Source organism: Rhodopseudomonas palustris (genome assembly GCF_003226555.1).
In the GTDB taxonomy this organism is placed as follows: domain Bacteria; phylum Pseudomonadota; class Alphaproteobacteria; order Rhizobiales; family Xanthobacteraceae; genus Rhodopseudomonas; species Rhodopseudomonas palustris_I.
In genome coordinates this window covers 385,581-428,169 of record NZ_QKQS01000026.1, presented here as the reverse complement: position 1 = coordinate 428,169, position 42,589 = coordinate 385,581, and the positions used below count along the sequence as shown (strand labels likewise).

Genomic DNA, 42,589 nt, shown 5'->3' with positions numbered 1-42,589 from the left:
GCCTCCATCTGCCAAAATCTGAATCTCAATAAATACTTGAGTCCTACCTCACAGGCCCGCGACCTTGTGACTCAGTACAATTAACCGAAGGCGCAATCCGCCTCGAATAGGGGCGGTGAGTTACAGACTTATAACCATCGGTACGCCGCGACGAGAAAGATGACAAGGAAACATGCCGCTGAGATGCCAAGCACCCCTTCGGCACTGACGTCGATCTTCCAAAAGCGGATCTGGAATTTAGGCGGTTGGTTCATGGCGCAGCTCTCCATTCAAAGAAGCAATCAGCTGCGCGAAGCAAAGACTCTTACGCACGAAATTTCTGGAGATGGCAAGAGGGACAAAACGGATAAGATTCAGGTTTGCCAAACCTAATAGTGCCCAATCGTCACGTTCGTGATCGCTAGGCCCATAACCTTAAAACCATGCAGATTTTTTTATTATCGCTTAGACAGGGAAGCCATATCACTCGTTTATAGAAACCTGTGGAAAACGTACGCAACCAGCAAGCGTAGCCCGGATGAGCGTAGCGATATCCGGGGACTGTTCGTCGTCTCGGATGTCGCTTCGCTCATCCGGGCACCGGGCCGCGGCTTTCCGGCGCCTCTCGACTCGTCATCCCCGCAGGCGGGGATCGATCGCCGCAGCGGCTCGCCAGAGGCGGTGTGGCGGAGGCCGTTCGTTCGACTGTCAGGCCAGGGGTTATGGGTCCCCGCGTTCGCGGGGACGACGGGTTGCGAGTCCGGCGGGCGGACGAGCGAAGGCGTAATCCGCCGCTCTCGAAGATCGTGGGTTACGGCTTCGCCTAATCCAACCGACGGCGCTTATTCCGCAGCTACGCGGGACAATTCGCCCGCGTCTCGGAGTTCGACATAGAGCTGGATCGGGTCGAGGTCGAAGCCGTTGGGCCAGGTCGGTGCACCCATCTCGACGAAGGCACGGGCGAAGTAAGCGGGATCGCGGAGCGGCGCCAGCATCGGCCCATCGGCGCTCAGGACATCCGACAGATCGCGCACGCCTTCGCTGCCGTCGGTGAAGCGCAGCCACAAACGGCGGTCATCCAGCGCCTTGAGGCGCAATACCTCGACCATCGGCCAATCATTCGTCGTCATCGGGACCCGGCACCTTTTCCAGCGGGCGATAAGCTCGGGCACGTCGCCAATTATCCTGCAATTCGGATCGGCGCGCCAGCGCCCAATCGCGAACCATCCGGCTTGCGACCGGAGGCAATTCGCCTGCCATGATCACCCCATCCGACAATCGGACCAAGGCCTTGGCTCGGCCATACCGCGCATGGAAATGCGGTGGCTCGTGGTCGTCGTAGTACATCTGGATAGTAATACCGTAGAACCAGGCAATTGTTGGCATAGCGGAAGACCTTCGCTACAAACGTGACAATGGCCTGACGACTAACAGCATGAGAGCCTGCCGCTACACGCAAAAAGGTCTGGATTACGCCGCCTTTGCAATCGTTTCGTCGTTCGCTGGCCAGACACTCGGTTTTACAAGTAGCTCCGCAGCTGCCTCCTTCTTCCCTCCCCGTTGCAGGGAGGGGCGGGGTTGGCGACCCGCGGGCTCTGCGACGCGTGGCCCCCAGCCGGGTATCCGTGGAGCCTGTGCTCGGACGGCGCGGAGTGCCGATCCGGGCGAGGGGTCTCCGTTCCAGATTACCGAATCAATACGCGCGTCGCCCTCACCCCAGCCCTCTCCCGCAAGCGGGAGAGGGAGCGCGCTGCGGCGGGAGGCAGGCGTGGTGCGAGAGTACGTCTCGCGGCGCAACGGCACCGGCAGCCCGTCGGGCGCATAAGCCGACGGCGTCATACGCCGTGGGTGAAGATGGTGGGTTACGGCTGCGCCTACCCCACCCTACTACGACTCCTCGTATTTGGACGGCCTAGGTGTCGCGCTGTTCGCGGCTGTGGAAGACGCGCAGGATGACGACGCCGTTGGCGCCGTAGGCATAACGAAGAACGTAGGTCCCGCCCATGACCGGAAGGACCAGCTCGCGAAAATCCCTATCGCGGATCGGGCGGCCAAATTCCGGGTAGTCGCTGAGGACTTCCGCCCGCTTTAAAATTTCGGCGCCGATGCGCCGGGCCAGGGCGGGATGATGATCCTGAAGAAAAGCCGCAAAGCGGTTCAGGTCGGCAAGCGCAGCCCTCGACCACGAGAGCTTCATGGCACAGGGCGCTTCATTTCACCGGAAACGGCTTGTAGTCCGGCGTGCCCCAAGTCTCGAGCCAGCGCGCGACCTGATCATGAGGGACCACTCCCTCTTCGCCAGACTGAATCGCCGCCCATTGCCGATCGAGTTCGGCGAGGTCTTCGGGGGAAATTTCGACAGGACTCTCGGCCAGCGCTGTCAGGCCGGCGACCACTTCGGCGACCGAGATGCCCTGCGCGTCGGCGCGTTCGCGAAGACGGGTTGCGGTGGTCTCGTCGACCTCGATCAGCTGCCGCTTCGATGCCATCGGCTTGGCCTCGGCTTCATCAGGCGTGGAAGGTGGGCACGGCGCAACAGCGTCTTTGCCCACCCTACTCTCGTCAGTTATCGAGGAACGACCGCAGCTTCCGGCTCCGGCTCGGATGCTTCAGCTTGCGCAGCGCCTTCGCCTCGATCTGACGGATGCGCTCGCGGGTCACCGAGAACTGCTGGCCGACTTCTTCCAGCGTGTGGTCGGTGTTCATGCCGATGCCGAAGCGCATGCGCAGCACGCGTTCTTCGCGCGGGGTCAGCGAGGCGAGCACGCGCGTGGTGGTTTCGCGCAGGTTCGACTGGATCGCGGCGTCGATCGGCAGCACCGCGTTCTTGTCCTCGATGAAGTCGCCGAGATGGCTGTCCTCTTCATCACCCACCGGGGTTTCGAGCGACAGCGGCTCCTTGGCGATCTTCAGGACCTTCCGCACCTTCTCCAGCGGCATGCCGAGCTTCTCGGCGAGCTCTTCCGGGGTCGGCTCGCGGCCGATCTCGTTGAGCATCTGCCGCGAGGTGCGCACGATCTTGTTGATCGTCTCGATCATGTGCACCGGGATGCGGATGGTGCGGGCTTGGTCGGCGATCGAGCGCGTGATCGCCTGCCGGATCCACCAGGTGGCGTAGGTCGAGAACTTGTAGCCGCGGCGATACTCGAACTTGTCGACCGCCTTCATCAGGCCGATGTTGCCTTCCTGAATGAGATCGAGGAACTGCAGGCCGCGGTTGGTGTACTTCTTGGCGATCGAGATCACGAGGCGGAGGTTGGCCTCGACCATTTCCTTCTTGGCCTGACGGGCTTCGCGCTCGCCCTTCTGCACCGAGTGCACGATCTTGCGGAACTCGCCGATCTCGAGGCCGGTCAGCGCCGCCATCGACTGCACTTCCTGGCGCAGGTCCTTGATGCGGTCCTTCTCGTGGTGGACGAAGTTCTTCCAGCCCTTGGCCGAGAGCTTCGACACCCGGTTGAGCCAGCGCGGATCGAGCTCCGAGCCCTGATAGTTGCGCAGGAAGTCGTCGCGGGCGACGCCGTGGCTGTCGGCCAGCCGCATCAGCCGGCTCTCGAACGACACCAGCTTCTTGTTGATGTCGTAGAGCTGCTCGACCAGGCTATCGATACGGGCCTGGTTGAGGCGCAGCGACTTCACCTCGACGATGATCTCGTCCTTGAGCTTCTTGTACTTGCGCTCCTGCGACGGCGACAGCTGCTCGTTCTGCAGCTGGTTGGCGATGTCCTGCTCCTGCAGCTTGCGCAGCTTCTTGTAGTTGTCGGCGATCTTGTCGAAGGTCTCGACCACCTTCGGCTTCAGCTCGGCCTCGATCGCGGCGAGCGACATCTGGTTCTCGAACTCGTCGTCGTCGCCGTCGCCTTCCGACGCGCCTTCGCCGCCCTCGCCGGATTCGGCCGGCGCGGCGCCGCGCTGCTGCGCCGGACGGAACGGGGTGGCGGCGGCCGGAGCGGCCGGCGGCGCGGCGTGCGCGGGCGCACCGCCCTCGCCTTCGGCCGAGGCTTCCTCGCTGTCGTTCCCGATATTGTTCTTGCCCTCGGGGCCGGCGTAGGTCGCTTCGAGGTCGATGATGTCGCGAAGGAAGATCTTTCCTTCGTTGAGTTCGTCGCGCCAGATGATGATCGCCTGGAACGTCAGCGGGCTTTCGCACAGCCCTGCGATCATCGCCTCGCGGCCGGCTTCGATCCGCTTCGCGATCGCGATTTCGCCCTCGCGCGACAGCAGCTCGACGGTGCCCATCTCGCGCAAGTACATGCGGACGGGATCGTCGGTGCGCTCGCCGGGCTCGGACTTCTTGGTCTCGGTGACGGCCTTGGCGGTGACTTCGACCAGATCGTTGTCGAGCTCCTCGTCGGCTTCCTCCTTGGCCTCTTCCTCTTCGGCCTCGGTATCTTCCGCCTCGGACACATTGATGCCCATGTCGGACAGCATCGACATGATGTCTTCGATCTGCTCCGGCGACGTGGTGTCGGAAGGCAGCACTTCGTTGAGCTGATCGAAGGTGACGAAGCCGCGCTTCTTGGCCTGCTTGATCATCTTCTTGACGGCCGCGTCCGACAGGTCGAGGAGCGGCGAGGGAGCGTCGACGGTGTCCTTCTCCGGCGCGTCTACCTTGTCGTCCTTGTCCTTGTCTTGCACCTGAACCGTCTTCGCCTTGCTGGCCATCCACTGCTCCTGAACGCGCTCACGGACGAGGCGTCACCGCGCCGCCATGAAAACTTGCCTTGCTGGGTGAGACGCGCAAAGGGCGGCGCCAGCCTGCACCACCCCACACGATCCCGCTCGCTGGTCACCCAAATTGGTCGCCCGAAGGCCTTTTAACCGAAATGCCGTTAAGCCCTTACTAACCCTGTTTTTGCAGCGAATTCAGGGGATTTGCGAGTCTTTTCGACTCGCCGACCGCCCCAGCCGAGGCCCAACCGCCTCAGACGCTGCGCTGGAACCGGCCGGATGATTCGCCGAAACCTTCGATCAGCGCCTCGGTCCCATCGACCTGTGCCAAGCGCGCCTTGACGTCGTTCAACCACTGCACGTTCGCCTCGCTGCCGTCCTCACCCAGCGCCAGCTCGGCATCCTTCAATTCCCTAAGTAAGGAGTGAGATTGTCGATGCAAGGCAACGAGTTGCTGCCACGTCGAAAGGACGTCCTCGCGCGCCGCCTTCGGCCCTGCCCCCCATACCGCGGAGGTCGTGATCGCCCGCTCAACCCGCTGCAATTGCTCGGATAATCCTGCCTTAACCAAATCGGCGCGGAGCTTCTCGGCCTGCTCGGCCGGATCGTCGGTGCGGTGATGATGCTGGGCGAAGGCGGCGATGATCGCCGCCCGCAGCCGGTGCGCCTCGGGGTGGGCGAATTCCAGCGCGGCGATTTCCTCCAGATGGTCGTCGAGCAGCCAGGGGTGGTTGAGCAATGTGATCAGGATCAGGGCCTCGCGGCGCGACATCGCCGAGCGCTGGCCGCGCATGATCGGGCTCGAAATCAGATCCGGGCTGGCAATCTGGTAGGGGCCGCGGCCGAGCAACGAAGCGGACCCGCCCGGCGCGCCGCGCGGGGCAAACCGGCCGCCGCCTTGTGGATAACCTCCGCGCGGGGCGAACCGCCGCCCCGAATCGCCGCCCCCGCCGCCGCGGAAGCCGCCACCGCCCCCATAGCCGCCCTGCGGGGCGAACGTCGCGCGCAGCCGCTCGATCAGGTCCTGGCGATAATAGCGCCGCACCACCTCGTCGTGGATGCCGTTCGACAATTCGTTGATCCGCGCCTCCAGCGCCGCCCGGCGCTCGGGCGTGGCGAATAATCCGCCCTCGGTCTCCCGCGCCCACAGCATATCCGCCAGCGGCCGCGCCGCACGGATCACCTCCTCGACCGCGAGCCGGCCGCCGGCGCGGGCGAGATCGTCGGGGTCCTGGCCTTCCGGCAGCAGCGCAAAGCGCAGGCTCTTGCCGGGCTTCAGATGCGGCAGCGCCAGGTCGGCGGCGCGATACGCCGCCTTCTGGCCGGCGCGGTCGCCGTCGAAGCACAGGATCGGCTCGTCGGCCATCTTCCAGAGGTGCTGCAGCTGCGCCTCGGTCAGCGCGGTGCCGAGCGGCGCCACGGTGGCAGGGAAGCCGGCGGTGACGAGCGCGATGACGTCGACATAGCCCTCGACCACGATCACCGCGCCGCCGTCATGCGCGGCTTTGCGCGCGGGCGCATGGTTGTAGAGATTGTCGCCCTTGTGAAACAGCGGCGTCTCCGGCGAGTTCAGGTACTTCGCCGCGACGTCCTTCTCCAGCGCCCGGCCGCCGAACGCGATCACTCGGCCACGCAGGTCGGTGATCGGAAACATCACCCGGTCGCGGAATTTGTCGAACGGCACCGGGATATCAGGGCCCGCCGACAGTAGCCCGGCCTCGATCATGTCGGGCACCGGCACGCCGTGCTTGCCGAGATGCTCCTTCAGCGCGTAGCGCTCGTTCGATGCGTAGCCGAGCCGGAACTTGACCTGGGTGCCCGGCATGACGGCGCGGTCGGCGAGATAACCGCGTGCGCGGGCGCCGGCGCGCGAGGCGAGATTGTCGGCGAAGTAACTCGCCGCCAGCTCCATCACGTCGTACAGCGACTTGCGGCGTTGCTCCTGCCGCGCCGAATCCGGCGACTGCACCGGCAGCGCCATGCCGGCCATCGCCGCCAGCCGCTCTACCGCTTCGGGAAAGTCGACGCCCTCGGTCTGCATCACGAAGTCGAAGATCGAGCCGTTCTTGCCGGACGAGAAGTCGAACCACGCCTGCTTCTCGTCATTGACGAAGAACGACGGCGTCTTCTCCTGCTGGAACGGCGACAGCCCTTTCCACTCCCGCCCCGCCTTCTTCAGCTTGACGCGACGGCCGACCACCTCCGACACCGCCAGCCGGGCTTTCAGATCGTCGAGGAACTGCGGCGAGAAGCGCATGGGGCTCGGGAGTTACGGGCTCAGGGAAACAGCGCTCAGCGGCGGCGCCAACCGACCATGGATATAGGCTCCGGACCTGGATGGGTTAAAGGGGCCGAAGTTGTCCCGGTGATTCACAGGCGGATCGCGATCAGAAAAGACGCTCGTTCAGCCGGATAGCCGCGCGCGAACCAGCTGCGTCGGCAGCCGATGGTTGCATTTACGTGTACCGACGAGGTTGCACACGCACGTCATCACCTCGCAATATTTCGCATTGCGGGATGAAGAATACCCCTGTAAACCCGCGACAACTCGCAAGCGGAGCAGGTTTGATCCAGCTCATTGCTGCACCGCGAAAGCGGGAATGAACTGCCGCACCCTGCGCGATACAGGGGAGTCGGGGAGAACGATCAGCCAAGGTTCCAAGGGCTCGCCCGCGTCGTTCCCGACCTTTCGGGAAGCCGCGTTCAAACGATAGGAGCCAGATCATGGCTACGTGTGCCCATTGCAATGCGCAGATGACGTCGCTCGGCGTGGAAGCCGTCGACGGTGTGTACGAAATCCATTCCTGGAAATGTGACGACTGCGGCCATGTCCTCGACATCGCCACCGCGTCCGTTGAAGCCTACGACTTCCCGAGCTTCTGCCTCACCGAGCCGGGCGATCCGGACTGGCTGACGCTGCTGCCGCTCGCCGCTAATGCGCGGATCGAGCTGCACCTCACCGGCTAGGACCTTAACGGCTGCACCGAGCCGCGCTACGCGATCAGCCGGAAAACGCTTCCGGCTGGTAGCGCCCCGAGACGATGCGCGGCAGCCGCGCCACATCCCAATTGAAATAATACACAAACGCGTCGAGCTCGGTGCCGCTGTCCAGTGTCACCTGGGCGACTTCGCGCCGGTATTCCGCACGCTGATCCGACGGTCCGCAGCCTTCGTAATCGTCAAGCTGCGCCAGCACTTGTTCCGGCCGATGCAGCCGGAACACCTCGCCATGGACGCGATCGGCGGGATCGTCGGAGAGAACCAGCCCCGGATAGTGCCGCACCAGATAAAGCCGGCCCGGGATCGAGGCCGCCCCGAGAAAGTCGGCATTCGACGATAGCAGCCGGGCCATCGGATGGTCGTAGCCGCGCATCAGCGTGCCGTAGACGAACAGACGATCGGACATCATTCACCGCGACTTCAGCATATCCGGCGGAAGCTATCGCAAACGTCGGTGGGCTGTCATGTCCGGGTCGTGCCGGCAACGTTCAATCAACTCGACGCCGCGCCGGCGAATCCGCTACCGATTTGGCGGGGCTCGGCCGACAATCGTCGATAGGCAGGTTGTGATAATGGACGGCGTACGCGATCATTTTCTCAGCCTCGATGCCGGAGAGCCTCCGGTGATCGAGCGCAATCCGAACGGGCAGTCGCCGTTCCTGCTGGTGTGCGACCATTACGGCCGCAGGATCCCGGCGCAGCTCGGCGATCTCGGCCTGCCCGAAGCCGAGCTGACGCGGCACATCGCCTGGGACGTCGGCATCGCCGGGGTGGCGGAGCGGGTGTCCGATGCGCTCGGCGCGCATCTGATCGCGCAGCGCTATTCGCGGCTGGTGATCGACTGCAACCGGCCGCCGAGCGCGGAGAGCTCGATTCCCCTGGTCAGCGAGGCGACCACGATCCCCGGCAACGACGGGCTGACCGGCGAGCAGGCGGCGGAACGGCGGCGGCTGATCTTCGATCCGTATCATCAGCGGATCGAGGCTGCGATCGAGGACCGCCAGATATTCGGCCAGCCGACCGTGCTGCTGTCGCTGCATTCGTTCACGCCGGTCTATCACGGCATGGCGCGGCCCTGGCACATCGGCACGCTGTATCAGGACTGCTCGGTGCTGCCGCCGCTGCTGCTCGCCGAGCTGCGGCGCGAGCCCGACCTCGTGGTCGGCGACAACCAGCCCTATGCGGTCGCCGACGGCACCGACTACACCATCCCGGTGCACGGCACCGCGCGGGGCCTGATTACCTCGGGCATCGAAATCCGCCAGGATCAGATCACCGACGAGGCCGGCCAGGTCGAATGGGCCGGGCGGCTGGCGCGGGTGCTGAGCACCATCGCCGAACAGCTGCAACAGCAGCAGGGGCTGCGGTAGCAGCCGTCCCGCGCCGCTCCGGCGTCATTGCAAGCCCAAGGCCGCGCACTCCAGATCCGCCGCGCAATCGCCGGTTCCGGATTGCTGCGTCGGCTTGGCCGGTGCGCAATCACGGAAAAGCGCGGCGCTCACTTCGCCCGACTGAGCGCCAGCCAAACACCGCCTCCAATCATGAAGCCGCCAGAGATCCGCGACAGCAGCCGCGTGCGCTCCGCCGCGAACATCGTGCGGGCGCGGCCGGCGAGCAGCGCGTAAACCGCATCCGTCATCGCCGCGATCACCATGAAGGTGACGCCGAGCAGCGCCACCTGCGGCACCGTCTCGCGCTGCATGTCGACGAACTGCGGAATGAATGCGCCGAAGAACACCAGCACCTTCGGGTTCGACAGCAGCACCAGGAAACCCTGCAGGAAGAACCCGCCCTTCGGCGGAGGCGGCGGCTGGTCGGTCGACAGCCCCTCGACTGGCCGGCGGATCAGGCCGATGCCGAGCCACACCAGATAGGCGGCGCCGAGAAACCGCACCCAATCGAACCAATAGCCCATCGTTGCCATCAGCGTGGTCAACCCCGCGGCGACCAGTCCGATCACCAGGCCGAGCCCGAGTTGCGCGCCGGCGATGTTGAGCAATGCGGCGCGGGTGCCGTGGCGCAGGCCGTTGGCAATCACCAGCGTCACGACCGGTCCGGGCAGCAGCGCCAGCACAATGCAGGCGCCGACATAGGTCAGGTACAGTTCGAGAGACATCGCATTCCCACTCACGCAGAGATTCCGCTGTCACCATAGCAGTCCGGTTCCCAGGGGGCGACCAGCGAAAGCCTCATCGCCGATGCCCGGCTTGACACGCAACCTTCTGGTTGCCTATTGTCGCGTCTATGGATGAGGTCTTCAAAGCGCTGGCAGACAGTTCACGGCGCGCCCTGCTCGACCGCCTGCACGCCCGCAACGGGCAGACACTGAGCGATCTCTGTGGCGGCCTGGCGATGACGCGGCAGGCCGTGACCAAGCACCTGGCAATTCTCGAAGCAGCCAATCTGGTCGCGACGGTTAAACACGGCCGCGAGAAGCTGCACTACCTGAACCCGGTGCCGATCCATGAGATCGGCGAACGCTGGATCAGGAAATTCGAGCGCGGCCGGCTCGCCGCCCTCGGCGACCTGAAACGCACATTGGAGACGCGCGATGAGTAAGCCGGAATTCGCCTACGTCACCTATATCCGCACCACCCCGGAGAAGCTGTGGCACGCCTTGACCGATGCCGAGTTCACCCGGCGCTACTGGATGGATTGCACGCTTCGCTCGGACTGGAGCGTCGGCTCGGCGATGACGATGGAGCGCGGCGGCGAGATCAAGAACAAATGCACCATCGTCGAGGCCGATCCGCCGCGCAGGCTGGCTTACGATTGGGTGTCGGTGTGGGACCCGGCGATGCGTCAGGAGAAACCGTCGCGCGTGACTTACGTGATCGAGCCGCAGGGCGAGCTGGTCAAGCTCACGGTTACGCACGAGCACTTCGCCGAGGACAGCGCGACGCTGCCGAGCATCAGCTTCGGCTGGCCGATGGTGCTGGCGAGCCTAAAGAGCATCCTGGAGACCGGGCAGCCGCTTCCGTTCGACACTCAGTCCCATGCGGCGGCGGAAGTCGCCCATCGCTGAACAGGCGATCGGCGACTCCATTCGATCGCAATGTGTCAGCCCGCCGCGGCGCGCCTTGGCATCACCACCACCTTGCTGGCCGCCTCAATGTCCTCCTCCGCAGGCAGCTCGGCGGCAACCGGCGCGACGATCTTCCGATACAGGTGCCAAGTCGTATGGCCGAGCACCGGCAGCGTCACGATCAGGCCGAGGAAATACGGCAGCGCCGACACCGCCAGCAGCACCACGATGGTGACGGCCCAGCCGATCATCGGCAGCGGGCTCGTCACCACCGCGCGGACGCTGGTGACCATTGCGGTGACGAAATCGACGTCGCGCTCCAGCAGCAGCGGGAACGACACCACCGTCAGCGAGAACAGCACCAAAGCTAGCCCGGCCCCGACGCAATTGCCGACCGCCAGGAACACCAGCCCTTCGTTGGTGGTAAGCACCACCGAGATGAATTCCTGCAGGCTGCCAAACGAGGCGCCGACACCGAGGAACAGCGCGATCAGCAGTCTGACCTGGTACATCCAGACCACGAACAGGAACAGCGTGACGAACGCCATCCAGCCGAGTTCACTGCGGCTGCGCATCAGCCCGACGATCTGCAGCCATGACGGCCGCTTCCCGATCTCGCGTTGCCGGCTCACCTCGTAAAGCCCGAGCGCGACGAACGGCCCGATCAGTGCGAACCCCGCGCCGAGCGGGTACGCCAGATACACCATGTGGAAGGCAGTGAGGCAGGCGATGATCAACAATCCGCCCGCCGCATAAAACGCACCGAACGCGAGTCCGTATAGTGGTGCGGCCTGGAAGTCGCGCAGGCCCTGCCCCAACGCTTCCGCAATGTCACCGATCGTAATCGGCCGCACCACGGGATCAACCTTACCGGAGATCGACATGGTCGCTCCTCCCTGGCTCGTTGGCATTATCAATTATTAGATCGTTAGTTGCGTGTATTAAGGCCCGCACTTCAGCGGCCGTCAATCACTTGGCAGACAGACATGAGATGCGAGCTATGTGATTAAGTTAGTTCCCGCCGCGTCGCACAACTACTTCGCGACGCAACAGGCGTGAAACTGGCGGCCGATAGAGCCGATTCCAGCAGTTTTCCGCCTTGCGCTACTGCACCAACAGCATTGATCCACCCTGGGGGGACCACGAACGCCCAGCTTCACACCACCGTGAACACGGTTGGCGGCCAGACGCCAACCGGTGCGCCTTTCGCGGCTGCATGGCCGAATCGACGCGAAAGCGCCGATTTAGAAAGGTTTTGCGGCTTAGCGATTCGGCCAAGTGAGGTCTGCAGTTTCACAAGGGAACCCATTTTGCACTGCAGTGTTAGTTCCGCGAACGCGGTCGATACCGCGCCCAAGAGCGTTCCTGATGAAAACCCTGAACAGCCCCTTCGCCGCCGGTTCCGATCTTGCGGATCGTGAGCGCCGCCCAGCAGACGCCCGCTCCGAAGCCCAGCCGCCCCCGACCGAGCAGCGCCGCCGCAACCAAACTGACGATTCCCCCGAGCAAACAGGCGGTGAAACCGGCCCGCAAACGGCCGCACCGAGCGGCCTGAAGCCGTTGATCGGGCGGCATCCGGTGGCCTCGGCCATCGTCGCGATGCTGATCGCCGTCGCAATCGCCGGCGGCATCGTGTGGTGGCTGCATGCCCGCAATTACGAGAGTAGCGACGACGCCTTCATCGACACTCGCACGGTGCTGATCAGCCCGCAGGTGTCGGGCGCGATCACCAGCGTCAACGTCACCGACAATCAGGTGGTGAAGGCCGGTGACCTGCTCGCCACCATCGACCAACGCGACTACAAGGCCGCGGTCGATCAGGCTGCCGCGCAGATCCGCCAGGCGCAGGCGTCGATCGCCGACATTGAGGCCCAAATCGGCGCCCAGCAAGCACAAATCCAGCAGGCCAACCAGCAGGTCCAGGAGGCGCAGGCCGCCTACAATTTCTCGGTGGAGGAGAACCAGCGCTATCAGGAACTCGTGCAGAAGGGCGCCGGCACGGTGCAGCGCGCGCAGCAGGCGGAGTCCGATTTCCGTTCCAAGAAGGCGGCACTGGACGCCGCCAACGCCGCCAAGCTGGCAGCCGACCGCCAAGTCGACGTGCTGCGCGCCAAGGCCGAACAGGCCAAGGCGCAGCTCCAGGCCGCGCAGGCGCAGAAGGAGCAGGCCGACGCCAATCTGCAGCGCACCCAGCTCCGCGCGCCGACCGACGGCCGCATTGCCAAGCTGACCGGCGCGGTCGGCGCGCTGGCCTCGCCCGGCCAGGCGATCATGGTGCTGGTGCCGCTCGACGTCTGGGTCACGGCAAATTTCAAGGAGACGCAGCTCGAGCTGATGCGGGTCGGCCAACCTGTCGACATTCACATCGACGCCTACGACAAATCCTATCCGGGCCATGTCAACAGTATCCAGGCCGGCAGCGGCACCGCTTTCAGCCTGCTGCCCGCCGAGAACGCCACCGGCAACTACGTCAAGGTGGTGCAGCGCATTCCGGTGAAGATCACTTTCGATCAGCCGCCGGACGTCGAACTCGGCCCCGGCATGTCGGTGGTGCCGACCGTCACCGTCAGGCCGTGAGGCGACCGCGATGGCAGAAAGCCAGGGCGAATATGTCGGCGCCAATCCGTGGCTGATTGCGATCCTGGTGTCGGTCGCCACCTTCATGGAAGTGCTCGACACCACCATCGCCAATGTGGCGCTGCGCTACATCGCCGGCGGCCTTGCGGTGTCCGGCGACGAGGCGTCCTGGGTGGTGACGACCTATCTGGTCGCCAATTCGATCGTGCTGTGTGCATCGGGCTGGATCGCCCAGATGTTCGGCCGCAAGAACTTCTTCCTGGTCTGCATCGCACTGTTCACGGTGAGCTCGTTGCTGTGCGGGTTCGCCTGGAATCTGCAGTCGCTGCTGCTGTTCCGGATCATGCAGGGCCTCGCCGGCGGCGGCATGACACCGGTCGCGCAGTCGATTCTCGCGGCGGCGTTTCCGCCGGCCAAGCGCGGCCAGGGGTTCGCGCTGTACGGCATCGCCGTGGTGGTGGCTCCGGTGGTCGGACCGACGCTCGGCGGCTGGCTCAGCGACAATCTGTCGTGGCACTGGTGCTTCCTGATCAACGTCCCGGTCGGCGTGATCACGCTCGCGCTCATCTATCTGATCATTCCCTCCTCCGAGAAGCAGCGTCAGGAACGCGCCAAGCTGTGGGCGAAGGGTCTGAATTTCGACTTCGTCGGCTTCGCGCTGGTCGCGACCTTCCTGGGAGCGCTCGAAGTGGTGCTCGATCGCGGCCAGGTCGACGACTGGTTCGGCTCGGCCTTCATCGTCACGTTCGCGATCATCTCGGCGGCAGCGCTGATCCTGTTCGTGCCGTGGGAGCTGTCGCGCGAGCGGCCGCTGATCGACATCAAGATGCTGACGGGCCGGCAGTTCGGCACCTGCTTCGTGATCATGCTGGCGACCGGCGCGCTGTTGATCGCGACCACGCAGATCCTGCCGCAGCTGTTGCAGGAGCGGTTCGGCTACACCGCTACCCTGGCCGGTCTGGTGATCTCGCCCGGCGGTCTCGTCACCATGGTGATGATGGTGATCGTCGGCCGGCTCGGCCCGATCCAGCCGCGCTGGCTGATCGCGCTCGGCGCCTGCATTGCCGGCGGCGCGATGATCGATCTGATGCGCATGTCGCCGGACGCGGACTATTGGTTCTTCGCCTGGTCGCGGATCTATCTCGGCATCGGTCTGCCGCTGATCTTCATCCCGATCACCACCGCATCCTATGACGGCATCGCGCCCGACAAGACCGACCAGGCCTCGGCACTGATCAACCTGGCACGGAATTTCGGCGGCTCGATCGGCGTCTCGATCAGCCAGACCGTGCTGGCGCAGCGCGAGCAATTTCACCAGAGCCGGCTGAGCGAGCATATCGGCGCGTGGAATCCGGTGCTGCACGACACGCTGGCGCAAATTCAAGGCTATCTCGGCACCCAGAACGCCACCGGCAGCAAGTCCGGCAGCGCAATGGCAATCGTCAGCCAGATGGTCCAGAACCAGGCCGCACTGCTGGCCTATCTCGACGTCTTCGTCGCCCTCGGCATGATCGCCGCCCTGATGATCCCGCTCGCTCTGTCGCTGCGTAGCGTCGACAGGAGCGCGAAGCCGGCGATGGGGCATTGAGGTCAGCGACCGGATTGAAGGACGGCGGCCGGGCACTCCGATAGCGATTTCGTCATTGCGGGCACCCGGATCCGCGCTTCGCGCGGTCCGAGCACAAGCTACGCGAAGCAATCCAGCACCACACGAGCAGCATGGATTGCTTCGTCGCCACGCTCCTCGCAATGACGGCCGACACCAAGCACAGCGCGCCCCCTCTCCCGCTTGCGGGAGAGGGTCGGGGTGAGGGCGACGCGAGCACTGACTCTCGCTTATCGAAGCTACTGACTCTCGGCCGTGTTGAGACGCCCCCTCACCCGGATTGCTGCGCAATCCGACCTCTCCCCGCGCGCGGGGAGAGGTTAGGCAGTGCTCGGGGCTCTGGATTGCTTCGCTGCGCTCGCAATGACGCTGAAAGGTCCTTAGCCACAACCACCGTCATTTCGGGATGCGTGCGACAGCACGCAGACCCGGAATCTCGATGGGTTCATCCGCGGCGGGCGCCGCGCCCCCCAACTTCTGGATTCCGGGTTCGCGAGCTGCGCTCGCGCCCCGGAATGACGAGACAGGAGGTGATGAAGCCGCGCAGTAGTTGCGCCAACTAACCGGTCAGCGCCGCCTTTACCAAGCCGCTGGCTTTGCCGAAGTCCATTTGGCCGGCGTACTTCGCCTTCAGGGCGCCGATCACCTTGCCCATGTCCTTGATGCCGGCGGCTCCGGTCTCGGCGATGATGGCGTCGATCGCGGCCTTGACCTCGTCGTCGGACATCTGCTGCGGCAGATAGGCCTGGATCACCGCGATCTCGGCGCGCTCCTGGTCGGCGAGTTCGGCGCGGCCGCCCTGGTCATAGAGCGCGACCGATTCCTGGCGCTGCTTGATCATCTTCTGCAGCAGACTGAGCAGGTCGCCGTCGCTGAGCGGCGGCTTGCCCTGGCCGCGGGCCTCGATGTCGGCGTTCTTGATGGTCGAATTCACCATCCGCAGCGTCGACAGCTTGCGCTCGTCCTTGGCCTTCATCGCCTCTTTCACGGCGGTGTTGATGTCGTCGCGCAGCATGTCGGGCTCCTTCGTATTCGATGCTTCATTGCGAGGAGCGAAGCGACGAAGCAATCCAGAGGCCGCGAAAAGAGCCTGGATTGCTTCGCCTTCGGCTCGCAATGACGAAATGGAAAATCTGCCGCTGATGTAGGCGCTTCGGTAGCCTCAGACAACTCTAGTTCCGCAGCCAGCCCGCCAGCGCCGCGGCGGTGGCGGCGGGCTGCTCGATCTGTGGCAGGTGGCCGCAATCGGGGAGGATCACCAGCTTCGCCCCGGCAATTCCGTCGGCCATCTCCTCCGACAGGTTGTTCGGGATGGTGGTGTCGGTGTCGCCGGAGATCACCAGGGTCGGGCAGCGGATCGTGCCGAGGGTGGGGCGGGAATCGGCGCGGGCGATGATCGCGCGCTGCTGTCGGACGAAGCCCGCAGCGCCGACGTCGTCGCCCATCTCGTGCACGATGACTCGTAGCGCAGCGTCATCGCGGCGCGAGGGATGGACGAAGCCGGGATAAAGTTCGTCCAGCACCGCATGGAGCCGGCCGGCTTCGGCCTCCCCGATCTGCCGGGTGCGGCGCTCGGTGGCCTCCGGGCTGTCGGGCCGGGCCTGGGTGTTGATCAGCGCCAACTTGGCGACCCGGTCCGGCGCCTGGCGCATGATCTCGAACGCGATGTAGCCGCCCATCGAATGCCCGGCGAGCGCAAAACGGGCCGGGGCCTCGGCGAGAATCCGCCGGGCGATCGCCGCCATGCTGTCGTCGCGGATGTGGTTGGCGACCGTGACCGGCGCCCCGCACGCCCACAGCACCGGCACGATTTGGGCATAGATCCGCGGCGACCCGGCTAGACCGGGCACCAGCACCACCGGCAATGATGTGTCCATGCAACCTCTCCCCACGCACGATTCTGCCCCGGCGCCCGCCGCGGAGCCTAGGACAGCCAAATTCCCTGTCAAATCCCGCCCAGAAGCAAACAATTTGAATGGTTCAGCGCTTTGACGTCGGCAACGCCCGCGACTATGTAGTGCGCTCATGACCAATTCAGCATCCCATCCCGCCTGGCCGGACCACAAGCCGACCGCGCTGCTCGTGCTCGCCGATGGCACCGTGTTCGAGGGCTTTGGCCTCGGCGCAGAGGGCCACGCCGTCGGCGAGGTCTGCTTTAACACCGCGATGACCGGCTACGAGGAGATCCTCACCGATCCATCCTACGCCGGGCAGCTCATCACCTTCACCTTCCCGCATATCGGCAACGTCGGCACCAACGACGAGGATATCGAGACGGTGAACATGGCTGCGACGCCGGGCGCGCGCGGCGTGATCCTGCGCAGCGCCATCACCGATCCGTCGAACTATCGCTCGGCGAAGCATCTCGACGCCTGGCTGAAGGCGCGCGGCATCATCGGCCTGTCGGGGATCGACACAAGGGCGTTGACAGCGCTGATCCGTAGCAAGGGCATGCCAAATGCGGTGATCGCGCATTCGCCGAGCGGCGAGTTCGATCTGCACGCGCTGAAAGAAGAAGCCCGCGAGTGGCCCGGCCTCGAAGGCATGGACCTGGTGCCGATGGTCACCTCCGGTCAGCGCTTCACCTGGGACGAAAAGCCGTGGGCATGGGGCGAGGGCTTCGGCCGCCAGGAGACCCCCGAGTTCAACGTCGTCGCGATCGACTACGGCATCAAGCGTAACATCCTGCGGCTGCTTGCCGGCGAAGGCTGCAAGGTCACCGTGGTGCCCGCCACCACCTCGGCCGAAGACATCCTGGCAATGAATCCGGACGGCGTGTTCCTGTCGAACGGCCCGGGCGATCCGGCCGCGACTGGCAAATACGCGGTGCCGGTGATTCAGAGGGTGATCGAGACTGGCGTGCCGACCTTCGGCATCTGCCTCGGCCACCAGATGCTCGGCCTCGCGCTCGGCGGCAAGACCGTAAAGATGCATCAAGGCCACCACGGCGCCAACCATCCGGTCAAGGATCTCACCACCGGCAAGGTCGAGATCACCTCGATGAACCATGGCTTCGCGGTCGACAAATCGACGTTGCCGGCCAACGTGCAGCAAACCCACGTCTCGCTGTTCGACGACTCCAACTGCGGCATCGCGCTGGCCGACAAGCCGGTCTTCTCGGTGCAGTATCACCCGGAGGCCTCGCCCGGCCCGCAGGACTCGCACTATCTGTTCCGCCGCTTCACCGATCTGATGCGCGCGAAGAAGGCCGCCGCGTAATCGCGGCGGCTTTGGCTGCGATCACCATCCCTACTCATCATTCCGGACCACGCGCGTCGCGCGTGAGCCCGGAATCTCGCCTTCTGGATCACCGTGTGTGTGTCCGGGCTCGCCGCTTCGCGGCGTCCGCTGGCGTTTGGCCTCGATCTTTGGTATGATCATTATCATTCAATAAAACGGGAGGCGCAGTCATGGACGCCCGGAACGATCGGCCGACAGAGTACGGCGTGGTGCCGATGGAGGTGATGGCGTCGATGTCGGGGCTCGATTTCGTGCGCGGCATCTTCGGCGGCACCCTGCCGCAACCGCCGATCATGCAGACGGTCGAGCCGTTCGACTGCACCGCTGATCCCGGTGAGATCGTGATGCACTCGGTGCCAGCGCTGCGGCACTACAACCCGATCGGCTCGGTGCACGGCGGCTACGCCGCCATCCTGCTGGATTCGGCGATGGGGCTCGCGGTGCAGAGCATGCTGAAAGCCGGCCAGGGCTATACCACGCTGGAATTCAAGATCAGCTTCGTCCGCGGCATGAGCGCCGACAGCGGCGTGGTGCGCACCGAGGGCCGCACCTTCAACGTTGGGCGCCGCGCCGCCACCGCCGAAGCCCGTATTCTCGACACCAACGGCCGGATGTTGGCGCACGCCACGACGACGTGCCTGGTGTTCGACCTGCCGCGTTCGGCAATCGGAGGAACCACCTCCGCAGCGTGACGTTATCCCAGCGTCATCAAACCCCACGCCGGAGACTTCATGTCGCTCGCCCGCGACCAGATCAAGCCGCAGCTTCATCGCTTCGACGACGATGGACTGATCCCGAACAATCCGATGCCGCTGCTGCTGTACAAGCGTGCCGTCGAGATCGCGGGCGGCGATCCGGAACAGACCATCGAGGATCTGTTCGAAGTCAACGGCTGGGGCGACAGCTGGCGCAACGGCATCTACGATTATCATCACTACCACGCGACGGTGCACGAAGCGCTCGGCGTGGCACGCGGTCGGGCGCTTGTGTTGTTCGGTGGCGAACAGGGCGAGGCGATCGAACTCCGCCCAGGCGATGTCGCCGTGCTGCCAGCTGGCACCGGTCACAAATGTGTCTTCGCCAGCCATGATTTTCGGGTGATCGGTGCCTATCCGCCAGGCGCAACCATGCAGGTGACGCGCCCCACCCCGGACAATTACCGAAAGGCGCTGCAGAGCATCCCCAAGGTGCGGCTGCCGGACACCGATCCTGTGTTCGGCAAGGATGGGCCGCTCTTGCGGCTGTGGCAGAAGTAAGCGGAAGAAAGCGTCTGGCTGTTTCCGTCGAGGCACGCGTCTTCGCTTCGCCCCGCACGCGCGGAGAGGTCGGATCGCAATAGCGATCCATGTGAGGGGGGCGTCTTCGCGAAACCGAAAGTAGTCGATAAATCGAGGTCGCAAACTCAGTCCACGCGTTCCCCTCACCCCGCCCCTCTCCCCGCGAATGGCGGGGAGAGGGAGTTCGCTGTGCTTGGGGCTGGGTTGTTTTCCCAAGGAGCATTCGTCTCGAGCTTGGTCGTTACGCCTCGTTGGCGCCTTCCTGACGAGTGGCTTCGAACAGGAACCAGGTGCGCTTTTCGGTTTCGTCGATAAAATTCTCGAGCAGGCCGGCGCTCGCCGCGTCTTTGCACTCGTCGACGATCTCGTGCGCCTTGCGCATCGCGGCGGCGACCTTCTTGTTGTCGTTCATCAGTTCGCGCAGCATCTCGCGCGGCGGAACGTAGTCGTCGTTGTTGTCGTGGATCGTCTGCAGCTTCGAGATATGTCCGATCGACCTGAGCGTGGTGCCGCCGACCTTGCGGACGCGCTCGGCGAGATCATCGGTGGTGGCCAGGATCTGCGCCGACTGCTCGTCGAGCAGCAAGTGATAGTCGCGGAAGTGGCGACCGCTGATGTGCCAGTGGAAATTCTTGGTCTTGAGATACAGCGCGAAGGAGTCGGCCAGCAGGCCGTTGAGCGCGGTCGAGATCTTCTCCACCGCCTGCGGCGGCAGGTCGGTCGGGGTGTCGAGTTCAGGGGCGACAGAGGCGGATTTTGCTTTGGTCACGATCAGCGTCCTGCAGTGATGCGGTTGACGAAAAGGGCGGATGCAACGGTCAGGCGGGGCAGGCGAGGCCCGATCGATCCAGGCAGCCTGCAAAATTGCCGTGTTGGATGGTTCGGCTGTGCATTGGTGTTTCCCGCGAAACACGTTAGACCCCGCGACAACGCGCGGCGTGCGGTGGCGTTCCATGGATGGAACAGCTATGCGGAAGCCGCGGTGCTGCGGCGATCGGGCCCGGATTGGGCCGTGTTCGGCCTGGTTTCGGCGGGTTTCGAGGTCAAGGGATGGACGACTGGATCGACTATTACGACTCCACCCACACGATCTATGTCAGCAATCGCCATCGTGACGTGCACTTTGCCGAGATCGCGCGGGATATCATCGACTACATCCCCTCTCCCGGCGCGGTCGTGCTGGACTATTCCTGCGGCGAAGCACTGTCCGCCCCGGCGGTGGCTGACGCCTGCGGCAAGCTGATCCTGGCCGAGCCCGCGCCCGGCGTGCGCGGCCGGCTGATCGCCCGCTACGCGCTCAACACCAAGATCCGGGTGCGGTCGCTCGACGACCTGCGCACCATGCCGGGCGGCTCGGTCGATCTGGTGGTGATGAATTCGGTGGCGCAATACATGAAGCCGGCAGAACTCGACCAGGCTTTCGCGGTGATCCAGCGGCTATTGTCGCCGCCCGGCAGCCTCGTGCTCGGCGATATCCTGCGGCCCGAGGTCGGGATGCCGCGTGACGTCCTGTCCTTGCTGATGATGGCGCGCCGCCACGGCTTTCTGAAAGACGCGCTGTGGGGGCTGGCGCGGACCGCTTTGTCAGACTATCGCGAGCTGCGCACCAAGATCGGCCTGCAGCGCTACAGCGAGTCCGAGATGCTCGCCAAGCTCGCCGCCGCCGGCTTCACCGCCCACCGCGCCGAGCGCAACATCGGCCACAATCCGTGGCGGATGACGTTCGTGGCGCGGAAGGCGGAGTAGTTTCATCATCCCGTCATTCCGGGGCGCTCGCAGCGCGAGCGAACCCGGAATCCAGAGGTTGTTGGAAAACGAGTCGATGCAGAACATCTCGGGATTCCGGGCTCGCGCCCTTCGGCGCGCCCCGGAATGACCGGAGACTGCCACCTACACCACCACACTCAGCCGTTTCGCCGCCCTGGTGATGCCGGTGTAGAGCCAGCGGGCGCGGCTGTCCTGGAACGCGAAGCTCTCGTCGAACAGCACGACGTCGTCCCATTGCGAGCCCTGGGATTTGTGCACGGTGAGCACGTAGCCGTAGTCGAATTCGTCATAGGGCTTGCGCTGATCCCACGAGATGTCCTCGATGCCGCCGGCGAAGCACTCGTTGCGGACCGAGACCTTGGTGAGCCGGCCGCCGAAATCCTCGTCGGGCGTCACCCGCATGGTGATGATCTTGGTTTTGATCGGCGAGCGCGACTTCACCCGCCACAGCCCGCCGTTGAACAGCGCCTTCTTGCGGTTGTTGCGCAGGCAGACCAGCTTGTCGCCGCCGACCGGGAACGGATCCTCGATGTTCAGCCGCTGGCGAAAGCGGGCGTTGTAGGCGCGACGGGTGTTGTTGCGGCCGACCAGCACTTGGTCCGCCTCCATCACCCGCTGCGGATCGAGCTGATCGCGGCTCACCACCTCGGTTTCGCCATAGCGGCCGCGTTCGAGCCCCCGGCCCTCGCGCACGTCCATCGACAGCCGCACGATCGGATCGTCCTGCGCCTGGCGATGCACCTCGGTCAGCATCACGTCGGGCTCGGCATTGGTGAAGAAGCCGCCGCCCTGAATCGGCGGCAACTGCGCCGGATCGCCGAGCACCAAGAGCGGACAATCGAACGACATCAGGTCGCGGCCCAATTCCTCGTCGACCATCGAGCATTCGTCGATCACGATCAGCTTGGCTTTGGACGCCGGCGCGTCGTCCCATAGCTCAAAACTCGGCTGTTCGACGCCGCTCTCCTTGGTGCGGTAGATCAGCGAATGGATGGTGGAGGCGTCGTCGCAGCCCTTGTTGCGCATCACCAGCGCCGCCTTGCCGGTGAAGGCCGCGAACTTCACCTCGCCGGAGACGCCCTCGGCGATCTCGCGCGCCAACGTGGTCTTGCCGGTGCCGGCATAGCCGAACAGCCGGAACACCAGCGGTGTGCCGTTACGGCCGGGTTTGGCCTTGAGCCATTCGCCGACGGCTTTCAGCGCCTCGTCCTGGACTGGGGTGAAGGTGGTCATGGGATCTCGCGGGCGGACCACGCGGCGGGCAACGCCCGCAGCGACTCGGTGCCGGCAAGCTAGCGCGTCGCGCGCTCAGTGCAAGCCGGCGGCGGCCGGCTCGTCGATCTCGTCGGTCCAGACCTTGAAGCTCACCAGCGTGTTGGGGCCGAAGGTCTGGGTGATCGGCACATCGGCGGCATCGCGGCCCTGCGCGATCAGCACCCGGCCGAGCCGCGGCACATTGTTGCGCGGATCGAATGTGTACCAATGACCGCCGATGAAGGCTTCGAACCAGCCGGCGAAGTCGCCGGCCGCCCACGGCTTCGGGGTGCCGACGTCGCCGAGATAGCCGGTGCAGTAGCGCGCCGGAATGTTCATGCAGCGGCACAGCGCAATCGCCAGATGGGCGTAATCGCGGCAGACGCCGCGGCCCTCATCGAAGGCCTGATGCGCCGTGCGGGTGGCGCGGGCGTGCTGGTAATCGAACTTGATGTGATTGTGCACGAAATCGCAGATCGCCTGCACCCGCGGCCAGCCTGGAGACGTCTTCTCGAACATCTTCCACGCGGTATCGGACAGAAGATCAGTCTCGCAATAGCGGCTGCCGAGCAGATACACGATGGTGTCGGCCGGCAGATCCTCGATCGCATGTTGAGTCGCCGACGGCACCACCGGATCTGGCACGCCGCTGTCGCGCACGATGCCGTCGGCGGCGAGCCGCATCCGCCCCGCAGGCGCCACCAGGCGGCTGCACCAATTTCCGAACATGTCGCGATACGGGGTGATCTGCACCGCCGGATCGGTGGTGAGGAAATCCGGAGCGATGATGTCGGAGGCGCGACTGAAATGCGTTCCGAGCACCACGATCATCGGCGTCGGTTGCGGGAAGTCGTAGATCATCTCGTAGCCGATGCGGAGCTTCATGAGGTCGGCTTCTCCGCCATCGCGCCGTGGGCCTGATCGGAACTGATCGCCGGCTGCCTGTCTTAAATGGCGATCGCGGGCCGAAAAACAAGCTGCCGCGACGCGGCCGGGCCGATTGCAACGAATTCGATGGCTATCGCGGATGAAAAGGCGCAGCATAGTCGGCAATCGTCGGAACGCGGGACAAGCGCGACCGGCGCTCGGACGCAGCGGCCCGAAGGAGGCGTCCATGACTACGCGAACGCGCCGCGAAACCATCGTCTTCTCTCATCCGTTTCGACTCCGCGGCATCGACCGCGAGCTACCGGCGGGAGTTTACGCGGTCGTCACCGACGAAGAACTGATCGAAGGCCTATCGTTCCCGGTATTCCGCCGCGTCGCGACCATGATCACGATCCCCTGCGCGCCGCCGCATCAGGCCTCGGTCGAAATGATCGCAATCGAGCCCAACGCGCTGCGAGACGCGCGGCAAGCCGATCGCAGTACCAGCCGTCCCTGACACGCGCGGCGCCGCCCGCAACACGAGGATGATCCGCCATGAGCTTCACCAGCGGCGACTTTCGCGGTTACGACGAGGACCGTTCCGTGGTGCTGTTTTCGATGATCAACGATCTGACCGAAGTGCCATGCGCCATCAGTTCCGACGCAATGGACTTTCTCGACGGTGCGAAACGGACGCCCCCGGCGCAGCGCGAGCAGCAGTTCATGCGACTGCGCGAAAGCATCGAAAGTTGCGCCGAGCGCAAATTCGCCAATGCCGAAATGGAAGGCCGGCCTCCCGGGATCATTCTGCGGCGACTGGATTTCCGCGGCTGATACGGATTTGACTCCGGTGTCCGGATCGCCATCTTCCGCAGAAGCGGAAGGATGAGCGAGATGCGGCGAATTGCGACCTGGCTGTTCTATGGCGTCGGCGCGCTCGCCTGCGCTTACCTCGCGCTGTACGCCTATGCGATGCTGACCGCGCCGAAGCTGGTGCCGGGCGAGCCAATCAAAATCTACCGCAATCCGGACGCCCCGAAATATTCCTGAATCGTGGCTTCAGGTGTCTTCGGCTGGCGCCGCCGGTGCTGCCCGAACGGGATCCACCGGCGGCGCATACTCGACCGGTGAACCGAACTGTTCGACGCGGCGCGCCGGCCTGTTGTTGAACAGCAGCCGGGTCACGTCCGGACGTGAATAGTGGCCGGCCGGATCCGCGGACGCCTTGGCGAAGGGGATGAGGTCGAGATCGATGTCGGCCACGACCAGCCCTTCTTCGTGCGGATCGAGATTGGCGCCGATCGATCGCCCGTCGGGCGCAAAGATTCGCGCGAACCCGCCGCCGGTGGGACACATTGCTTCCTTCATCGGATCGCCCTGGCAAAGCATCGCTTGCTGCTCCTTGCCGACCACCGCGCAGGCGGCGATGACGAAGCAACCGCCTTCGACAGCATAGATCATGCTGGCGCCGCCGCTGACGGTCGGGCCGTAGGCGTAGGCCTCGTCGGAAACCGCCGACAGGTTCGGCCATGCGGCGCAATGGATCTGTTCGTTCTGGCTGTACATCGCGTATTTGCTGAGCGGCTGCAGATGCTCCCAACATGCCAGTTGTCCGACCCGGCCGATCGACGTCTCGCACACGGCGAGATCGCTGCCGTCGCCTTCGCCGAACACCGTCCGTTCGACATGGGTCGGCTTCAGCTTTCGGCGTCGCTTGATGACCTCGCCGGTCTCCGCATAGTGCCACTGCGCGATGTATAGGCTGCCGCCATCCCGCTCGGACAATCCCATCGAGACCTGGATGTTGTTGCGGCGGGCGGCGTCCGCGATCGCCTGGTCCTCCGCCCCACCGGCCTGCAGGCTGTTCTCGAAGTAACGACCGAAGAACTGCATCGACCATGCCGGCGCGCCGAGCCAGATCTGATTGGGATAGCCGGGCAGCCAGGTCTCCGAGAACACGACGAGCTTGCAGCCCTGTCGCGCGGCCTGTTCGATCAGGTCGATCGCCTTGGCGACGCCGGCACGAAGATCGAGAAACGCGGGTACCGCCTGCACGGCGGCCACCTTGAACTGCTTCGACGTCTGCATTGTCGTCCTCCAGGGCAGATTGCCTCTTGGAGGATAGCGCCGGCCCAACCACGCGCTTTCGTATTTGGGCGCCGAATGATTTGATATTTGCCCGGCACAAGATAGACTTCGTCCCGTGCCCCAGCAGGCGAGCAAGGCGATGCTCACACGATACGACGCGGCCTTCGTGCGACCTCGCGATCGGGTCGCTTATTTGCGCGACGCGGTCTGCGCGAGCTATGTTCAGCTCTCGTGCGAAATCACCGACCCGCGCGATGTCAGAGGCGCGATCGAGATCAATCACTTGTCGAACCTGTCGGTCTCGGAAGTGAGTGGTTCGGGCGGCAAGGTCAGACGCCGCCCGGGCGACATCCGCCGCGCCTCAGAGGAGTTCTTCCTTCTCAGCCTGCAGCTCGAACGCGCCGCAACCGTCAGCCAGCGTGGCCAAACCGCCCGACTGCATCCCGGCGACATGGCGGCCTACAGCAGCACGGAGCCCTACGATCTCGGCATGGAGAGCGACTTCCGTCAGCTCGTGCTGCAGATCCCGAAAGCCTCATTGTTGCTCCGCGTCCCCAATGCGGAGCTGGCGCTTGGCAAGCGGATCGATGGAGCCTCCGCCCTCGGACAACTGGTCGGCCAGAGCATCCTGCGCTTCGGCAAGCACACCGCTGACGCGGATGCCGCGCTGAACGATCAGCTCGCCGACCTTCTGGCCGATCTGTTTGCGACGGCTCTGACGAGTGTCGCGACCGGCCCAATCGAGCTGAAATCCTCGACCCGGCTGCTTCTGCTTCGCGCGCAAGCGATCATTCGGCGCCGATTCCGCGATGCCGAGTTCGATCGGATCGCGCTCGCCAAATCGGTCGGGATATCGGTACGCCGACTGAATGAGATTTTCGCGACGCAGCAGACCTCGGCGAGCGAATTCATTCGCGAGACGCGCCTGCAGATGGCTGCGGAGGAATTGAGCGATCGCCGCCGGTCCGGGCTGACGGTGAGCGACATCGCAATCCGAAACGGCTTCGGCAGCTTTTCGCATTTCTCCACAGCGTTCCGGAAGCGATTTGAGGCATCGCCACGCGAATGGCGGCGGGCCGGATCGCATCAGGTCCGAAAGCTGCGTTCCACGCTCGATTAAGCCGCGAAAGGGCGCGCGAGGCTGGCGTTTCCTCTCCGCCCCACCTCCTTTCAGGAGGAGGGGCGGAGGAGAGACCTTCCAGAGGGGGCCGGAGGGCTCTCTTCAGGATTGGCGAAACACGATCGGCGGTCAGGCCGTCTGCACGAAGGCGCGCGGTTCGCCGCCGCCGGCGGGTGGGATCGGCAGGCCGCCGTCGGCGTATTCGTTGAGCTTGTTGCGCAGCGTGCGGATCGAGATGCCGAGGATGTTGGCCGCGTGGGTGCGGTTGCCGAGGCAGTGCTTCAGCGTTTCCAGGATCAGGTCACGCTCGACGTCCGCCACGGTGCGGCCGACCAGCGCGCGGGTGACCTGCTCGGCCGCAAACGTGGCGTGCGCCACCGCCGCCGGCGTCTTGGTCTGATCGAGCCGATCGCCGTCAGGCGTGATGATCGCTTCGGGGCCGATCTCGTCGCCCTGCGCCATCAGCACCGAGCGGTGGATGGTGTTCTCGAGTTCGCGAACGTTGCCCGGCCAGCGATTGGTGGTGAGCACGCGGCGGGCTTCCGCCGACAGCGGCCGCAGCGGCACGCCGTTGGCGTCGGCGTATTTCTTCGCGAAGTGCTGCGCCAATTCGAGAATGTCGGCCGGACGCTCGCGCAATGGAGGGATCTTCAGATTGACGACATTGAGCCGGAACAGCAGATCCTCGCGGAAAGTGCCTTCGCGCACCGCTTCGGACAGATTGCGGTTCGAAGTGGCGAGGATGCGGATATCGACCGGCACCGGGCCCTTGCCGCCGACGCGGTCGATCACCCGCTCCTGGATCGCACGCAGCAGCTTCGACTGCAGTCGCACGTCCATTTCGGAAATTTCGTCGAGCAGCAGCGTGCCGCCGCTGGCTTCCTCGAACTTGCCGATACGGCGCGCCACCGCGCCGGTGAAGGCGCCCTTCTCGTGGCCGAACAGTTCGGATTCCAGAAGATGCTCGGGGATCGCCGCGCAGTTGATGCTGATGAACGGTTTCTTGGCGCGGTTGGAGCGGCTGTGGACGTAGCGCGCCAGAACTTCCTTGCCGGTGCCGCTCTCGCCGGTGATCATTACCGAGGCTTCAGACGCGGCGATCTGCTGTGCCAGCTTCACCACCTTGGCCATCGCGTCATCGCGATACACCAATTCGCGGGAATCGTTGGCCACCGCCGCCAGCACCGCGGCGATCAGCTCCGGATCCGGCGGCAGCGGGATGTACTCCTTGGCCCCGGCGTGGATCGCTGCGACCGCCGCGCGGGCATCGGAGGCGATGCCGCAGGCGACGATCGGCACATGGATGTGCTCGGCCTCCAGCCGCATCACCAGATCGCGAATGTCGAGCGCGACGTCGACGAGGAGCAGGTCGGCGCCCTTGCCGCCGCGCAGCACTCGCATCGCCTGTTCGTTGTCGGCCGCGTGGGTGACCGACGCGCCATTGTCGATCGCGATCTTGGTCGCGGTGGTGAGCTGGCCCTTCAGGGTGCCGACGATGAGAAGCCGCATGGATTGCTCCTGGATATCCTTCCGCGCGAAATCCGCGCGCTTCGCGTTTAGGTTTCCGCCTTGATGATTTCCGTCATGGTGACGCCGAGCTTGTCCTCGACCAGCACGACTTCGCCGCGCGCCACCAGGCGGTTGTTCACATAGATGTCGATCGCCTCGCCGACGCGGCGATCGAGCTCCAGCACCGCGCCGGGCCCGAGCTTGAGCAGCTCGCCGACATCCATCTTCGATCGGCCGAGCACGGCCGAGACTTGCACCGGCACGTCGAACACCGCCTCCAGATCGGCGGCGACGCGCGAAATCTGCTCGTCGTCCTGATAGCCGACGTCGGCCAGCGGCGGCGCATCGGCGCCGTTGAGGTCGGGAAGCGGCACCTGGCCGTCATTGTCGCCCATGTCTCACCTTCCTCTTGTCATCGGCCGCTGTTGCGAGTCGCCATGTAGCGGCCCACCAGTTCGTCGATCTTGGCTTCGACGGTGGCGCGCTCCAGCACCACGCCGCCGTCGGCCCATTCGATCTTGCAGTCGCCGCCGGCGATTTCCGGATCGGCCAGCAGCACCAGGCGCCCGGCGAAGCCGCTCTGCTTGGCGAGCAGCTCGATGCGCTCGCGCGCGGCCTCGTACAGCGCATCGTTGATCCGCACCACCAGATGCGGCGTCGCCACCAGATGACGGAAACAATCGCCGACCAGCGCGGTGATCTCGGCGAGCGGCTCGGCGGCGATCAGCTCGCCGCACAGCTTGCGCGCCGTCGCGATCGCGACCTCGACCGCCTCAGTCTCCATTCGGGTTTCGACACCGCCGATGCCGCTGGCGATGACATGCATCGCCTGCGCGACCTGCTCCAGCGCTATCGCGCTGCGCCGCTGCGCCTCGACCACGGCCTCGTTCTGACCGGCACCGAAGCCGTTCTGATAGCCGCGTTGCTCGGCGGCAGCGACTGCCTGAGCCAGCTCGGCGACGCCGATCGTGTTTTCGCGGGCCTTTTCCGGCGCCCCGAAATCGTCGTTGAACAAGAACTTCTGCGCGGGAGCGGCCATCAGTACACCAATTCGTCGTCGGCGCGGTTCTTGGTGAGCACGATCTCGCCCTTGGCGGCGAGATCCTTGGCGAGGTTGACGAGCAGCGCCTGCGCCTCGTCGACATCGCGCAGCCGCACCGGACCGAGCGCGGCCATGTCGTCGAGCAGCATCTTGCCGGCGCGCGACGACATGTTGCCGAGGAAGAAGCCGCGGACCTCTTCGTTGGCGCTCTTCAGCGCGATCGCCAGCTTGTCCTTGTCGATGTTGCGCATCAGGGTCTGCGCCGAGCCGGCGTCGAGCTTGACCAGATCGTCGAAGGTGAACATCAGCGCCTTGATGCGCTCGGCGGCTTCGCGATTGTCTTCTTCCAGCGAGGTGATGAAGCGGGTCTCGGTCTGGCGGTCGAAATTGTTGAAGATTTCGGCCATCACCTCGTGGGCGTCGCGGCGGCGGGTCTGCGACAGATTCGACATGAACTCGGAGCGCAGCGTCTTCTCGACGCTCTCGATCACTTCCTTTTGCACCGCCTCCATCCGCAGCATGCGGTTGATGACGTCGAGCGCCATGTCCTCGGGCAGGATCGCCAGCACCTTGGCGGCGTGCTCGGACTTCAGCTTCGACAGCACCACCGCGGTGGTCTGCGGGTACTCGTTCTTCAGATAATTGGCGAGCACCTCTTCGGAGACGTTGGAGAGCTTCTCCCACATGTTGCGGCCGGCGGGACCGCGGATTTCTTCCATGATGCCGGAGACGCGATCGGCCGGCAGATATTTCTGCAGCAGTCGCTCGGTGGCGTCGTAATTGCCCATCAGCGCACCGGATGCCGACATCCGCGATACGAATTCGAGCAGCAGATCCTCGACGGTTTCCGGCTCGATGGTGCCGAGCGTCGACATCACCGAAGACAGTTCACGCACTTCCTCGTCGTCGAGCAGGCCCCAGATCTTGCCGCCATATTGCTCGCCGAGCGCCAGCATCAGGATCGCGGCGCGCTTCGGCCCGCTGAGCGGCTTGCTCGGCGGTCGGCCACTCTGACGCTGCGCCAACGTCGCGACGACGGTGGCGATGTCATCCTGATTGGTCGCTGGGACGGAGGCTTCAGCCATGGCGGATTAGGCGGGTTCAGCCAGCCATTGACGAATAATGGCGGCGGTTTCGTTGGGATTGCGTTCGGCGAGTTCACCGACCCGGTGCACCGACTGGGCGTGAACCTGGCCCTGTACCTGGGCGATATCGATCATGTTGGGCGCCACCGGCTGACCGTCGGCGCCGATCTGCGGCACGGTGCCGTCGGCCAGCGCCGGCACGCCGGGCGGAGCTTCCAGCGCCGGATCGGCGGCCAGGATGCGCTTCACCAGCGGGCGGATGACCATGAACAGCACCACCAGGCCGAGCAGGAACATCACCCCGAGCTGGATCATGTTCATGATGTCGTCCTTGGTGAACTGGAACATGCCCATCAGCCCGGCCGGCTCCGGCAGCTTCTCGATCTGCGGTGCTTCAGCGAACTTCAGATTGACCACTTCGACCTGATCGCCGCGCTTCTGCTCGAAGCCGATCGCCGAGCGCACCAGCGCGGCGATGCGATCGAGCTGCTCCTTCGGCCGCTCGGCGTAGACCAGTTCGCCCTTTTCGTTCGGGGTGTAGATGCCGTCGACCAACACCGCGACCGACAGCCGGTTGACGCGGCCGGCCTCGGTCACCTCGGTCTTGGTGACACGGGAAATCTCGTAATTGTTGGTCTCTTCCGACTTCTTGCTGACGTCGCGCGGTCCAGCGGTCTGGCCTTGATTGTTGCCCGGCAGCTCGTTGTTGACGGTGACCTGGCCGTCGGCCGCGGAAGTCGCGGCCGATTCTTCACGGGTCTGGCTCGACCGCAGCACACGGCCTTCGGGGTCGAATTTGTCGGAGGTCTGGGTGATCTTGTTGTAGTCGAAATCGGCCGAGACCTGGACGCGGGCACGGCCGGCGCCGACCACCGAGGAGACGATGCCCTCGATCTGGTTGCGCAGCCGCTTTTCGAACGCGGCACGGCGCTCGTCGCTGGTGGCGCCTTCGGCGGCCTCGCCGCTGGCCGAGCCGTCTGCGAGGAGCTGCCCGGCCTCGTCGACGATCGACACCCGCTGCGGCTTGAGGCCGTTGACAGCCGAGGCGACGAGGTGGCGGATGGCGCGAACCTGCTGCGGCTCCAGCGTGCCGCGCACCCGCAGCACGATCGAGGCCGACGGCTCCGGCGCTTCGCGCGCGAACAACGGACGCTCCGGCAGCACCAGATGCACCCGCGCCGCCTGCACCCGGTCGATCGCCCGGATGGTGCGCGACAACTCGCCTTCGAGTGCGCGCAGATGATTGATGTTCTGAACAAAGCTGGTGGTGCCGAGCGCATCCGACTTGTCGAAGATCTCGTAGCCGACGCCGCCGCCCTTCGGCAGGCCGCCTTCGGCGAGCTTCATCCGCAGCCGCGTCACCTTGTCCCTCGGCACCATCAAAATGGCGCCGTCGTTGCGCATCTCGTAGGGAATGCCCTGGCGCTCCAGCTCCTTAATGATGCTGGAGGAGTCGTCCATGCTGAGGTCCGTATACAGCGTCGTCATCTGCGGCTGCGACACCCGCATGATGACGAAGGCGAAGAACCCGAGCAATGCAACCGAGACGGCGATCATCGCCATCAGCCGCGCGGCTCCCAAGCCTTTCAGGAAACTCAACAGATTCTGCAAAGACCAGCCCCTCGGATGCACAGCGCGACCGGCCGGCGGGGCAGCCTCCCCGCACGGCTAGGCAAATCTTGCCTATGGGATGGTTTCCATATGGTTAACGAATCTTAACGGACCGGAAAAACCCTAGAAAATGCTGAAAGCCGGCTTCCCGAAACGGGGCCGGCTTTCGTCAAATCTTAAACGTCTCGGAACGACTGGTTTACTGGCGATATTGCTGGATTCGGGTGGTGCGCAGGCCGGCCAGACCATGATGGTCGATCGAGAACTGCCAGGACAGGAACTCGTCCACCGTCAGCGTGTAACGGCTGCAGGCCTCTTCCAGCGAGAGCAGGCCGCCACGAACGGCAGCGACGACCTCGGCCTTCCGGCGGATGACCCAGCGCTTGGTGCCGGGTGCAGGCAGGTCGGCAATCGTCAACGGGCTTCCATCAGGCCCGATTACGTATTTTACCCTCGGGCGGTGGGGCTCTGTCATGGCTTACTCACAACTCGCAAAGCACTCAACTCACAGGAATAACCTAGGTGGTCCGGCTTAAAATTTGCCTAAGCAGACTGCAGGATTGTGAAATGCGGTGTTAGTAAAGCAGTAACGATTTGCCTCGGCCCACGGCAGCGCGCAGCGGCGGCCCTGATGTGACTACGTGGACCGGCCGGAAAACCGCAGCTTCGACTTTCGAAGCGGTGATCGATCGTCTAGTGCTCGTCACATGAACGACGACAGCACAGCGGCAGCAGAGCCAACCAGCAACTCACACCCGATGGCGAGCGACGGCGCCGATGCGGCAGTTCTCGACGACGCGACGCTGGCTGCGATCGATCAGTGGGCGATGGGCCGGCAGCTGTCGCGGAGCGAAGCGCTACGCCGACTCGTGCACCTTGGGCTCAGCATCGCCCCCGGTGCGCGCCCACCGCTGGCGATCGCGCCGGACCGCGCGGTCGAACTCGCAGCATCGCAGATCCACGCGCTGATCGATCCCGAAGCGCCGCAGGATGAACGCGACCGGCGAGTCGCGTGCCTCGTCGAAGGGCCACCAGAATTCGTCACCGCGCGGGTCGACCTGCCGCGTCGCCGCGCCACCGATCTGCTGCCGCCAGGCGAGGCCGCACTGACGCAGCCGGCACCGGGCACGCCGCAGCGCCGTGTTACGGATCGATCAGTACGCCCGGATTGAGCATCGACTGCGGATCGAGTTCGCGCTTGGCGGCGCGTAGTGCAGACGCAAACAACTCCGGCCGCTGGCGGTCGTACCATTTGCGATGATCGCGCCCGACCGCATGGTGGTGGGTGATGGTGCCGCCGGCGGCGATCAGTGCATCGCTCGCCGCATCCTTGATGGCCTGCCATTGCTCCAGCAGCGCGCCGTGGCGGCCGAGCGCATGAAACGAGAAATACGGCGCGGGCCCGTCGGGATACACATGGGTGAAGCGGCAGGTGACTTCGCCCTTGATCCCGGTCGCATCCAGAATCGCCTGCTCGGTCGCGGCCTTGACGCTGTCGTGGAAGCTCTCGAACCGCTCCCAGGTGATCGCCGTCTCGAAGGTGTCGTTGATCAGGCCGGCGGGAGTGAGGAATTCCCGCGCATAGGGCATCCGGATGAAGGCGTTGCGCCACAGTCCGGCAGCGCCTTCGAGATGCGCTGACGACGCTTCCGCCTCTTCCTTGGTGCCGCCGTGATCGGCGCAGCATTGCAGCGCCCGCGCCATCCACGGCTCGACCGGATGATCGCCGCTCTCGAACGCAAGTACCATGATGGCGACGTTGGCGTCGGCGGCACCGGTGTTGTACGCCTCTTGCGGATCGAGAATGCGACAGTTCGACGGATACAAGCCGGCCTGTGCCACCGCGCGGACCGCGCGCGCCGCGGCGAAGAAATTCGCAAAGCGCACCGAGGCACCGGCACGAAAGGTGGGACGGGATTGCAGCCGCATCCACGCCGCCGAGATCACGCCCAAAATGCCTTCGGAGCCGATGAACATCCGATCCGGACTCGGGCCGGCGCCGGAGCCCGGCAGCCGCCGCGTCTCGACCACGCCGCGCGGCGTCACCACGCGGACGCTTTCGACGAAATCGTCGATGTGGGTGTAGAGGCTGGCGAAGTGACCGCCGGAGCGGGTCGCGATCCAGCCGCCGAGCGTCGAATATTCGAAGCTCTGCGGGAAATGCCGCAGCGTGACATTGTGCGGCTTGAGCTGGGCCTCCAGCGCGGGGCCATAGGCGCCGCCCTGGATCAGCGCCGCGCGCGAGGTGGCATCGACCTCCAGGACCTGGCCGAGATGGCGCAGGTCCAGCGTCACCGCCGCCTTGTAGCGGCTGCCGTCGACTCGGCATTCGACGCCGCCGCACACCGACGAGCCGCCGCCGAACGGCGTCAGCGCCGCACCGGCGCCGCCGGCCCAATCCATCACCGCGGCGATCTCCGCCTCGTCGCGCGGATAGGCGACGACGTCGGGCGCCGCGTCGTAATCGCCGAGCATGCCGCGGACGTAGTCCGGATAGGACTTGCCGTAGGCGTGGGCGGCGCGGTGATAGACGTCGACCGCGCAGATTTCCGAGAGCGACTTCGGCGGCACGATTCGCGGCTCGTGCAGCTTGATTTCGTCGAGCCTGGCGACCTCGACGGTGTCGAAGCTGTCGCGCCCGAACTTCGTCTTGTAGCGGCCGAGTACGAACGCCTGCTCGGCCTCGGTCATGCCCTCGCCTTCCCGTCCCCAGCCGTAGTGCTTCAGCCGCGCGCCCATCCTCGACCTCCCGGTTGCTCGCCGGCGAGGTATCGATGCCGCGCCGATCGGCGGGGAGTGTGGCGGGCAATGCCGAGGCCGGCAAGCCGGCTCGGGTTACCCCGCGGTGCTGTCGCGGACCGGGACCACCAGGATGTCGCGCTGCAAACGGCGCAGCACTTCCTCGGTCACGCTGCTGAGCAATAAACGCACCGCACCACGGCGCGCGTGGGTGCCGATCACCACCAAATCCGGGCGCAGCTCGGTGGCGGCCTCGATGATGTCGGTGGCGGGGCCGGCGCCCTCCCTGACCACGGTCGAGTAGTCGACATCGTCGAGCCGCAGTGGTTCGAGGAAGCGCACCAGATCGCGCACCGCATCAATGCGGGTATCGACCAGATAGTCGTCGAGGCTGGTCTTGTCGACGCCGGCGTAGTTCAGCATGCCGGCCGCAGCGGCGTCATAGACGTGCATCACGATCAGCCGGGTGCGCTGCAACAGGCCGAGCCGGCGCGTGGTGTCCAGCGCCTGGGCCGAGCAGTCGGTCAGATCGACCGGCGCCAGGCTCTTGGCATAAGGCAGCGCCGGATCGAGATTGGCCATCAGCACCGGCACCGAACTGTTCCGGATCACCCGTTCGGCGGTGGTGCCGGCGAAGATGTCGCGCAGGAATGCGCGGCGGTGGCTGCCGACGACGCACAAATCGGCGCCGTGCTGTTGCGTGGCACGGACGATGGCGTCGAACGGCGTGCCGAGCACCACCAGCGGCGTGCAATCCAGGCCGGCGAGATAAGTGTGCTCGCGGATCGCGTCGGCGAGCGCGGTCTCGGCGAGCTCGACCTCCACCGCAACGATGTGCTCGGGCTGATCGTCGTCGACCACATGGGTGATCACCAGCCGTGCGCCGCTCTGCCGGGCGAGCGCCGCGGCGCGGCGCACCGCGCGTTCGGAGCGCGCCGAGAAATCCGTGGCGGCGAGCACCACCTTCAGGCCGGACATCGTATCGGGACTGGGCAGTTCGTTCATCATGAACCTCGTCGTTGGTGTGAAGCGCGTGGGGCGACGCGATGAAACCGGTTACGGCTCGAGACGGTGCAGCGCACCGATTCTGCGCATCACCAGCTTCTCCAGCTCGAGCACGATCATCAGAACCACGCCGGCGCCGATCACTACCGCACCGTCGATCAGCGACAGCGGCGTAGTGTCGAACAGGCTGTGCATGAACGGCGCGTAGGTGAAGGCGAGCTGGGCGGCGATCACCACCACCAGCGCCGCCAGCACCGGCATGGTGCCGAGCGCGCCGCGCAGCGAGATCGACGAGGTGTGCAGATAGCGGACGTTGAACAGATAGAAGATCTCGAACACCACGATCGCATTGACCACCATGGTGCGTGCGGTCTCCAGCGGCAGCCCCTTGCCGAGCGCGAAGAAGAAGATCGCCAGCGCGCCCGCGGTGAACAGGAGCGACACGAAGAAGATCCGCCACACCAAAAAGCGCGACAGCAGCGGCGCATGCGCCGGCCGCGGCGGACGTTTCATCACGCCGGGCTCCGGCGGCTCGAACGCCAGCACCAGGCCGAGCGTGACGGTGAGGATCAGGTTGATCCACAGGATCTGCACCGGCGTCATCGGCATGGTGAAGCCGATCAGGATCGCCATGATGACGGTGAACACCTCGCCGCCATTGGTCGGGATCGTCCAGGCGATCACTTTGCGGATGTTGTCGTAGACGGTGCGGCCTTCCTGCACGGCGGCGACGATTGAGACGAAATTGTCGTCGAGCAGTACGACCTCGGAGGCCTCTTTGGCGGTCTCGGTGCCCTTGTGGCCCATCGCGATGCCGACATCGGCCTGCTTCAGCGCAGGCGCGTCATTGACGCCGTCGCCGGTCATCGCCACCACCGCGCCGGTCGACTGCAGCGCCTGCACGATCCGCAGCTTGTGCTCCGGATTGGTGCGCGCGAACACGTCGGTGCGGCGCGCCAGATCGACGAAGCCGGTGTCCGGGGTGCGATCGAGTTCGGCGCCGGTGACGACATCGGGATGATCGGTCAGATCGAGTTGGCGCGCGATCGCCTCAGCGGTCGCGGCGTGGTCGCCGGTGATCATCTTGACGACGATGCCGGCGGAGCGGCATTCGGCGATCGCCTGGATCACCTCGTCACGCGGCGGATCGATGAAGCCGACCAACCCCATGAACGCCAGCCCTTCGTCGAGATCGGCGAAGCCGAGCTGATCGGAGTCTCGCGCCGGCGAGCGCAGCGCGAATCCGAGCACGCGCTCGCCTTCGGCAGCGGCGCGCGCGATCTGCGCGGTCCAGAATTCGGGATCGATCGGATGCAGCGCGCCGCCTGGACCGACCTGGGTGGCGCACATGCCCAGCAGCCGCTCCGGCGCGCCCTTGACAAAGATCACCTGCGCGCCGGTGTCAGTGGCGTGGCGGGTCGCCATGAAGCGATGCTGAGCGTCGAACGGAATCTCGTCGGAGCGCTTCCACGCCGCCCGCTCGCCTTCCGGATCGAGCCCGGCCTTGATCGCGAGCGCGACCAGCGCGCCTTCCATCGGATCGCCATCGACGACGTAGTGGCCATCGACCTGGCGCAGCTGCGCGTCGTTGCACAGCAGCGCCGAGCGGATCAGCTGCGTCGCCGAGGCGACCGCATCGGGATCGTCGCGGCCATCGACCGTGAGCTCGCCCTTGGGCACATAGCCGGAGCCGCTGACCAGGATGGTGTGATCGGCGGTGACGATGCGGCGCGCGGTCATCTCGTTGCGGGTCAACGTGCCGGTCTTGTCGGAGCAGATCACCGAGGTGGCGCCCAGCGTCTCGACCGCCGGCAGGCGGCGGATGATGGCGTTGCGCCGCGCCATCCGCTGCACGCCGATCGCCAGCGTGATGGTGATCACCGCCGGCAAGCCCTCCGGCACCACGCCAACCGCGAGCGCCACCACGGCGATCAGCGCATCCGGCCACGCATAGTCGCGCACCAGCGTGGCGAAGGCGAAGATAGCGGCAGCCGCCGAGATCGCCACCCAGGTGAAGCGTTCGCCGAATCTGTTGATCTGCGCCAGCAGCGGCGTGGTGAGCTGCTCGACGCCCTGGATCATCGTGCTGATCCGGCCGATCTCGGTGCGGGCACCGGTGGCGACCACGACGCCGAAGCCCTGCCCCGCCGATACCAGCGTGCCGGAGAACGCCATGCACAGCCGATCGCCGAGCGGCGCATCGGGCGCCGCCGGCTGGTCGTGCTTGTCGGAAGCGACCGACTCGCCGGTCAGCATCGCTTCGTCGATCAACAGGCCGCGGGCGCGCGTGAGGCGCAGATCGGCCGGCACGCGGTCACCGGCCTCGATCATCACCACGTCGCCGGGCACCAATTGTTCGGCCGGCACGACGACACGGTGGCCGTCGCGCCAGGCATGGGCGCGCGGCGAGATCATCTTCTTGATCGCCGCCAGCGCCTTCTCGGCCTTGTCCTCCTGGATGAAGCCGACGATCGCATTGATCGTCACCACCGCGACGATCACCGCAGCGTCGATGCGGTGGCCGAGGAACGCGGCGGCGACCGCGGCAGCGAGCAGGAAGTAGATCAGCGTGTTGTTGAACTGCGACAGGAACCGCAGGATCGCCGAGCGGCGCGGCGGCTCCGGCAGCGCATTCGGTCCGTAGCTCTGCAGCCGGTGCTCGGCCTCCTGGGTGGCGAGGCCGCCGCGGCTGGTGGCGAGGGTGGTGAGAACGCGGTCGGCATCGACCGCATGCCACATCTCCTCGGCGGCCTGATCGTTCGGGCCCTTGATGTCGGCTTGCAGCAGTTCGGTCATGGTCGGATCTCGACGTCTTGGGCGCGGGGACGACGCTGCGGCTCGCGGTCCGGGACGCGTCTTTCGACAGAAGCGTCCATGGCCTCGGCGTCCGACCCAGAACCTGGAATCGGCCACGCAGCACGAAGGGGAGAATCGGGATGCCGGACGGCGTCGCTGCGGCGATCAGGCGATCCGAGGCACGGCACCTCGCGCCGTCGGACGGCGGCTCGCTCGATCGGGATCAGCGGACGAAAATCGCGGCGCGAGGATCAAGCGGCGATTGGAGGCCGAAGCTGCGGCGGCTCGCTGCGATCGAGCATCGGCTCTGCCGGCGGCAGGCGCACGCGGCTCGACTGATCGCAGCCGATGCTTCTGAACGACACCGGGGTGAGCGCATGGGCACTGTCGGAGGTCACGATCTCCGGATCGTCGCTGAGGTTCAGCGGCGGCACCGGCAACGGCGTCTTGACGAATTCGAGCTGCGTCCGCGGAGCATCGTCAGCCATGGCGGTCGAAACGTTGCCGAGGACGAGCACCGCGAACGCACAGACGCAAATCGCCGCCTTGAGCCACAGGCGCAATGCAGCGGAGATCGTCCGGCCGTCGCTATGTCGTTCAGATCGCATCGCCGCGCAGCGTACCCCATCAGGATGGTGACCGACAAAGGGTAGCGGCCGGACGTCGAGCGTCACATTGACCTCTATCAAGGGGTTAGCCGTTTGGCTGCGGCGGGTGGTCACAGCCGGCGGACAGTCGTGGCGACGGCAACCGAGTACCAAAGCACCGGACCGCGCCAACGCGGCGGCACACGCGGACGCTTGACCGCAACGGCTCGGACGCGCAGTACGGCGGCTTCCGCAAAGGCAGATCCATGACCGACTCCTCTCACCTCTCGCGGCCGACGCCGACGCTGGCGCAACTGCTCGACGCCGTGCGCTTCCTCACCATTCTGCCGGTGCCGAGCGCCGACCGCGCCCCGGAGCCGGACTGGCTGATGCGGGCGATGGCGTTCTTTCCGGTGGTCGGGGTCGGCATCGGCGTGGTGTCGGCGGCGGCGATGATCGTCGGCACCTCGCTGTTCGGACCGACGCTTGGCGCGCTGCTTGCGGTGACCGCCTCGATCGCGCTGACCGGCGCCTTCCACGAGGACGGGCTCGCCGACACCTTCGATGCGTTCGGCGGCGGCTGGACGGTCGAACGCCGGCTCGAGATCATGAAGGACAGCCGGATCGGCACCTACGGCGCGCTGGCGCTCGGCATCGGGGTGGCGTTGCGGGTGGCGGCGCTGTCGCTATTGCCGCTCTGGGCGGCGCTCGCCGCGCTGGTCGCCTGCCACGCGGCGTCGCGCGGCGCCTCTTGCCTTGTCGCGCATCGGATGAGCTACGCCGGCAACACCGCGGCGATGAAGGCGCGCTACGCCGACACTACGCTGCGCAAGGACGAACTGGTGGTCGGTGCCATCGCGGTCGCGCTCGGCGCGCTGCCGCTGCTGTTGGTGTCGCCGATCGCCGTGGTGATCGGCCTTGGTGCAGGTGGCGCCTTTGCCGCCGCGATGGCCGGCTGGGCCAAACGCCTGATCGGCGGCTACACCGGCGACGTGCTCGGCGCCAGCGAGCAATTGTTCGAGATTGGGTTCCTACTCGGCGTCGCGGCGGTGATCGCGGGGTAGTCAGCTCGCACAGTCCTTTTCCGTCATTGCGAGCGAAGCGCAGAGACTGTGCCCGGACGGCGCTAACCACCGATCCGGGTGCTCCTCGCAATGACGTAGGAGACTCAGTGGCTGATCATCCACGGCCGCGCGGTGGGGAAGCCTTTGGCGCCGCTCTTGGTACGGGTCTGCAGCCGTGCCGGCTTCTTGATGCCGGAACAGCAACTGCAGCCCGGCGCATGCTTGGCCTTGTATTCGCCGACCGTCATCGGCGCGTTGCGGCTCTTCTCGTTGGTGGCGTGCGCGTTGCGCTGCGAGGACGGCATGCAGGAGAAGTTCGGCGCGGTGAGGATGACGCGGGGCGACGAGGTCTCGCAGCTCGGGCAGAACTGCGGGTCGTCGCATTCGGCCATCGGCCGCAGATCGGTGAACGGCCCGCAGGCGTCGCACATGTATTCGTAAACAGGCATCGTCGTTTCCCTTGCGCTGACGATTGGTTTGGGCCTGTGCGATGGGAGCGGGGCGGAAAGAACGCCCCGTCCCGCTCCCCGTCGCGCAGGGAACCTTTGCCGTCATTGCGAGGAGCACCCGGATCGACGCTTCGCGTCGTCCGAGTACAGGCTCCGCGACGAAGCAATCCAGGGCTCGTTTCACCGGACTGGATTGCTTCGCTCGCAATGACGGACCTTGTTACTTGTCCGGCGAGATCGGCATGTCGATGCCGCCCTTGATCGCCTTCACCGGGCCGGCCGAGGTCGGCATCATGTCGAAGTCGAAGATCTCGGTCGGCAGCCACAGCGTGGCGCACGCGTTGGGGACGTCGACGACGCCCGAGATGTGGCCCTGCACCGGTGCGGTGCCGAGGATCGAGTAGGCCTGGGCGCCGGAGTAGCCGAACTTCTTCAGATACTCGATGGCATTGAGGCACGCCTGGCGATACGCCACGGTGACGTCGAGATAATGCTGCTGACCGGCCTCGTCCACCGAGATGCCCTCGAAGATCAGGTAGTCCTTGTAGTTCGGCGTCACCGGCGACGGCTTGAAGATCGGATTCTTGACGCCGTATTTCGAGACACCGTCCTTGATGATGTCGACCTTGATGTGCAACCAGCCCGCCATCTCGATCGCGCCGCAGAAGGTGATCTCGCCGTCACCCTGGCTGAAGTGCAGATCGCCCATCGACAGACCGCCGCCCGGCACATAGACCGGGAAGTAGATCTTCGAGCCGCGCGACAGATCCTTGATGTCGCAGTTGCCGCCGTGTTCGCGCGGCGGCACGGTGCGGGCGCCTTCGGCCGCGGCCTTGGCCTTGTCGTCGCCCTTCAGCTTGCCCATGTGGGCGGTCGGCGCGAACGGCGGGTTGGCGAGGCCGGGCACGCGGGTCGGATTGGTGGCGATCAGCGCGGTCTCACGCTCGTTCCAGGCCGACAGCAGCTTCGGATCCGGCAGACAGCCGATCAGGCCGGGATGGATCAGGCCGGCGAAGCTCACGCCCGGGATGTGGCGCGACGAGGTGTACATGCCCTTGAAGTCCCAGATCGACTTCTGCGCCAGCGGGAAGTGATCGGTCAGGAAGCCGCCGCCGTTCTGCTTGGAGAAGAAGCCGTTGAAGCCCCACAGGCTGTCCTTGACCGGGCCGACGTCGAGCAGATCGACGACCAGAAGGTCGCCGGGCTCGGCGCCCTTGACGCCGATCGGGCCGGACAGGAAGTGCACGATCGACAGGTCGATGTCGCGGACGTCGTCGGCACTATCGTTGTTCTTGATGAACCCGCCGGTCCAGTCGTAGGTCTCGACGATGAAGTCGTCGCCGGGATTGACCCACGCGGCCATCGGAATGTCCGGATGCCAACGGTTGTGGACCATCTCGTTGTCGTAAGCGGACTGCGTGAGGTCGACCTTAATCAATGTCTCTGGCATCGGAAGCTCCCCTTGTTACCAGTGGACGGTTGAAAAACTACACGGACAGATATTTCGCGACCTGCGCCTCATCGACGCCGGCGCGCGGCTCATCGCGAACGATTTCGCCGTTCTCGATCACCAGCACCCGGTCGGCGACGTCGAGCGCGAAGCTCAGCACCTGCTCGGAGACGATGATCGAAAGACCGCGGCTGTCGCGGATGCGCTTCAAGGTGCGCGCCATCTCGCGAATGATCGACGGCTGGATGCCCTCGGTCGGCTCGTCGAGCAGCAGCACTTTCGGCCTGGTGGCGAGCGCGCGGGCGATCGCCAGTTGCTGCTGCTGGCCGCCCGATAGATTGCCGCCGCGCCGGCCCTTCATTTCGAGCAGCACCGGAAACAGCTCGTAGATGTCGGCCGGCACCTCGCTGTCGCCGGAGGCCGCGAGCCCGGTCTCGATGTTCTCCTTCACCGTCATGGTCGAGAAGATCATTCGGCCCTGCGGCACGTAGGCCAGCCCCTGGGCGACGCGCTCGTAGCTCTTGAGGCCGCCGAGCTCGACGCCGTTCATCGCGATCGAACCCTGCCGCTGCGGGATGATGCCCATCAGCGATTTCATCAGCGTGGTCTTGCCCATGCCGTTGCGGCCCATGATCGCGACGATCTCGTTCGGCGCGACGTCGATATTGAGCCCGTGCAGCACCTCGCTCTGGCCATAGGCGACGTGCAGATCGTTGATAGCCAGCATCGGGATCTCCTCTAGCCTGTGCGGATGGTTGCTCCCTCTCCCCGCTTGCGGGGA

General features: G+C 65.3%; 44 protein-coding genes. 16 read left to right on the top strand and 28 right to left on the bottom strand.

Going from position 1 to position 42,589, the window contains the following annotated elements; genetic code table 11:
• Positions 1 to 821: 821 nt before the first annotated feature.
• The 6 genes from DNX69_RS22420 to dnaG all read right to left on the bottom strand — a co-directional run bounded on the left by DNX69_RS22420 (position 822) and on the right by dnaG (position 6,907).
• A complete protein-coding gene (locus DNX69_RS22420) occupies positions 822 to 1,109 on the bottom strand; it encodes a DUF2442 domain-containing protein (RefSeq protein ID WP_207803176.1) in 288 nt (95 codons plus the stop codon).
• A complete protein-coding gene (locus DNX69_RS22415) occupies positions 1,096 to 1,365 on the bottom strand; it encodes a DUF4160 domain-containing protein (protein ID WP_110788192.1) in 270 nt (89 codons plus the stop codon). The genes DNX69_RS22420 and DNX69_RS22415 overlap by 14 nt, the downstream gene beginning before the upstream one ends.
• A 526-nt stretch (positions 1,366 to 1,891) precedes the next feature.
• Entirely contained in the window at positions 1,892 to 2,176 is a 285-nt protein-coding gene (locus tag DNX69_RS22405; protein WP_110788190.1) for a type II toxin-antitoxin system RelE/ParE family toxin, read from the bottom strand.
• A 13-nt stretch (positions 2,177 to 2,189) separates the two neighbouring features.
• Entirely contained in the window at positions 2,190 to 2,531 is a 342-nt protein-coding gene (locus DNX69_RS22400) for a hypothetical protein (RefSeq protein WP_234827050.1), read from the bottom strand.
• Positions 2,532 to 2,541: 10 nt separating this feature from the next.
• Entirely contained in the window at positions 2,542 to 4,644 is a 2,103-nt protein-coding gene (gene rpoD, locus DNX69_RS22395) for an RNA polymerase sigma factor RpoD (protein WP_110788188.1), read from the bottom strand.
• A 259-nt stretch (positions 4,645 to 4,903) separates the two neighbouring features.
• Positions 4,904 to 6,907, bottom strand: a complete 2,004-nt coding sequence (dnaG, locus tag DNX69_RS22390) for a DNA primase (protein WP_110788187.1) — start codon at positions 6,905 to 6,907, stop codon at positions 4,904 to 4,906.
• Positions 6,908 to 7,374: 467 nt separating this feature from the next.
• Here dnaG and DNX69_RS22385 point away from each other — a divergent pair, with 467 nt between their 5' ends.
• Positions 7,375 to 7,617, top strand: coding sequence for a hypothetical protein (locus DNX69_RS22385; protein WP_110788186.1), 243 nt, complete (start codon positions 7,375 to 7,377; stop codon positions 7,615 to 7,617).
• 34 nt (positions 7,618 to 7,651) lie between these two features.
• Here the strand turns inward: DNX69_RS22385 and DNX69_RS22380 are convergent, their stop codons facing one another.
• On the bottom strand, positions 7,652 to 8,059 hold the full coding sequence (locus DNX69_RS22380; RefSeq protein ID WP_110788185.1) for a gamma-glutamylcyclotransferase family protein: 408 nt from the start codon (positions 8,057 to 8,059) through the stop codon (positions 7,652 to 7,654).
• Positions 8,060 to 8,222: 163 nt separating this feature from the next.
• Between DNX69_RS22380 and DNX69_RS22375 the strand changes: the two genes are divergently transcribed.
• The gene (locus DNX69_RS22375) at positions 8,223 to 9,020 is read left to right on the top strand and encodes an N-formylglutamate amidohydrolase (protein ID WP_110788184.1); all 798 of its coding nucleotides are present in this window, start codon (positions 8,223 to 8,225) and stop codon (positions 9,018 to 9,020) included.
• Between the two features lie 128 nt (positions 9,021 to 9,148).
• Here DNX69_RS22375 and DNX69_RS22370 read toward each other — a convergent pair whose 3' ends face one another.
• Positions 9,149 to 9,766, bottom strand: a complete 618-nt coding sequence (locus DNX69_RS22370) for a LysE family translocator (protein ID WP_110788183.1) — start codon at positions 9,764 to 9,766, stop codon at positions 9,149 to 9,151.
• Between the two features lie 128 nt (positions 9,767 to 9,894).
• Here DNX69_RS22370 and DNX69_RS22365 point away from each other — a divergent pair, with 128 nt between their 5' ends.
• Both DNX69_RS22365 and DNX69_RS22360 read left to right on the top strand, forming a co-directional pair.
• Positions 9,895 to 10,209, top strand: coding sequence for an ArsR/SmtB family transcription factor (locus tag DNX69_RS22365; RefSeq protein ID WP_110788182.1), 315 nt, complete (start codon positions 9,895 to 9,897; stop codon positions 10,207 to 10,209).
• Positions 10,202 to 10,675, top strand: coding sequence for an SRPBCC family protein (locus DNX69_RS22360; RefSeq protein ID WP_110788181.1), 474 nt, complete (start codon positions 10,202 to 10,204; stop codon positions 10,673 to 10,675). The genes DNX69_RS22365 and DNX69_RS22360 overlap by 8 nt, the downstream gene beginning before the upstream one ends.
• A 35-nt stretch (positions 10,676 to 10,710) precedes the next feature.
• On the opposite strand, the gene DNX69_RS22355 is transcribed toward DNX69_RS22360, so the two are convergent.
• Complete coding sequence (locus DNX69_RS22355) at positions 10,711 to 11,559, bottom strand: DUF2189 domain-containing protein (RefSeq protein ID WP_110788180.1); 849 nt, start codon at positions 11,557 to 11,559, stop codon at positions 10,711 to 10,713.
• A gap of 484 nt (positions 11,560 to 12,043) precedes the next feature.
• Here DNX69_RS22355 and DNX69_RS22350 point away from each other — a divergent pair, with 484 nt between their 5' ends.
• Positions 12,044 to 13,252 carry an HlyD family secretion protein gene (locus tag DNX69_RS22350; protein WP_110788179.1) on the top strand — a complete coding sequence of 403 codons (1,209 nt, stop codon included), beginning with the start codon at positions 12,044 to 12,046 and terminating at the stop codon, positions 13,250 to 13,252.
• Positions 13,253 to 13,262: 10 nt separating this feature from the next.
• Entirely contained in the window at positions 13,263 to 14,840 is a 1,578-nt protein-coding gene (locus tag DNX69_RS22345; RefSeq protein WP_110788178.1) for a DHA2 family efflux MFS transporter permease subunit, read from the top strand.
• Between the two features lie 577 nt (positions 14,841 to 15,417).
• Here the strand turns inward: DNX69_RS22345 and DNX69_RS22340 are convergent.
• Entirely contained in the window at positions 15,418 to 15,873 is a 456-nt protein-coding gene (locus DNX69_RS22340) for a GatB/YqeY domain-containing protein (RefSeq protein WP_110788177.1), read from the bottom strand.
• Positions 15,874 to 16,030: 157 nt separating this feature from the next.
• Positions 16,031 to 16,735 (bottom strand): alpha/beta fold hydrolase, encoded by a 705-nt coding sequence (locus DNX69_RS22335; protein WP_110788176.1) that lies wholly within the window; start codon positions 16,733 to 16,735, stop codon positions 16,031 to 16,033.
• Positions 16,736 to 16,883: 148 nt separating this feature from the next.
• Between DNX69_RS22335 and carA the strand changes: the two genes are divergently transcribed.
• The 3 genes from carA to DNX69_RS22320 all read left to right on the top strand — a co-directional run bounded on the left by carA (position 16,884) and on the right by DNX69_RS22320 (position 19,354).
• On the top strand, positions 16,884 to 18,077 hold the full coding sequence (carA, locus tag DNX69_RS22330) for a glutamine-hydrolyzing carbamoyl-phosphate synthase small subunit (RefSeq protein ID WP_110788175.1): 1,194 nt from the start codon (positions 16,884 to 16,886) through the stop codon (positions 18,075 to 18,077).
• A gap of 191 nt (positions 18,078 to 18,268) precedes the next feature.
• Positions 18,269 to 18,790: a PaaI family thioesterase gene (locus DNX69_RS22325; protein WP_110788174.1), complete on the top strand. Its 522-nt coding sequence runs from the start codon at positions 18,269 to 18,271 to the stop codon at positions 18,788 to 18,790.
• Between the two features lie 39 nt (positions 18,791 to 18,829).
• Entirely contained in the window at positions 18,830 to 19,354 is a 525-nt protein-coding gene (locus DNX69_RS22320) for a hypothetical protein (RefSeq protein WP_110788173.1), read from the top strand.
• Positions 19,355 to 19,616: 262 nt separating this feature from the next.
• Here the strand turns inward: DNX69_RS22320 and DNX69_RS22315 are convergent, their stop codons facing one another.
• A complete protein-coding gene (locus DNX69_RS22315) occupies positions 19,617 to 20,144 on the bottom strand; it encodes a Dps family protein (RefSeq protein WP_110788172.1) in 528 nt (175 codons plus the stop codon).
• Positions 20,145 to 20,425: 281 nt separating this feature from the next.
• On the opposite strand from DNX69_RS22315, the gene DNX69_RS22310 reads away from it, so the two are divergent.
• Positions 20,426 to 21,121, top strand: a complete 696-nt coding sequence (locus tag DNX69_RS22310; RefSeq protein WP_110788171.1) for a class I SAM-dependent methyltransferase — start codon at positions 20,426 to 20,428, stop codon at positions 21,119 to 21,121.
• A gap of 144 nt (positions 21,122 to 21,265) precedes the next feature.
• On the opposite strand, the gene DNX69_RS22305 is transcribed toward DNX69_RS22310, so the two are convergent.
• Both DNX69_RS22305 and DNX69_RS22300 read right to left on the bottom strand, forming a co-directional pair.
• Positions 21,266 to 22,375 carry an ATP-dependent DNA helicase gene (locus DNX69_RS22305; RefSeq protein ID WP_110788170.1) on the bottom strand — a complete coding sequence of 370 codons (1,110 nt, stop codon included), beginning with the start codon at positions 22,373 to 22,375 and terminating at the stop codon, positions 21,266 to 21,268.
• Between the two features lie 75 nt (positions 22,376 to 22,450).
• Complete coding sequence (locus DNX69_RS22300; protein ID WP_110788169.1) at positions 22,451 to 23,281, bottom strand: transglutaminase-like domain-containing protein; 831 nt, start codon at positions 23,279 to 23,281, stop codon at positions 22,451 to 22,453.
• A 229-nt stretch (positions 23,282 to 23,510) separates the two neighbouring features.
• On the opposite strand from DNX69_RS22300, the gene DNX69_RS22295 reads away from it, so the two are divergent.
• Genes DNX69_RS22295 through DNX69_RS26390 form a run of 3 tightly spaced genes read left to right on the top strand, consistent with a single transcriptional unit; the run spans position 23,511 to position 24,313 of the window.
• Positions 23,511 to 23,780, top strand: a complete 270-nt coding sequence (locus DNX69_RS22295) for a hypothetical protein (protein ID WP_110788229.1) — start codon at positions 23,511 to 23,513, stop codon at positions 23,778 to 23,780.
• A 38-nt stretch (positions 23,781 to 23,818) separates the two neighbouring features.
• On the top strand, positions 23,819 to 24,097 hold the full coding sequence (locus tag DNX69_RS22290; protein ID WP_110788168.1) for a DUF1488 domain-containing protein: 279 nt from the start codon (positions 23,819 to 23,821) through the stop codon (positions 24,095 to 24,097).
• Positions 24,098 to 24,157: 60 nt separating this feature from the next.
• Positions 24,158 to 24,313, top strand: coding sequence for a hypothetical protein (locus tag DNX69_RS26390; RefSeq protein WP_165825310.1), 156 nt, complete (start codon positions 24,158 to 24,160; stop codon positions 24,311 to 24,313).
• Positions 24,314 to 24,322: 9 nt separating this feature from the next.
• Here the strand turns inward: DNX69_RS26390 and DNX69_RS22285 are convergent, their stop codons facing one another.
• The gene (locus DNX69_RS22285; RefSeq protein WP_110788167.1) at positions 24,323 to 25,351 is read right to left on the bottom strand and encodes a carbon-nitrogen hydrolase family protein; all 1,029 of its coding nucleotides are present in this window, start codon (positions 25,349 to 25,351) and stop codon (positions 24,323 to 24,325) included.
• Between the two features lie 139 nt (positions 25,352 to 25,490).
• Between DNX69_RS22285 and DNX69_RS22280 the strand changes: the two genes are divergently transcribed.
• A complete protein-coding gene (locus DNX69_RS22280) occupies positions 25,491 to 26,471 on the top strand; it encodes a helix-turn-helix domain-containing protein (RefSeq protein ID WP_133256038.1) in 981 nt (326 codons plus the stop codon).
• Positions 26,472 to 26,600: 129 nt separating this feature from the next.
• On the opposite strand, the gene DNX69_RS22275 is transcribed toward DNX69_RS22280, so the two are convergent.
• The 6 genes from DNX69_RS22275 to DNX69_RS22250 form a co-directional block, all read right to left on the bottom strand.
• Positions 26,601 to 27,980, bottom strand: coding sequence for a sigma-54 interaction domain-containing protein (locus DNX69_RS22275; protein WP_110788165.1), 1,380 nt, complete (start codon positions 27,978 to 27,980; stop codon positions 26,601 to 26,603).
• A 47-nt stretch (positions 27,981 to 28,027) separates the two neighbouring features.
• The gene (gene fliN / locus DNX69_RS22270) at positions 28,028 to 28,375 is read right to left on the bottom strand and encodes a flagellar motor switch protein FliN (RefSeq protein ID WP_110788164.1); all 348 of its coding nucleotides are present in this window, start codon (positions 28,373 to 28,375) and stop codon (positions 28,028 to 28,030) included.
• A 17-nt stretch (positions 28,376 to 28,392) separates the two neighbouring features.
• Positions 28,393 to 29,019 (bottom strand): FliH/SctL family protein, encoded by a 627-nt coding sequence (locus DNX69_RS22265; RefSeq protein WP_110788163.1) that lies wholly within the window; start codon positions 29,017 to 29,019, stop codon positions 28,393 to 28,395.
• Positions 29,019 to 30,107, bottom strand: a complete 1,089-nt coding sequence (gene fliG / locus DNX69_RS22260; RefSeq protein ID WP_110788162.1) for a flagellar motor switch protein FliG — start codon at positions 30,105 to 30,107, stop codon at positions 29,019 to 29,021. Before fliG ends, DNX69_RS22265 begins: the two co-directional genes overlap by 1 nt.
• 6 nt (positions 30,108 to 30,113) lie before the next feature.
• On the bottom strand, positions 30,114 to 31,718 hold the full coding sequence (gene fliF / locus DNX69_RS22255) for a flagellar basal-body MS-ring/collar protein FliF (RefSeq protein ID WP_110788161.1): 1,605 nt from the start codon (positions 31,716 to 31,718) through the stop codon (positions 30,114 to 30,116).
• A gap of 199 nt (positions 31,719 to 31,917) precedes the next feature.
• Positions 31,918 to 32,193: a DUF1153 domain-containing protein gene (locus DNX69_RS22250; protein WP_011156827.1), complete on the bottom strand. Its 276-nt coding sequence runs from the start codon at positions 32,191 to 32,193 to the stop codon at positions 31,918 to 31,920.
• A gap of 283 nt (positions 32,194 to 32,476) precedes the next feature.
• On the opposite strand from DNX69_RS22250, the gene DNX69_RS22245 reads away from it, so the two are divergent.
• Complete coding sequence (locus DNX69_RS22245; protein WP_234827049.1) at positions 32,477 to 32,890, top strand: hypothetical protein; 414 nt, start codon at positions 32,477 to 32,479, stop codon at positions 32,888 to 32,890.
• On the opposite strand, the gene DNX69_RS22240 is transcribed toward DNX69_RS22245, so the two are convergent.
• From DNX69_RS22240 to DNX69_RS22225, 4 genes are all read right to left on the bottom strand, one after another.
• Complete coding sequence (locus tag DNX69_RS22240) at positions 32,862 to 34,457, bottom strand: FAD-binding oxidoreductase (protein ID WP_110788159.1); 1,596 nt, start codon at positions 34,455 to 34,457, stop codon at positions 32,862 to 32,864. The two genes, DNX69_RS22245 and DNX69_RS22240, sit on opposite strands and share 29 nt — an antisense overlap.
• A 96-nt stretch (positions 34,458 to 34,553) precedes the next feature.
• On the bottom strand, positions 34,554 to 35,462 hold the full coding sequence (locus tag DNX69_RS22235; RefSeq protein WP_110788228.1) for a universal stress protein: 909 nt from the start codon (positions 35,460 to 35,462) through the stop codon (positions 34,554 to 34,556).
• A 51-nt stretch (positions 35,463 to 35,513) separates the two neighbouring features.
• Complete coding sequence (locus tag DNX69_RS22230) at positions 35,514 to 38,258, bottom strand: cation-transporting P-type ATPase (protein ID WP_110788158.1); 2,745 nt, start codon at positions 38,256 to 38,258, stop codon at positions 35,514 to 35,516.
• 251 nt (positions 38,259 to 38,509) lie between these two features.
• Positions 38,510 to 38,980 (bottom strand): hypothetical protein, encoded by a 471-nt coding sequence (locus tag DNX69_RS22225; protein ID WP_234827048.1) that lies wholly within the window; start codon positions 38,978 to 38,980, stop codon positions 38,510 to 38,512.
• Between the two features lie 131 nt (positions 38,981 to 39,111).
• On the opposite strand from DNX69_RS22225, the gene cobS reads away from it, so the two are divergent.
• Positions 39,112 to 39,909: an adenosylcobinamide-GDP ribazoletransferase gene (cobS, locus tag DNX69_RS22220; RefSeq protein ID WP_110788157.1), complete on the top strand. Its 798-nt coding sequence runs from the start codon at positions 39,112 to 39,114 to the stop codon at positions 39,907 to 39,909.
• 104 nt (positions 39,910 to 40,013) lie between these two features.
• On the opposite strand, the gene DNX69_RS22215 is transcribed toward cobS, so the two are convergent.
• The 3 genes from DNX69_RS22215 to urtE all read right to left on the bottom strand — a co-directional run bounded on the left by DNX69_RS22215 (position 40,014) and on the right by urtE (position 42,535).
• Complete coding sequence (locus DNX69_RS22215) at positions 40,014 to 40,358, bottom strand: FmdB family zinc ribbon protein (RefSeq protein ID WP_110788156.1); 345 nt, start codon at positions 40,356 to 40,358, stop codon at positions 40,014 to 40,016.
• A gap of 220 nt (positions 40,359 to 40,578) precedes the next feature.
• The gene (gene fmdA, locus DNX69_RS22210) at positions 40,579 to 41,808 is read right to left on the bottom strand and encodes a formamidase (protein ID WP_110788155.1); all 1,230 of its coding nucleotides are present in this window, start codon (positions 41,806 to 41,808) and stop codon (positions 40,579 to 40,581) included.
• A gap of 37 nt (positions 41,809 to 41,845) precedes the next feature.
• On the bottom strand, positions 41,846 to 42,535 hold the full coding sequence (gene urtE / locus DNX69_RS22205; protein ID WP_110788154.1) for an urea ABC transporter ATP-binding subunit UrtE: 690 nt from the start codon (positions 42,533 to 42,535) through the stop codon (positions 41,846 to 41,848).
• Positions 42,536 to 42,589 lie beyond the last annotated feature (54 nt).

What these genes read in the sequence shown, in the direction of transcription:
- DNX69_RS22420 (WP_207803176.1), bottom strand. Translation starts at nt 1,109, where the DNA reads ATGACGACGAATGATTGGCCGATGGTCGAGGTATTGCGCCTCAAGGCG.
- DNX69_RS22415 (WP_110788192.1), bottom strand. Translation starts at nt 1,365, where the DNA reads ATGCCAACAATTGCCTGGTTCTACGGTATTACTATCCAGATGTACTAC.
- DNX69_RS22405 (WP_110788190.1), bottom strand. Translation starts at nt 2,176, where the DNA reads ATGAAGCTCTCGTGGTCGAGGGCTGCGCTTGCCGACCTGAACCGCTTT.
- rpoD (WP_110788188.1), bottom strand. Translation starts at nt 4,644, where the DNA reads ATGGCCAGCAAGGCGAAGACGGTTCAGGTGCAAGACAAGGACAAGGAC.
- dnaG (WP_110788187.1), bottom strand. Translation starts at nt 6,907, where the DNA reads ATGCGCTTCTCGCCGCAGTTCCTCGACGATCTGAAAGCCCGGCTGGCG.
- DNX69_RS22385 (WP_110788186.1), top strand. Translation starts at nt 7,375, where the DNA reads ATGGCTACGTGTGCCCATTGCAATGCGCAGATGACGTCGCTCGGCGTG.
- DNX69_RS22380 (WP_110788185.1), bottom strand. Translation starts at nt 8,059, where the DNA reads ATGATGTCCGATCGTCTGTTCGTCTACGGCACGCTGATGCGCGGCTAC.
- DNX69_RS22375 (WP_110788184.1), top strand. Translation starts at nt 8,223, where the DNA reads ATGGACGGCGTACGCGATCATTTTCTCAGCCTCGATGCCGGAGAGCCT.
- DNX69_RS22370 (WP_110788183.1), bottom strand. Translation starts at nt 9,766, where the DNA reads ATGTCTCTCGAACTGTACCTGACCTATGTCGGCGCCTGCATTGTGCTG.
- DNX69_RS22365 (WP_110788182.1), top strand. Translation starts at nt 9,895, where the DNA reads ATGGATGAGGTCTTCAAAGCGCTGGCAGACAGTTCACGGCGCGCCCTG.
- DNX69_RS22360 (WP_110788181.1), top strand. Translation starts at nt 10,202, where the DNA reads ATGAGTAAGCCGGAATTCGCCTACGTCACCTATATCCGCACCACCCCG.
- DNX69_RS22355 (WP_110788180.1), bottom strand. Translation starts at nt 11,559, where the DNA reads ATGTCGATCTCCGGTAAGGTTGATCCCGTGGTGCGGCCGATTACGATC.
- DNX69_RS22350 (WP_110788179.1), top strand. Translation starts at nt 12,044, where the DNA reads ATGAAAACCCTGAACAGCCCCTTCGCCGCCGGTTCCGATCTTGCGGAT.
- DNX69_RS22345 (WP_110788178.1), top strand. Translation starts at nt 13,263, where the DNA reads ATGGCAGAAAGCCAGGGCGAATATGTCGGCGCCAATCCGTGGCTGATT.
- DNX69_RS22340 (WP_110788177.1), bottom strand. Translation starts at nt 15,873, where the DNA reads ATGCTGCGCGACGACATCAACACCGCCGTGAAAGAGGCGATGAAGGCC.
- DNX69_RS22335 (WP_110788176.1), bottom strand. Translation starts at nt 16,735, where the DNA reads ATGGACACATCATTGCCGGTGGTGCTGGTGCCCGGTCTAGCCGGGTCG.
- carA (WP_110788175.1), top strand. Translation starts at nt 16,884, where the DNA reads ATGACCAATTCAGCATCCCATCCCGCCTGGCCGGACCACAAGCCGACC.
- DNX69_RS22325 (WP_110788174.1), top strand. Translation starts at nt 18,269, where the DNA reads ATGGACGCCCGGAACGATCGGCCGACAGAGTACGGCGTGGTGCCGATG.
- DNX69_RS22320 (WP_110788173.1), top strand. Translation starts at nt 18,830, where the DNA reads ATGTCGCTCGCCCGCGACCAGATCAAGCCGCAGCTTCATCGCTTCGAC.
- DNX69_RS22310 (WP_110788171.1), top strand. Translation starts at nt 20,426, where the DNA reads ATGGACGACTGGATCGACTATTACGACTCCACCCACACGATCTATGTC.
- DNX69_RS22305 (WP_110788170.1), bottom strand. Translation starts at nt 22,375, where the DNA reads ATGACCACCTTCACCCCAGTCCAGGACGAGGCGCTGAAAGCCGTCGGC.
- DNX69_RS22300 (WP_110788169.1), bottom strand. Translation starts at nt 23,281, where the DNA reads ATGAAGCTCCGCATCGGCTACGAGATGATCTACGACTTCCCGCAACCG.
- DNX69_RS22295 (WP_110788229.1), top strand. Translation starts at nt 23,511, where the DNA reads ATGACTACGCGAACGCGCCGCGAAACCATCGTCTTCTCTCATCCGTTT.
- DNX69_RS22290 (WP_110788168.1), top strand. Translation starts at nt 23,819, where the DNA reads ATGAGCTTCACCAGCGGCGACTTTCGCGGTTACGACGAGGACCGTTCC.
- DNX69_RS26390 (WP_165825310.1), top strand. Translation starts at nt 24,158, where the DNA reads ATGCGGCGAATTGCGACCTGGCTGTTCTATGGCGTCGGCGCGCTCGCC.
- DNX69_RS22285 (WP_110788167.1), bottom strand. Translation starts at nt 25,351, where the DNA reads ATGCAGACGTCGAAGCAGTTCAAGGTGGCCGCCGTGCAGGCGGTACCC.
- DNX69_RS22280 (WP_133256038.1), top strand. Translation starts at nt 25,491, where the DNA reads ATGCTCACACGATACGACGCGGCCTTCGTGCGACCTCGCGATCGGGTC.
- DNX69_RS22275 (WP_110788165.1), bottom strand. Translation starts at nt 27,980, where the DNA reads ATGCGGCTTCTCATCGTCGGCACCCTGAAGGGCCAGCTCACCACCGCG.
- fliN (WP_110788164.1), bottom strand. Translation starts at nt 28,375, where the DNA reads ATGGGCGACAATGACGGCCAGGTGCCGCTTCCCGACCTCAACGGCGCC.
- DNX69_RS22265 (WP_110788163.1), bottom strand. Translation starts at nt 29,019, where the DNA reads ATGGCCGCTCCCGCGCAGAAGTTCTTGTTCAACGACGATTTCGGGGCG.
- fliG (WP_110788162.1), bottom strand. Translation starts at nt 30,107, where the DNA reads ATGGCTGAAGCCTCCGTCCCAGCGACCAATCAGGATGACATCGCCACC.
- DNX69_RS22250 (WP_011156827.1), bottom strand. Translation starts at nt 32,193, where the DNA reads ATGACAGAGCCCCACCGCCCGAGGGTAAAATACGTAATCGGGCCTGAT.
- DNX69_RS22245 (WP_234827049.1), top strand. Translation starts at nt 32,477, where the DNA reads ATGGCGAGCGACGGCGCCGATGCGGCAGTTCTCGACGACGCGACGCTG.
- DNX69_RS22240 (WP_110788159.1), bottom strand. Translation starts at nt 34,457, where the DNA reads ATGGGCGCGCGGCTGAAGCACTACGGCTGGGGACGGGAAGGCGAGGGC.
- DNX69_RS22235 (WP_110788228.1), bottom strand. Translation starts at nt 35,462, where the DNA reads ATGAACGAACTGCCCAGTCCCGATACGATGTCCGGCCTGAAGGTGGTG.
- DNX69_RS22230 (WP_110788158.1), bottom strand. Translation starts at nt 38,258, where the DNA reads ATGACCGAACTGCTGCAAGCCGACATCAAGGGCCCGAACGATCAGGCC.
- cobS (WP_110788157.1), top strand. Translation starts at nt 39,112, where the DNA reads ATGACCGACTCCTCTCACCTCTCGCGGCCGACGCCGACGCTGGCGCAA.
- DNX69_RS22215 (WP_110788156.1), bottom strand. Translation starts at nt 40,358, where the DNA reads ATGCCTGTTTACGAATACATGTGCGACGCCTGCGGGCCGTTCACCGAT.
- fmdA (WP_110788155.1), bottom strand. Translation starts at nt 41,808, where the DNA reads ATGCCAGAGACATTGATTAAGGTCGACCTCACGCAGTCCGCTTACGAC.
- urtE (WP_110788154.1), bottom strand. Translation starts at nt 42,535, where the DNA reads ATGCTGGCTATCAACGATCTGCACGTCGCCTATGGCCAGAGCGAGGTG.